Origin of the sequence: Synechococcus sp. CS-1328 (assembly GCF_025128095.1) — a bacterium.
In the GTDB taxonomy this organism is placed as follows: domain Bacteria; phylum Cyanobacteriota; class Cyanobacteriia; order PCC-6307; family Cyanobiaceae; genus CBW1002.
Window position 1 is genome coordinate 1 of the sequence record NZ_JAHLYT010000019.1, and the last position, 54,584, is coordinate 54,584.

The following is a 54,584-nucleotide window of genomic DNA, read 5'->3' on the forward strand; positions in this document are numbered from 1 at the left end:
ACCACCCCAAATGGGCAAGATTCAGCGTCCACAAAGGTGAATTCAGGCTGATCAACACCCGATCCATCCTCAAATAGTTCATCCCGAACAAACCGCGGCTCCAGACTCTCTTTTAGGACTCGTTGTCCAGAGGTTCCCTAACGTGCTTCCCGTTCAAAAGCGAACGCTACACCGACTCGTCCAACAGCATTCCTCTTGTTCGTGGTGACAACATTGTTCAAGGCTCAATGCGATGGGATGGCGTCAAGAGATGGCCTTTCGCTGAGCGTGGCCAATACTCCACGTATGAACTTAGGGAAGATGATGTTGTTCTGGCGATGGATCGTCCTTGGATTGAGGCCGGTCTCAAGTATGCAACCATTTCCAAGCATGACCTCCCGTGTCTGCTCGTTCAGCGAACCGCGAGACTTCGAGGCGGCCCGAATCTTGACACTCGATTTCTGCGCTACCTCATCGGCAGCCGAGAGTTCACCCAGCACATCCACGCCATAACTACTGGCACTGCTGTTCCTCACATCAGTGGGAAGCAAATAAAGGACTTCAAATTCTTACTCCCACTCCTCCCCGAGCAAAAAGCCATCGCGGCGGTGCTTGGGGCGCTGGACGACAAGATCGAGTTGAACCGGCGGATGAACGCGACGCTGGAAGCGATGGCGCGGGCGCTGTTCCAGAGCTGGTTTGTGGATTTCGATCCTGTGCGGGCCAAGCTTGATGGACTAGAGCCTTTCGGCCTCGATCCAGACACTGCTGCCCTCTTCCCTGAGCACTTTGAAGACTCGCGGCTCGGCAAGAAACCCATCGGTTGGCAAGTCACTAAGCTCGATAGCGTGCTGGCTGTGTTGGAAACAGGCGGTCGACCAAAGGGTGGAGTTGGTGGAATCACGAGTGGTGTCCCCAGCATCGGGGCAGAGAGCATCGTGAGCGTGGGCGTGTTCGACTTCGGCAAGACGAAGTTCGTGCCGGTCGAGTTCTACGAAGAAATGAAAAGGGGTCACATCGAGAGCTACGACGTGTTGCTCTACAAGGACGGCGGATGCCCCGGCGAATACGAGCCCCACGTGAGCATGTTCGGCGATGGATTCCCTTTCGTGAAATGCAGCATCAACGAGCACGTCTATCGACTGCGTACCAACGATCACCTCAGTCAAGAGTATCTCTACTTTTGGATGACCTCAGAGTTCGCATTCGCCGAGATGCGAATCAAAGGAACTGGCGTTGCCATCCCCGGACTGAACTCAACCGCCGTCCGCTCGCTTGCCGTGCTCGTTCCGCCGCCAACCATTGTCGAAGCGTTCACGGAACAAGCTGCGCCGCTGGTGAGTCGAATTCTCTCCAATGCGAAGCAATCCCGCACCCTCGCCAATCTGCGCGACACGCTGCTGCCAAAATTCATCTCTGGCGAAGTCCGAGCGCCAAGCGCTGTGCTCGTCGAGATGAATGGGGTCATATGAAGAATCCTTCGCGCGTAACCGTACTTCTCAGTGGCGGGATCGACTCAGCTGCCACCGTTGCAGCGTATCGCAAGCAGCACGCGGCGCTCGATGCCATCTTCGTTGACTATGGGCAGCCGGCTCGACGATCTGAATGGTTGGCGGCCCAGGCTATCGGCCATCACTCTCAAATTGAGATAGTACGTGTCAAACTGGGATTTCGCCTCTCGGTCAGGGACGGCGAGTTTTTTGCACGCAATGCTTTGTTGACGTTGGCCGCGGCGGCTACTCGGCCGCCAGGGCCCGTCGTCGTCGCAATGGGTCTGCACGCCTCTTCGCCTTATTACGACACCACACCGTCGTTCGTTGCTGACATACAGCGCGTCCTCGACGGGTACTCCGGAGGCACCATCACCTTTGCGGCGCCGTTTCTGGAGTCGACCAAGCAGTCCGTCGTGCAGTTCGCCCGCCGCCATCGGGTCCCGCTTCACCTGACATACTGCTGTGAGCGGCGCAACGCGCCCGCATGCGGGAAGTGCCGGTCTTGCCAGGACCGTGCGGATCTAGATGTTGACTAATCACTTCAACTCGGGCAGGCGCTCAATCGCGAAGATTGGTGTCGAGACACCACTGCTAGTTCCGTCCTTTTCGAGTCGCGGCTTTCCCGAAGTGGCAAGCCTATATCGCGAACTCCGAAACGATCTTTACGGGGTCTGTCTCGTCAGCGCGTTCGACGTATCCACGCAGCTTATCGACAGCGACCTAGCCGACATTGCCGATCTCATCCTCCTTGACAGCGGCGTCTACGAGACGAAGCCTTTCGCCGTCGCAGCCGACGGGTATCACCCCTCACCGACACATGGCGCGTGGGATAGGAGCGACTACCGCACGTACCTTCCGGCGGTAGAGCCGAGTGCAAATGTCCTGGCTATTAGCTTCGACCACTACGGCCCGATTGAGCAGCAGATTGAGCTCGCGAGTGAAGACTTCAGCTACGCGCCCAGTGCAGCATCGGATTTTCTCGTCAAGCCGTTCTCCAGCGAGCTGCTGCTTGAGTCGTGCGCTATCGCAGCGTCTGCAGGGGCGCTCTCGCGCTTCAACGTTCTTGGCGTCACAGAGCGTGAGCTTGGAAGCTCTCTTCTCGAACGGTGTCGGGCACTGATCGCACTACGGACGGCATTTACCGATGCTGGAGCAAACACTCCAATTCACGTTTTCGGCACGATCACGCCCGGAGCGCTTCTCTCCTACTTCTTCTCTGGCGCCGACATCTTTGACGGCCTGAACTGGCTTCGCTTTGTCTACGATGGCCCTGGGCTACGGCCGATATCCGAGGCTGCACTGGATGATGGTGAGTGGGAACAGGCGGATGGTCTTCGATTCCTGCGGCAGTCTCGTCAGAACCTTCGGTTCCTGCGACAGCTTCAGGACGCCATGCGCTTGTATTGCTCGAGCGGTGATCTCGGAGCACTCATCCGTGCGTTTCCGGTGGCTGAAGCAGCAGCTCGTGTTGCTGTTGCGGCTGGCAGCCGGCTTCCCTGTGGCAGGAGTGTGTAGTCATGGGCGGTAGTGGTGGCGGTGGGTGGTATTCGTCGATGCCGTCAACTTCTGGGGTCGAGAAGGCGGTATCTGATGCCACCACATCCTCGGAGTACGAGGCCGAGGCCAACGCTTATATGCAAGATCTGCTGGCCTCGTACAATAGCCGCGATGTGGAGGCCATCCAGAAGCACTTAATGGCCTTGGAAGCGGCGATCAAGCAGGATATCGATGGAGATACCTCAATCCTCTTTGGCGGCTCCGTCAAGAAGCACACCTACGTCGATGGATTGAGCGACGTTGACATTCTTATGGTCGTCAACGGATCGTCGTTGGCAGATTGCTCTGCGAAGGCCGTTCTTAGCTACTTCGCAGAGCGCATCAAGGCACAGTTGCCAGATACCGAGATCAAAACTGGTACCCTTGCTATCACAGTTAAGTACACGGACGGAACAGAGCTTCAGCTCCTTCCAGCTCTGCGCACCCAAGCAGATGTTCGCATCGCCTCAGCGGACGGTTCGGGGTGGAGCAACGTGGTTCGCCCGCAGGAGTTCGCGAAGAGGCTGACAGAAGTGAACCAAGTCTGCGGTCGCAAAGTCGTCCCGGTGGTTAAGCTTTTCAAGGGTCTTCAGTCCGCATTGCCTACAACTAGCCAGATCAAGGGCTACCATGTCGAGTCACTGGCCATTGAAGCGTTCAAGAACTATGTCGGGCGGCAAACTTACAAAGACATGTTGCTCCACTTTGTTCGGGTAGCTTCACGGCGAGTCCTCTCACCTATCAACGACACAACCGGGCAGTCGCTGCATGTTGACGATTACCTTGGACCCACTTCTGGTGCCGATCGCACGCGCGTTTCTAAGACGCTAGATCGCCTGGCGAATCGACTCGCTACTGCTGACTCTCGTGCTTCACTCAGCGACCTTGTCAATGTCTTTGGGGAATAGCGAATGACCACGACCGCAATTCAAGATGAGCTCCTGCTCATTGCGGGTAGCGCTAGCAACGCGTGTCCCACCGCAAAGCTGGAAGTTGCGTATGCTTTCGTGCGGGCCCTGACCCACCGAGTTCTTGAGGAGGGCGGTGGTTTGGTTGTGTTCGCAAGCGGAGAACCGACTAATCAGAGTGGCATACCGCTAATCTTTGATTGGACAGTACTACGCGAACTCGATAAGTACTTGACCCTGAGCCGCGCACTCGTACGGCGCTGCGTGGTAGTGGTCACATCCCCTAAGGCTTGGTCGACCAAGATGTCTGAAGCCCAGCGCCAGCTGTTGACCAAGCTAAGCAATGTTGGTGCCGCGGAGTTCTCTTACGTTGACGATGCCGTTCACACTGGCGGCAACATCGGGGATGAACAGATCGGGAGGGCTTCTGCGATGGTTGCTATTGGCGGCGGCAAGGGTGTGATCGACCGAGCGCACAAAATGATGCGCAAAGGCTGTCCCGTCCTTCCGTTAGATCTCTCCGTTGGCGCTTTGAGCTGCGATGGTGACGGCGCTATGGGATTGCACAAGACGCTCTTGGCTGAGCCACAGCGCTTCTTTCCTTTGACCGCCGATGCAGTGCGGCGCCATGGCCCGTCACTGTCACTTGATGTTCAAGGGGCCGACGTTGAAGCGGTTGCCACACGGATTCTCGCTCTTCTCGCTGCGGAAATCGCCGCTACGCGTGCGAACGCCCCTATCGACGTGATTGTCTTAACAGCACTTCCGATTGAGCTCTCGGCGCTGCACGCCGCGGTAGGTTCCCACCCCGCTGTCGGTGCAAGCAAGACGTCGTCAGGAACAACGTACTGGTCGGCTGAGGTCCTGAGCCGGAAGAGCTCGCGATCGCTCCGTGTGTGTATCTCCAGTATTGGCGGTGCGGGCAACCCCGACGCTGCTGCAGCGGTGACTGAACTCTCGACTTTGATGAAGCCGAGACTGGTCATAATGGTTGGCATCGCCGCAGGAATGCGTGGCAAATGTCGATTGGGCGAGGTTGTTTTCTCTGATCGCGTAGTTGCGTACGAGCCGGCCGCCGCCACAGTGGCCGAGGGTGTCTCTTGCGAGATACCGCGTCCAGACTCGTACCGCGTTGCGCACACCATCCAGCAAGACATTACGAGCTATCTCGCTGATGCCGGTCTGCATGAACGCCTTCAGCAGCGCACCATTATCCCCGCTGAGGGTTTCCCCGGTATCGACGCGGACCTCGTTGCGAAGTCGCTCACAGTGCGAAGCGCAACAATTGCCAGTGGCGAGAAGCTTCTGCGCGACCCTGAGAAGTTCCAGGCAATTCGCAATCTTCAAGGCAAGATTGAAGTTGCTGAGATGGAGGCTTCGGGCGTGGCGGCTGCTTGCCACCGCAGCGGAGCTTTGTTCCTTGTGGTGCGTGGTATCAGCGATTTTGGTGACTCAGTGAAGGATGACCGATTCCACGAGATCGCCGCAAAGGGTGCTGCAATCATCGCGGTTGACTTTATTCGCGAGGGTCTTGCCATTTGAGGCGTTTCTCGAAGTCGGCCCTTGCAGACCGTGCTCTGGCACGCATGAGAGCCTCGCTTAGCAGATTCACAACGGCGCCGTCCCTGATTGCCTCGAACTGAAGGCTTCTTTTCATCTCAAGCTGCCCGTCACCTCCGGCAATGGCCTTGAGATACTGGGTGGCTTCACGGTCCCCGGCGGCGGAGGTACCCGCTGCCAGTGCGCCGAGCCCACCTTGCAAGCCTTGATCGCAGCCAGAGCGCAACTCAGGAACCTCCCGGCACAAACACCCGTGGCGCGAGATTGAGCTGGCGGATGCGCCGGACAAAGCCGCGATCATCAAACGACGCCATCGAAGCGCAACTGCGGCAGCTGGCATGGTGCAGCGCATCGGCAAAGTCGAGCCCGTTGCGCACACCGGCCACGGCCTGCTCCAGGGCTGGCCGGTCTTCTGCCGTGAGGCCGGGATGGGCCAGCAGGTGGTCGAACACCTGCAGCACCTGCTCCACCGGGAAGCCGTAGTACCCACGCAGCACCCACTCCAGCTCCAAGGCCACCGTCTTGGCCAGGAAGAGCGGCTGGCCGGATTCGATCAGATCGCGGGCGGCCCGGCGCTGGCGTTCCGTGCCCGCATCGGCTTCGTCCTCCGCCACGAAGTAGCGGGCCAGCACATTGGTGTCCACGCCAATCACGGGCGCAGCAGGCTGGCGGGGTCGAAGTCCGCCGCCACAGCTGGCCGGCTGGACCTGAGCAATCCGAATCCGCTCTGCGGCACCGGCTGCTCCGGCTTCCAGGGGCGCAGCTCGATGTGATCCCCTACCAACGCGAACGTCACGCGGCTGCCCCTGGCCAGCCCGAACTGCTGCCGCAACGCCTTGGGGATGGTCACCTGCCCCTTGCTGGTGATCGAGCTGGTGACGGCATCGGCAGGGTCCATCGACACTCACTCCAGGGGCACAGTGTTACCTGGTAAGGCTAGGTGTGGGCGGCCCGCACGGGCACGCCTGCTCCGTTCACCCACGCGCCTAGCCCATCTGTCCTTTGGAACTCACCGCAACGTCCGCAGGATGTCCTTCATCAGCAGCACCAGGTGCAACGGGTCGGTGGGGGAGGGCTCGAACTCCGGAATCAGGTGCAGGTAGAACGCCCGGGCCGATGCGCTCTCGGCATGGACGAGTAATCCCCGGCAACCCACTTCAGAACCGATCTGTGCCGTGCGGCTGATCACATCCACCAGCAAGGCGGCTCCGAGGCCCCGTCCTTCATGGTGAAGGTCAACCCCAAGCCGGGCCAGCAGGGCAATGGGCTGGGGATAGCGGCCGGCGCCCTTCCGCAGCCGCGTTGGAGCCTCCGAAGGTGTGAGGCTGGCCATGCACCAGGCGTAGTACGCCACCACATCGCTGCCACCTGCTTCGGTGACCACGAACACCCTGCTGGTGCCGCCACGGGCATGGGCCTGGCGGGCGTGCTTGTTCAACCAGAGCGTCTGCTCCTCAGACCGGCATTCGAAACCGTCGAGGCGATCGGCGGAGCTCAGCAGCCGGGGCGGCAGGTAGCCGGCGCTCACTCCTGAAACGGTGAGGGTCGATCCATCAGCGCACGCAGCCCCTTCAGCGGGCGTGCCGGCCGTTCATTGATGCGCTCCCAGGCGTCGAGCGCCTCGGGGTCAAGGCGGAACTCTTCGCGGTCGGCCAGCACCTGCTGGGCGGCCAGGCGCAGATGGGTGATCACGAACCCGGTGAGATCAGTGCCCGAAGCGATGACAGCCCGATCAATCAGCAGGCGGTCCTCAGCTGTCGCCCGTACTTCGATGCGTCGATTGCGCGAACGGGTGGTGGCGGGGTCCACGGACCTGCCTCGGTGTCCGGCAATTGTACGGCCACCAAGACCCTTGGCCCGATAAGGGTGATGACATCAGGCACACAGCCTCCCTAGGCTTGCCTGATGAAGCCCTTCGCGTGGAGCCCTGAGAAAAATGCTCAACTCCTGGCCGAGCGGCAGCTGTGCTTCGAGGCGGTGGTGGTGGCGATTGAGGCGGGCGATCTGCTCGACGTGTTGGAGCACCCCAACCAGCAGCGCTATCCAGGCCAGCGCATCCTCGTGGTACGCCTCCATGGCTACATCCACCTGGTGCCGATGATCGAAACCGCAGAGCACCTGTTTCTGAAAACGATCATCCCCAGCCGTAAGGCCAACCGCTTGTACACACCCTCCGCGCACGCCGGGCCTGAATCATGACCATCCCCTCTTCCCCTGAACTGGAGCCTGCAGAGCAGCAACTTCTCACTGATTTCGAGGCCAGCGAACTGCGCAGTGTGGCCACACCGGCTCTTCTCAGCCAGCTCCGGGAAGCAGCGAAGGCAGCAGGCCTGAAAGACCAGCGGATCAACATCCGTCTTTCCAGCAGTGACCTCCAGGCCCTCCGCACCCGCGCCCTGCAGGAAGGCATTCCTTACCAAACGCTGATCAGTAGCGTGCTGCACAAGTACGTCAGCGGCACTTTGCCGGAACGAACAAAGGTAGAGCGAGATTGAGCTGACGGCCTCTCACCATGGCAGCTCACCAACCAGGTGGAACGACACAGCTCACCTCATGGAGGGCGAGCAGCACCCAAAGGCAACCAGTGCAACTGTTGCCCAGGTTGGATCGGCCATGACCCTCACCGAAGCCATCGTCGAAGAGGCGGCCCTCGGCTGGTTCCAGGAGCTGGGCTATGCCGTGCTTCCCGGCCCCCAGCTGGCCCCCGGCGAACCGGCGGCAGAGCGGGCGTCGTTCGGCGATGTGGTGCTGGTGGGCCGGCTGCGCGAGGCCATCCGGCGCCTTAACCCCGGTATTCCTGACGACGCCCGGGAAGAGGCCCTGCGCAAGCTGGTCCGTCTGGCCACACCGTCGTTGCTGCAGACCAACCGCGCCTTCCACCGCCTGCTGCGGGAGGGCGTGCCGGTGGAATACCCCCGGCCCGATGGCAGCATTGCCGGCGACCATGTGTGGCTGGTTGATTTCAACAACGTTGCCCCCAACGACTGGCTGGTTGTGAACCAGTTCTCCGTGAGCGACGGCCAACACAACCGCCGGCCCGACCTGGTGGTGTTCCTCAACGGGCTGCCCCTGGGCCTGATCGAGCTCAAGAACGCCGCCGCGGAAGGCGCCACCATCTGGAGCGCCTACGCCCAGCTGCAGACGTACAAGGCCGAGATCCCCACGCTGCTTCAATTCAACGCCGCCCTGGTGGTGAGCGATGGCCTGCAGGCCCGCATCGGTTCGATCACGGCCAACCAGGAGTGGTTCAAAGTGTGGCGCAGCATCGAGGGCGAAGCCCTCGCACCGGCCTCGGCTCTGGAGCTGGAAACGCTCATCCGTGGCGTGTTCGAGCCGCAGCGCTTTCTTGATCTGCTGCAGCACTTCATCGTCTTCGAGGAAGACCCGGATTCGGGTGACCTGCACAAGATCATCGCCGGCTATCACCAGTTCCATGCCGTGAATGCGGCTGTGGAGGAAACCGTGCGCGCCAGCGGCCTCGGCCAGGCAGCCCGCAGTCAGGGCGGACGGCCGGGCGACCGCCGTGCCGGCGTGGTGTGGCACACCCAGGGCAGTGGCAAGAGCTTCTCGATGCTCTTCTATGCCGCTCGCATCGTGCGCCATCCGGCGATGCAGAACCCCACCCTGGTGGTGCTCACCGATCGCAACGATCTCGACGACCAGCTTTTCGGCCAGTTCCAGCGCTGTGTCGACCTCCTCGGTCAGACGCCCGTGCAGGCCGCCAATCGTGAGCAGTTGCGCGAGCTGCTCAACCGGGCCAGCGGCGGCGTGGTGTTCACCACCATCCAGAAGTTCATGCCCGAAAGGGGAGAGGCGATGCCCGAGCTGAGTGCCCGGCAGAACATCGTGGTGATCGCCGATGAAGCGCACCGCAGCCAGTACGGCTTCGGCGGCAAGCTGAACGAAAAGACCGGTGAGATCTCCTACGGCTTCGCCAGCAACCTGCGCGATGCCCTGCCCAACGCCTCCTTCATCGGCTTCACCGGCACGCCGATCGAGCAGACCGACGCCAACACACGCGCCGTGTTCGGCGAATACATCTCCATCTACGACATCCAGCGCGCCGTGGCCGACAAGGCCACCGTGCCGATCTACTACGAGAGCCGCATCTCCAAACTCTCCCTGAACGCGGCTGAGCTGCCCCAGCTCGACGCCGAATTCGAGGAGATCACCGAAGGCGAGGAGTTCACCCAAAAGAAAAAGCTGAAAACCAAATGGGCCGCCCTCGAAGCGCTGGTGGGCGATCCCAAGCGCCTCGCGCTCGTGGCCGCCGACCTGGTGGCGCACCTCGAGAAGCGCCTGGAGGCGATGGATGGCAAGGCGATGGTGGTGTGCATGAGCCGCCGCATCTGCGTCGATCTCTACAACGCCCTGATCCAGCTGCGGCCCGAATGGGCTACCGACACCCTCAAGGTGGTGATGACCGGCAGCGCCGATGACGGCCCCGACTGGCAGCTCCACATCCGCAGCAAGGAGGCCCGCCGCCAGCTGGCCAACCGCTTCAAGGACTCCAACGACCCGTTCAAGATCGTGATCGTGCGTGACATGTGGCTCACCGGCTTCGATGCGCCCTGCCTGCACACCATGTACGTCGACAAGCCGATGCAGGGCCACGGCCTGATGCAGGCCATCTCCCGCGTCAACCCCGTGTTCCGCGACAAGCCCGGCGGCCTGGTGGTGGATTATCTCGGTCTCGCCGATCAGCTCAAGCGCGCCCTGGCCACCTACACCGAAAGCGGCGGCCGGGGTGACCCCGCTCCCCTTGTGGCCCAGGCCATTGCCGTGATGCTGGAAAAACACGGCATCGCGTCTGATCTCCTGCACGGTTTCGACTGGTCGGCCTGGACCAGCGGCACCCCCACCGAGCGCCTGCAGCTCCTACCCGACGGCCAGCAGCACATCCTCCAGCAGGAGAACGGCAAGCAGCGCTGGCTGCAGGTGGTGGCCGAACTCTCCCGCGCCTTCGCCCTCTGCTCCGCCAGCGACGAGGCCACCGACATTCGCGATGACGTGAGTTTCTTTCAGGCCCTGCAGGCCGCCCTCGCCAAGCAAACCAGCAGCACCAGCAAGACACCCGAGCAGATCGATGCCGCCATCCGGCAGCTGGTGAGCAAGGCGATCACCACCGAAGGCCAGGTGATCGATGTGTTCACCGCCGCCGGCCTGCCCAAGCCCGACATCTCAATCCTCAGCGATCAGTTCCTCGCCGAGGTGCGCGGCCTCAAGCACAAGAACGTGGCCGCCGAGCTGCTGGAGAAGCTGCTCAAAGACGAACTCAAAGTGCGCTCCAAGCGCAACCTCGTGCAGAGCCAGGTGTTCTCCGAGAAGCTCAAGAAAGCCCTCAACGCCTACCACAACCGTGCCATCACCACGGCCGAGGTGATCGAAGAGTTGGTCGCCCTCGCTAAAGAGCTCGATGCCGCCACCAAGCGCGGCGAATCCCTCGGCCTCACCGACGACGAAGTCGCCTTCTACGACGCCCTTGCCGCCAACGACAGCGCCGTGGCGGCCATGGGCGACGCCAAACTCAAGCTGATCGCCGCCGAACTGATCACCCAGGTGAAGAAGAGCGTGACGATCGACTGGACCCTGCGCGAAGGCGCCCGCGCCAAAATCCGCGTGATGGTGAAACGCATCCTCAACAAATACGGCTACCCCCCCGATCTGCAGGAAGAGGCGGTAAAAACCGTGCTCGCCCAGGCGGAGTTGCTGTGCGCGGCCTGGGTGGGAGGGCCTCACAACGTGATCACCATGCTCATGAGCAAGAAGCACCGCCCATCGCCCGTTGAAACGATCGAGGAGATGCAGAACGATCGTCCCTACGACGAACCGATCGGCAAGAAAGATTACAAACGAGACCTCGAAGCGCTCCAGATCGAACTGCTCAAGGCACAGTGTCACATCAAGGCTGTCGGACAGCGCCTGGTGATCCTGTTCGAAGGTCGCGATGCGGCGGGCAAGGGTGGATCGATCAAGCGCTTCCGCGAACACCTGAATCCTCGCGGCAGTGAACATGTCGCGCTGCCGAAGCCCAACGATGCCGAACTGACCCAGTGGTACTTCCAGCGCTATGTTCCGCACCTGCCGTCAGCCGGCGACATCACGATGTTCGACAGGTCGTGGTACAACCGGGCCGGTGTCGAGAAGGTGATGGGCTTTTGCACACCGCTGGAGCACGCCCTGTTCCTCCGCCAGATTCCTCCCTTTGAACAGTCCCTCGTTAGCAGTGGGATCCTGCTCTTCAAGATGTGGTTCACTGTGTCGCAGGTCCGGCAGAAGCATCGTTTCAACGACCGGCGCGAAGATCTGCTCAAGCAGTGGAAGATCTCGCCCATCGATCAAGCCCATGACGTCGTCGGTGAGCCCGATCCACGGGTCGTGCGGACGGCCCATTCGGTGTTCATCGACAACTGAGTTGGTCGCCTCACCTCAGAATGCCCGTACTTCTGTTGCCGGCATGGTCACGGTTGCCCTTCCCCTGGCGCTTGCCTTCATCATGTTGTCGCTGGGGATGTCCCTGACTCCCGCCAGCCAGGTGAGCGCTGTTGCCATCGAAAGCGGCTTCCAGAACGGCACGGTGGGGATTGCGGTGGGAGACCTGTTGGTGGGGGGCTCCGGTCCGGAGATGGGGCTATCGGCCTACAGCCTTCCCTATCTGGTTTGGCGACGTTCGATTCAGGCCACGGTTGATCCGTCTGTGATCGAGGGGTGAGGGCCGCCTAAAAGAAGAACTTCACACCGGCTTCAATCCCATTCTGATCAATGTTGTAGGCATTTTCGGGGGTCTGATCATTGCTTCCCCCCAGGTGCAGATAGCGCCACGACAGGTTGAGCTGGGTGGAGTTGCCGATGGCATAGCCGAGGCCGGCCTGGGCGTTCCATGAGTAGTCATCGGAGTTGTTCACGCCGAAGCCGCCGAGGTCGGCGCGGGCGAAGAGCCTCAGGCGGGGAGAGAGAAACACCATGGCCTGGGTCCCCACCAGGGGCTGGGCCACGGTGCCCCCGAACGACTGCTGCCGCTGCAGATTCAAGCCCTGCAGCGTCCGCGACTTCTCCAGGCGCGGTCCTTTGAACGTCAGGGTCCGCTCGGATCCCTGGCTCTCCACCTCCAGGTCATATTGCATATTGACGAATCGCACCCCGGCATAGGGAATGATCGTGAAACTGCCGGCGCGTGCCACGGCCAATTCGCGGTCGCCGAAGCGGTAACGCAGGGCCAGGTCATAGATCCCCTGGATGTTCCCGATCGTGGCGTCGATGCTGCGCTGGCCGTCGGGGGTGAGGGTGAGGCTGCGCTTGCCAAGAGGGCCTTCGATGGAGCGCGTCTTGATGTCCTGAAGCTTTCCCTCTTCCCCCTTGACGGAGACATAGCCGATATCGGTCATGAGTCCGAGCCGGCCGTACTCGACGCTGCCCCGGAAGTAGGCCGCGGATGTCAGTGGTCTGAGCACCTGGCCGAGGTCCAGATCCAGGTCGGTTGTGAAGCCTCGGACGGTGGTGGTCCCGGAAGTGCGCAGCGGCGCGAAGCCGTAGAGCTCCAAGGTGGCGGCCCAGGGCGACGGCGCTGGCTGGGGTTCGCTGGCGCCTGGCTCAACCTGGGTTGATTCGTTCTGGACTGGTTCAGCCTGAGCGGTCTCCCTCAGGATCGGCCCCATCAGGGAGGGCTCCGCTGAAGACGGTTCGGCGGCCCTGGCGGCACAGGGTTCCAGGGCAATGGCCGAACCCAGCAGGCCAGTCAGCACACTCGCGCTGATCGGCAGGATCCGAGCCCATGGACGGCGTGCTGGAGCGGGATGAAGGAACCAGGCCACGTGATCGAGACAAGAAATGAACCCACCCATCCGGGCGCTCCAGCCGGCGGCATCGAACAAGGTAGGGAAACTATTCCATACCACCTCAATTCCTCCCTCGCTCCCGTTGGAGATTGCGCTCAGTCCGGTGAACGCCCCAGACGCAACACACCCGAGGGCAGCACGCCGTAGCGACGCCGAAACCCCATGGCGAAGCCGGAGAGATCAGCGAAGCCGTGGCGGCGGGCGATGGTCGCCACCGTGTCGTCAGCGTCGGGATGGAGCAGGGCCTGACGGGCCGCTTCGAGGCGCTGAGCCTTGAGCCATTGCATCGGGCTGCAGCCGAACCTCTCCTGGAACAGGATCTGAAGACTCCGGCGGGAGTAGGCGCTGCGCAACTCCATCTGGGTGAGGGTGATCGGGGTGTGCAGGTGGGCCTGGATCCACTCGAGCAGGTCGTTGAAGGCCTGCTCCCGCGGCTCGGGCGCCGGCCGCCTCGGCTCACCGGACTGCTCGCCCAGCAGCTCGGGAAACAGCAGCAACGCCAGCAGTCGAAGCAGCAGATCTTCGACTCCGAGGGCAGCAAAGCCACCGGCAGCTTCCAGAGTGGATGCATCCAGCGTCGTCAGGACACGCCGGAGGGTGATGAGCAGATCGTGCTCCAGGTTGCTGCGGGCACTCAAGAACCTGGGCTGCCGCAGCCGGCTCCGGAACGGCCGCGGGCCATGGCCATCTCCGGCGATAGCGGCGGCCGTGAGGGCCAGCTGCGCCGGAGCGAGGTGGATCAGCACTTCCTGGAGAAACCCTGTGCGTGCTTCGAAGGCAGCCCCGGGGAGGTAGAGCAGACCTCCTGGCTCCTTGAGTTCGAAGCGGTGCTGCTGCATGGTCACCTGGACCGATCCGGCATAGGTCAGCACGACCATGGCGTGCTCGATCTCTTCGGCCTCCAGCACCAGGGGGAGTGGACGCTGCTGGACAGGATCAGGGATCCAAGCGGAAGAACGGCATTGCGGTGGAAGAAACCACGGCGCTCGCCGATCCGCACCAGCCCCCTCAGGGGGGTGGCGGCATGGATCCGCTCCGCAAGCGCCGTGTCGTCCCAGTGCTGCTGGGCCCGATCGTTCAGAAAGATCAGGGGAAGGCTGGGATGGTCTGCGCTGCTGCCCTGATCATGCGTTTTCATCGCATTGATTCTGAACGATGTGTGATGCAGCACACAGGGATGCAACGGAATCCTACGAACCGATCTTCCGATGATGTCGAAGCGCGATGAATCAGCATTACGATCGCCGCAACGACCCTCCGTCGCCCAGGAATGCCTCGTCTTGATCTGATCTGGCTGTCCTTGGTTGTGCTCACATTGCTACTTGTTCAAGCTGAACCGTCTCACGCAGCCGGTTCTGTTTGTCCGGCGGGAATGGTGGCGATTCCCGGAGGCAGCTTTCGCATTGGCGCCGCCGGCCAGTTGGGCGACGAACGCTCCGCTTCCAGTGTTCGCCTCACTCCCTTCTGCCTCGGTGCCCATGAGATCACGAACCAAGAGTTCGCGGCCTTCGTGACGGCCACGGGGTATCGCACGCTGGCGGAGCAGCCCCTGTCATCGGCCCAGTTCCCCGATCTCGCCCCAGCCGAGCGCAAGCCGGGGTCGCTGGTGTTCGAGCCGGTGCCAGGTGAAGGCCCGATGGAGGAGCTCAGCTGGTGGCACTGGGTTCCAGGTGCCGACTGGCGCCACCCGAGCGGACCGGGCAGCTCGATCAAAGGCCAGGGCGACCACCCCGTGGTACAGATCGCCTTCGTCGATGCCGAAGCCTATGCCGCCTGGGCCGGCGCAGCCCTGCCCAGCGAGGCCCAGTGGGAATTCGCTGCCCGGGGAGGCCTCAGGGATCAGGTGTTCAGCTGGGGCAACACCTGGAAGCCAGGCCAGGCCAATACCTGGCAGGGGGAGTTCCCCCACCGCGATTCCGGCGACGACGGCTTTGCCGGCACTGCCCCGGTGGGCTCCTATCCCCCCAACGGCTACGGCCTGTTCGACATGACCGGCAACGTCTGGGAGTGGACGGCGGACTGGTACCGCCCTGGCCACGACGGCCTGCCCGCGCGCCCTGATCCCGCCATCGACCGGGAAGCCGAGAGCATCGATCCACGCGACCCTGGCGTGGCCAAGCACGTGATCAAGGGCGGCTCCTTCCTGTGCTCCCCCACCTACTGCAGCCGCTACCGACCCGCCGCCCGGGAGGCCCAGAGCCCCGACACCGGCACCTCCCACATCGGTTTCCGCCTCGCTTCCCCGCTCCTCTCCACCCATGGCTAAGCGTCCCTTTCACGCCACGATCACCCGCCTCGCCCTGTTGGGGCTGGTGATGCTGTTGGTGGGCTGGCAGCTGGGCGGCGTGCCGGCCCTGGCCCAGAAGATCAGCGGCACGCCGGGGGCCCCCAATGCCACCACCACGCTGCCCGGCAACCAGCTGCCGGCCCCGGCGCCCCCCTTCGGCGGTGTGATCAAGGATGGCGCCCTGCAGTCGAAACCCTGGTGGGCGCCGCGGATCGTGCCGCCGCAGAGCGCGCCCAACGTGCTGCTGATCATCACCGACGACGCCGGTTTCGGCGTGCCCAGCACCTTCGGCGGCGTGATCCCCACCCCGGCCATGGACCGCGTCGCCAAGGCGGGGCTGCGTTACAACCGCATGTTCTCCACGGCGCTGTGCTCCCCCACCCGCGCCGCCCTGATCACCGGCCGCAACCACCACTCCGCCGGTTTTGGGGTGGTTTCGGAGCAGTCGACGGGCTTCCCCGGCTACAACAGCATCATCGAGCGCGACAAGGCCACCATCGGCCGCCTGCTCAAGGACAACGGCTACTCCACCGCCTGGTTCGGCAAGGACCACAACGTGCCCGCCTTCCAGGCCAGCCAGAGCGGGCCCTTCGATCAGTGGCCCAGCGGCATGGGCTTCGAGTACTTCTACGGCTTCGTGGGCGGTGACGCCAACCAGTGGCAGCCCAACCTGTTCCGCAACACCACCCAGATCTATCCGTTTGAGGGCAAGGCGCCAGGCAGCTGGAACCTGGTCACGGCGATGGCCGATGACGCCATTGACTACATGACGCGGATGCACCAGATCAACCCCGCCAAGCCGCTGTTCATCAAGTACGCCCCCGGCGCCACCCATGCCCCCCACCACCCCACCAAGGAGTGGGTGGACAGGATTCACGCCATGCATCTGTTTGATGATGGCTACGAGAAACTGCGGGAGCGAATCTTTGCGAACCAGAAAAAACTCGGCGTGATTCCCAAAGACGCCAAGCTCGAACCCTGGCCCGCGGACCTGATCACCCCCTGGGACAAACTTACCCCTGATGCCCAGAAACTGTTCATCCGCCAGGTGGAGGTGTTCGCCGCCTACGCCGCCTACAGCGATGATGAAATTGGCCGGGTGATCCAGCAGTTCGACGATCTTGGCAAGCTCGACAACACGCTGATCGTCTACATCAACGGCGACAACGGCACCAGCGCTGAAGGCGGGCCGTTGGGCACCCCCAACGAGGTGGCCTGGTTCAACGGCCTCAGCAAACTGCCCGTCGAGGTGCAGATGAAGTTCTACGACGTGTGGGGCACCGAGCTCACCTACAACCACATGTCGGCGGGCTGGTCCTGGGCCTTCGATACCCCGTTCAGCTGGTTCAAGCAGAACGCCTCCCGGCTGGGAGGCGTGAACCAGAACATGGTGGTCTCCTGGCCGGCACGCATCAAGGACAAGGGCGGCCTGCGCGAGCAGTTCGTGCACGTGATCGACGTGGTGCCCACGATCCTCGAGGCGGCCGGTTTGAAGGCGCCTGAGGTGGTGGACGGCATCCCCCAGAAACCGATCGAGGGTACGAGCTTCGTTTACACCTTCGATGGCAAGAATGCCAAGGTGCCCTCGCGCCACAAGACCCAGTACTTCGAAATGATGGGCCAGTGGGCGCTCTACGACGAGGGCTGGTTGCTGAGCACCAAGGTGAACCGGGCCCCCTGGGAGGCCTTCGGCCCCGCCAATCCCGATCCGCTGAACAATCAGGTGCTGGAGCTCTACAACCTCAACGATGATTTCAGCCAGACCACCGATCTGGCCACCCAGAACCCCCAGAAGGTGAAGGAGATGAAGGCCGCCTTCATCGCCGAAGCCAAGAAGTATCAGGTCTTCCCCCTCGATGCCTCGGTGGCGGCGCGCATCGTGGCGCCTCGGCCGAACATCGCCGCCGGCCGCAAGGAGTTCGTCTACACCCGTCCGATGGTGGGGCTGCCCCAGGGGGATTCACCGGTGCTGCTCAACACCTCCTACATCGTCAGCGCCGACATCGACGTGCCAGCCGGAGGCGCCGAGGGAATGCTGCTCACCTCGGGCGGACGCTTCGGGGGCTACGGCTTCTACCTGAAGAACGGCAAGCCGGTGTGGCTGTGGAACATGGTGGATCTGGAGCGCCTGAAGTGGGAGGGCACCGAGCCGCTGTCCCCTGGCAAGCACAAGGTGGAATTCGATTTCGTCTATGACGGCAAGGGGGCGGGCACCCTGGCCTTCAACGACTTCAGCGGCGTCGGCCGCCCCGGCACCGGCACCCTCAAGGTGGACGGCAAGGTGGTGGCCACCAAAACCATGGCCAAAACCCTGCCGATGATCCTGCAGTGGGACGAGAGCTTCGATATCGGCTCCGACACCCTCACCGGCGTCAACGACGCCGACTACCAGCCGCCGTTCCTGTTCACCGGCACGCTCGACAAGCTGACCATCCAGCTCGATCGGCCAAAGTTGTCGCCTGAGGACATCAAGAGCCTGGAGGCAGCGATGCGTACCAAAGCGATGAGTGAGTGATGGCCGAGGCACAGGGCAACAACCGGGTGAGCGAATAGCGCCGCGCTACTCGACTCGTTGGATTGGCTGATGGGAGTTGAAACGCCGTCTTCTGCTGAGACCTGGCTTACGCGGCACCAAGCCCAGTGAATGGAGGACTTACTTGAGCAACTGGGAATACTGCTGCCTGAGCTGGGCGAGTTTGGGAAGATCATGCACCATAACGTAGGGATTTCCAGGGTTGTGGAGGATATAGTCCTGGTGATAAGCCTCTGCAGGATAGAAGGCTTGTAGGGGCACCACCTGGGTGACGATCGGCCGGCGGGACACCGTCTTGTCGGTCAGCTCTGTGATTGAGGCTTTGGCCGACAACTCCTGGGAAGGATCGGTGAAGAAGATGGCGGAGCGGTATTGCGTGCCGATATCCGGGCCCTGGCGGTTGAGTTGGGTGGGATCATGGGCAACGGAGAAATAGATCGCCAGCAGTTGGTCGTAGCTCACCAGCTTCGGGTCGTAGGTGATCTTCACCGCTTCAGCGTGGCCTGTTCTTCCGGCACTCACCTGCGGATAGTCGGCACTGGCCCTGGATCCACCCGCGTACCCCGAGACCACCTCCGATACCCCTTTCACCTGCTCGAAGACGGCCTCCATCCCCCAGAAGCAGCCACCGGCCAGAACGGCGGTTCGGCTGCCCGGCGCGAGGTGGGCGGCGATGGCACTGGCGGGCTCGGCAGCCGCTGGGCTGCTTGGCCGCGTTGTGGGGCTGGCGGCGAGCAGGGCCGGAATCGCGAGCACCCCAAGCACGGCGATCAAGATGGGAGCGAAAGGGCGCATGGACGTTTGGAACGTGCTCCAGAACTACCGGCGAGATCGGCGTTCGGATGGCGCGAGCACAACATCCAGATCACTCCCACGCAGGCCTACCTGCTGCTCTGAGACAGCGGTGGCACTGATTCGGTGCAGCCGCTCGCTTCCCCCTTGGCCACCCGCGCCATTTATTCCTTCACCGGCTTCCCGGACGCTCCGGTGCGCCATCTCTACCTTCACCACGACGGTTACCCCACCGGTGCCGCCTGGCGGTTCGCCACGGCCCTGCGCGAGGGCGGCGACGCCTCGACCTTCCTCTCCTCGTTTCTGAGCTCCCAGTCCGGGGGGGGAACCTCTGGCCGAGCCGGAGCAGGTTGCCGACGCCGACTACCGCTATCTGCTGACGCTGGTGGGCCGCCACGATCCCCGCCTGCAGGTGGAGTGCTGGCGGCGGCTGCCGGGGGCGACCAGCTGGCAGCGCCGCTGCGGCCCGATGCTCCTGGCCAGCTTCATCCAGCGCTTCCTGCCCGGTGATCCGCTCCCCATGGGCAGTCAGCCCCTACCGGCAGCGTGCATAATGCGTACAGAGACATAACCCTTCTGCCGTGGGTGTTGCCGGGTCCATGCCCAGTCCTCAGCTCCTTGAGGAGTACAGCCAGTTCTTCAGGCTCCTGAGCGAGCCGGCCCGGTTGCAGCTGCTCTGTCACCTGCAGAGGGGGCCGATGGATGTGGCCTCCTTGATCGAGGCCACCGGTTTCTCCCAGTCGCACATCAGCCGTCAGCTGGGCCAGTTGCAACGTGCCGGGCTGGTGAGCTGTGAGCGCGATGGGGTGCGGATGATCTACCTCGCGGATGATCCCTTGGTGCAAGACCTCTGCACCCTGGTCCAGACTCGGCTGAAGCAGCGGCTGGAGCAGCAGCTGCAGCAACTCAGGGCTGCCTGAGCTTTCGGCTCAGCAGGTTCCGGCCGCGCCGGCTCCCGATTCGGCCTCGCTTCTGTCCGGTTCGTGATCGTCAAGCCGCAACAGGTGCACCAGCGGTGCGAAGGGTTTGAGGTCGCGGCTTTCGTGGGGCTTTCCGGGCAGCATCCGGTTCCAGTAGAGCCACGGCAGCAGGCGGGTCTGCTCGAGAGCCATGATCCCCCCCGACCAGGGTCCAGCCCGGTTGGTCGTCATGATCCGCCGATGGCTCAAGGATCGCGATCTCAATCCCGGGACGCTAAGGATTGCCGGCTCATCAAGGTTGAAGTCAGTTGCATGGCCTGCCATGGCAGTCAAGGCAGTCACCATGGCTTCGTGAAGGCGAAGCATCCAGAAGATCGGTCCTTCGGCTTGAGGCTCAACGATCGTCGCGGCCGCCAAGATCGTCGTGGCGGCGCAGATCTCTGCAGCATGGTTGCCGTGATTCTGCCGGAGGCGAGTGCGGTGATTGATTCATCCCTGGAATCAGATCAAGGCGAAGGCAATACGGAACCACATCGATCCATTACGCCAGAATAGGATCGAAGAACGGCTCTGTCTCGACGGTATTGCGGAGTGTGATGGCCTGCCGCAAGCGGCTCCATGAGACTGACTGGCATGCTGCCAACCGGCGTACCATTCAATAGCGGATGGCTCCAAGTGATCGTGTGGAGGATCATGCCGATCTAGCCTGAATGCAGAGTGTTGCTCCGGCGGGTCCTGTGGCTATGGAGAGTACATCTGCCTATAGGATCCAGTTCAACAAGTCCACGGCTCTGATGTTCGTCAGTGGCATTGTCTTGCTGGCCCTTGCCGTGAGCCGTTGCGTCGCTGTGGCCCCTCAGTCGATGGTCTGTCGCCATCGGGATGATCCTGAGGGAACGATCGACTTCAGGGTCGATGTGGGCCAAGGGGATGATCAGGTACGTTTTGCTGACGGCCTGACCGTGCCGGTGCAGGTCGCCCGCGATCAGATCACGTTTCAGGAGAAGGAAACCAACAGTTTCCATCTCTCCGACAACGATAATGATGATGTTGCTGTTGGGGTTCCTAGTCCAGATGCTCGGGCCCTTGGAATCCCCGCTGGGGTGGCCCCCATGGTGATCCATATTGATCATCGCCACGACCTGCAGCACCGCACCACGATCGACCGCCGTACCCTCAGTTTCGAGGAACACGAGTTGGTCAAGCCAGATGTTCTTGGAGCCCGATTGATGGATGGGCGTTGTCATGAAGTCGCTCCCCGCTGATCCGCAGCCGCAGCAGGCATTGCACAACGTGGCGGAACTGGAGGATGTTCCTAGGTTGAAAAGGTGACTGATCCCGCTCTCGACCCTGCGTCTCAGGCCCGGGCCCTGTCGCTGCTGGCGGAGATGAGCCTGGCGGAGAAGCTGCATCTGCTCGACGGCGACACCCCGTTCTGGTCCGGCATGGTCGACATCGCCACCCGGGATGCCTCCCATCGCCATCCCTGGCCCACCGGTTGCCTGCCGAGGCTGGGCCTGAAGGGGCTGCAGTTTGTCGATGGTCCCCGCGGTGTGGTGCTCGAAGGCGGTGCCACCACCTTCCCGGCACCGATCGCCCGCGGCGCCACCTGGGATCCCGATCTGGAGGAGAAGATCGGCGAGGCGATCGCCCGCGAGGCCCGCAGCTTCGGTGCCGACTGGGTGGCTGCCGTATGCATCAACCTGCTGCGCCATCCCGGCTGGGGCCGGGCCCAGGAGACCTATGGCGAAGACCCGGTGCATCTGGGTGCCATGGGAGCAGCGATGACCCGCGGGCTGCAGCGCCACGCCATCGCCTGCGTCAAGCACTTTGCGCTCAACTCGATCGACAGCTCCCGCTTCCTGGTGGATGTTCGTGCCTCGGAGCGGGTGCTGCATGAGCTCTATCTCCCCCACTTCCGCGACTGCGTCAAGGCCGGCGCCGGCTCGGTGATGAGTGCCTACAACCGGGTCAACGGCGAATGGTGCGGACAGCATCCCCAGCTGTTGCAGGACATCCTCAAGACCCGCTGGGGGTTCAGGGGGTTCGTCGTCACCGATTTCATCTTCGGTGTGCGGGATGGAGTGCGGGCTCTGCTGGCGGGCCAGGACCTGGAGATGCCGTTCCGGATGATCTTTGCGGGCAGCCTCAGCGAGGCGGTGGCCGATGGACGTCTGCCGATCCGCCGCATTGACGAGGCGGTGCTGCGGCTGCTGCAGGCCCAGCTCACGGTTCCCCCTGGCCCTTATCCGATTGCACTGCGCCACTGCGCCGCCCATCGGCAGCTGGCGCGCGAGGCGGCCACCAAGTCGATCGTGCTGCTGAAGAACGATCCGCTGAAGACTGATCAGCAGAAGACTGCTCTACAGAAGGCTGCTCTACAGAAGGCTGATCAGCAGAAGGCTGCTCTACAGAAGACTGATGAACCGGTGCTGCCCCTGCGGGGTCTGCACTCGCTGGCGGTGATCGGTCCCTATCCGGCGGTGGCGAACCTGGGCGATCGGGGTTCCTCGGACACCCGGCCCGAGCCGGGATCGGTGGTCTCACCCCTGGCGGGCCTGCAGGCTGCCGCCCCGGAGCTGCGGCTGCAGGTGGCCGATGGCGCCGACCCCCAGGCGGCCGCGGCCCTGGCCGCCGATTGCGACGCGGCCCTGCTGGTGCTGGGGCTGGACTGGCGCCTGGAGGGAGAGCACATCCACCCCGGCGACATCGCCCCGATCCTGCAGCAGATCCCCCCGCCGGATGGCTTGCTGCGCCTGGGGCGGAGCCGGGTGTTGCCGCTCTGGCGACCCGTGGCCCGTCTGATCGCCTGGATCACCAGCTACGGCTCGGCCAGGCAGGGCGGCGACTTCGCCTCAGGCGATCGCACCGCGCTGGATCTGCCGCCCGAGCAGGTGGCGCTGATCGAGGCGGTCGCCGCCGCCAATCCCCGCACCGTGGTGGTGCTGATGGGCGGTGGCGCCATCCTCACCGAGGGGTGGCAGGACCGGGTGCCCGGCCTGCTGCTGCTCTGGTACCCGGGGCAGCAGGGCGGCGAGGCTCTGGCCGACGTGCTGCTGGGCCGGGTCTCCCCATCCGGGCGGCTCCCCTTCACGATCCCCACCGATGTGGCGCATCTGCCGCCCTTCGAGCCCCGCGCCCACCAGGTCACCTACGACCTGTGGCATGGCTACCGCCGCCTGCGGCGCGAGGGCCATCGGGCGGCCTATCCCTTCGGCTATGGCCTGTCTTACAGCCGTTTCGAGCTGGCAGACTTCACGGCCGCGATCGAGCCGCAGGCCGGGGAGGAGGGCGAGCTGCTGGTGGAGGTCACAGCGCGCAATGTTGGCGCGATGGAGGCCGATGAGGTGGTTCAGGTCTACCTGGAGCCGCCCGGCCACGTGGTGGAACGCCCGGCTCGGGTGTTGGTGGGCTTCCAGCGGGCCAGCCTGGCGATGGGAGAGCAGAGGCGCCTCGTGATGCGGATCCCGCTGCGGCGGCTCGCCTATTTCGAGGAATCCAGCGATGGCTTCGTGCTCGAATCGGGGTTGCACCGGCTGGTGGTGGCGCGCCATGCCGAAGACGCTGGGCTTGCCCTGGAGCTGCCTGTGGAAGGGCGCTTTTTGGGCCGCTGACGCCAGCAGCCTCAGGCTGGCTTGATCCGATCGCGGGTGCTGAAGGTGCGGCCCTTCCAGCTGACGCGACCGCGCTCGAGGTTGAGAATCGCCAGCACGAAAACCGCGAGGAAGAACAGCACCGGGATCGGAAACACCAGGTTGATCCAGCCGAAGCGGCCAATCCGGCGGGTGATCAGCAGCAGCTGCAGCGCATAGGCCCCGTACACCACGGCATTGGGCAGGAGGGCCGGATCGCCCACCATCGGCCAGCCCAGCAGGGAGGCCGGCAGGCACCAGGCGGCCCAGAACAGCCCCGACAGCCACAGCAGCACCGCCAGCATCCAGGGCCAGCGCACCTCGCCAGCGGCGGTGGCGAAGTTCTTGCCGAAGCCCGTCACCATGTCGCGCAGTCCGCCGGGATACATGCGGTAGTCGATCGCGCCGAGGCCGAGGAAGGCGCTCACCGGCAGGCCTGCCTGTTCGTAGCAATGGCCGAGAAACCAGTCTTCCACCACCTTTCCCGCCACGGCGGCATGACCGCCGCTGCGGTCGTAATCAATGCGGCTGGTCACCAGCGCCGGACCGAAGGCGACGCCACTGCCCTTGCCCAGGGGCACGGCCATCAGCCCCACCAGGTTGAACAGCACCGAAAGCTGTTCATAGGGTTGCTCCGTGCGGTGATAGGGCTGCACGGACACCAGCCCACCCAGGGTCTGGTGCTTCGCCAGCAGCCGTTCGAGGAAGGTCGGCAAGGGCTCGGTGTCGGCATCGAGGAACACAAGCACCTCGCCCTGGCTGGCTCGAACGCCGTTGTGCAAGGCCCAGGTCTTGCCGCACCAGCCCGCCGGCAGCGGCGGCGGTTGCATCACGGTGATCGGCAGCTCCTGCGCACACTCCATGGCGATCGAGGCGGTGCGATCGGTGGAGTGGTCGTCGATCACGATCACCTCAAGCGGCCGCACGCTCTGCCGGTTCAGGGCGGCCAGCAGGTTGGGAAGGGTGGTCTCCTCATTGCGGGCCGGGATCAGCACCGAAACCCGCGGCGTCTTGCTGAGCGAGGCCTCCTGCAGCAGGGGCATGCGCAGGGAGAGGAACCAGCCCAGCAGCCAGCGCACCAACAACGAGATACCGAGCAAGTCGATCAAAGGCCTGCCTACCGGATCAACCCAACGCTATGCCGCTCCTCCGATCGGCGCCGTAGGGATCCCCGATCAGGGCCGCAGCAGCTCCTGGGCCAGGGGCCGGATCGAGGCGGGGTCGCGCAGGATCTGGGGATGGGTCCAGACCGGCAGGATGGTGCGCTCTCCCACCGGCAGCACGGCACGCCAACCCGGCAGCACGGCCAGATCGATGGCTGAGTAGAAGCTGTGGCAGTCGATCCCGCGCAGGGCGTCCTGATCGCTGTTGAGCTGGTGTAACAGGGGGCTGCCCATCTTCAGATCGGCGATGCCGGCCACCAGCTGGCGGGGCCACAGTTCGGCCGTGAGTGTGCCCTGCTGCGGACTGCCGACGCTGATGAACCGCCGGGTGCGCCGATGGCCCCCCAGCAGCTGGATCCAGGTGCGGGCGATCACACCACCGATCGAGAAGCCCAGCAGATCGATCGGTTGATCCAGCCCGAAGGCCGCCTCAATGTGGCTGCCGAGCAGAACGGCCGCCTCCTCGATCGGTGTGCGGCCCAGCCGCAACGGCAGATCGGGGATCAGCAGCGGATGGCGGCGATCCGCCAGCTCCCGCTTCAGCCGATCGAAGACCTGCGGGCTGTCCAGCAGCCCATGCACCAGCACCAGCGGAGGGGCTGTCGGCGCCGAAGCATCGGACGCTGACGGTGCGGCTGCGACGGCGGGTGCAGGAGAGGGAGGAGAAGTCGTGGGTGCCCCGCGAGCGTCTGGAAAAATTCAACGGCATTGCCGCGATTTGCAGAAGGGCCTGCCGGGGGTGGAAACCGGCAGAATGTCGCGTGATGCCCGCTCCAGCTGCCAGGCCCGTGGGCCCCGGTGCTGGTCTGGGATGCCAGCGTTTGCCCGTGGAGGCCTGGCGGCTGACGGTTGCGTGCGAAAAACTGGGTTGAATCCGGTCGTCTGCCCTATGGCGCCTCTGCGTTGCCACCTGCTGATCGGCCCGCCCGCCAGTGGCAAGACCACGCTGGCGCGAGCCCTGGCTCCCCTGCTCAGCGGCCCTGGGCAGCCGCCGGCGGTGGTGCTCTCCACGGATGCGATTCGCGCCGAGGTGTTCGGCGATGCGGCCGTTCAGGGCCCCTGGGTCGAGATCCAGCAACGCCTGCACCAGCGCCTGCAGGAGGCCGTGGCCAACGGCAGCCCGGTGATCGTGGACGCCACCCATGCCAGGCGGGCCTGGCGGCTGGCGATCACCCAGGCCTTGTCCCTGCCGGTGGCCGTGGAGTGGATCGGCTGGTGGCTCCATACGCCCCTGCCCACCTGCCTGGAGTGGAACCAGCGGCGCCAGCGCCCCGTGCCGGTGCCCGTGATCCAGGAGATGGCCGCCGCCCTGGCCGATCCCCATGCCGGGCCGCAACGCAGCGAGGGCTTCGCGGCGATCTGCGCCCTGGTGCCCAGCCACCACGACGACCTGGTGCCGGTGCTGCAGAGCGAACTGGCTGGCCTCGACAAGCGGATTCGATCCTCCCGCAATCGCGAGAATCGGTTGCAGCGGCACGGCTACTCGCGCCTGCTCGATCTGGAGCGGCTGCTTCACCTGATTCGCCTGCTGGTCTCCTTCCCCGATCTGGAGGCCTCCGATCCAGCCACCCGGGAGGAACTGGAGGCCTGGGTGTCGCCGCTGCCGCAAGGGGACCTGGCCGATCGGGCCGCGGCCTATCTGCGCCGGCTGCATGGCGATTGCTACGCCGATGCCACAGCCCTCCGCCGTGACCTGCTCTGGCTCGAGGACAACGGCTTCTCCAGCGGCGTGGCGGTCGATGCACCGATCCAGTTGTTGGAGCCGGGACCGGCAGATCAGCCGCTACGGCGTCCGGCTGTGTCGGCCAGCGGCGGTGTGAACGGTGGCTCGCCGCCAATGGCTGATGGCCCGGTGTTCCTGCGGGTGATGACCCTGCTGCGCCACATGCTGCAGGCACCCTTCGATCGGGCGGGGGAGAAGGGCAGCAACCTGCACCAGCATCTGATCGCCCAGATCGAAGCGATTCCCGGCGCCTATCTCCGCGGCGAAAGCGCCACCCTGCGCAAGGACATCGAAAAGATCCTCACCCCCTACGGCTTTCGCTCCCGCAACGACAACGTGCGCCATGGCTACTGCCTCGGCACCGCCATCCTCTCGGCGGCGCGGCTGCGGGAGGTGCACGACGTGGTGCGCCAGGCCGCCGGGCGACTCGCCGATCCCTCGGCCCAGGACCTGCTGATCGCACTGGATGAACGGCTGGGCTGGGCGGGACTTGACACCACCGCTGCCCTGCCGGTGCGCAGCTATGCCCGCCACTCCATCATCGAAGCCGCCCTTGTGCGCAGGGAGTCGCTCGCCGCGCCCCGGCAAGCCGAGCGGATCGAGACGGCGATCGTGGAACACCGGCGGGTGGGCCTGGAGCAGTTCGCCTCCTCCGGCAGTTTTCCAGAAAGCCCCAAAGGGACCCTGACGGTGTGGCCGCTCCAGTTGATCTTCCACAACATCGGCTGGTATCTCCTCTACGAGGACGACCAGGTGGGGCAGGCGGAGGGATTGATCCGCAGCGAGCGGCTCGATCGACTGGCCCTGGTCCGCAGTGAGGGCGGGTTGCGCCGCAGTCCGGAGGAGCATCGCCGCTCCCTGCAGCGGGTCGAGCGCCTGCTGCACCATTGCGGCGGCATTGACTTCGGCGAGGAGCTGGCGCCGCAGCTCGCCATCGCCAGCAGCTCAGAGCGGCTACGCGACACGGTCCTGGAGACCCTGCGCTTCTCCTGCACCGCTTCGGCTTTCGCCTTCATGCGCGAGGGGGTGGCGCGCTATCCGATCGAGCACACCCGCTTCTCGCTTCCCCTGGCGGGTGATCGCTGGTGGCGCCACCCCAGGGCGCCCCATGTGCTGAGGCCGAATGCCAAAGACGACAGCCATCCCTATCCGGTGGAGCTGGACCTGCCCAGCTGGACGGTGGCCCGCGATGTGGACCTGCGCAACTGGCTGTTCGGCTTCGGAGGCGAGCTCCGCATCGAGGCGCCCGATCGGATGCGTCAGGAGTTGCTGCAGCATTTCCGTGCTGGCGTTGCGGTCTATGGGGAGAAGACGGACGCAGCGCCGCCGAGCAAGGCCCCTGGGGCCGCCGAGCCCAGCAGGCGGGAACCGGAAGCACCGCAGTTTTTCTTCTCCAATCGATGCCTCAGGGACTGAAGGCAGGCGGGGGCTCCATCGATCCAGCACTGGCCATCGTGAGGATGATCCCGATGGCTTGCTGCCTGTGCAATCAGACGCCGTCCCCTTCAAGGTGATCGACATGAACGCTCTGGACCTCTGGGTAGACAGCAGGGCCGAACTGATTGTAAATCGCCACATCGGCGGCATCGCGCCCGTAGCCGATCACCACGTAGCCACCACTGAGTTCAGTCTGCGTGGCATCGAAGGTGTACCAGCGTCCAGCAATGTAGGCTTCAAACCAGGCATGCAGGTCCATGGGCTTGAGCCCATAGAGATATCCAGCCACCAAGCGTGCTGGGATGCTCAGGCTGCGGCACAAGGCAATGCCGAGGTGTGCCAGATCACGGCAGACTCCCGATCCTTTTGCCTGGACTTCCGTTGCTGATAAGGGGATGTAATTGATGCCGGGCTCGTAGCGAATTTTGGTGCGCAGCCAGCTTTCAATCGCCTTGACCTGGTCGTAGCCGAGTCGCTGTCCGGCCACAATCTCAGCGGCCATTGGGCCGAATCGGTCAGATTCGCAATAGCGACTTGGCAGCAAGTAGCTGAGCACGGTTTCGGGAAGATTCTCGATCTCGACAAATGGCGCCCCCGGCGCCTGGTCAACGTGATCAGCTGTCAGCACTTCGGATGTGGTGTGGATGGCAAAAGGGCCCGGGAGGGCCACCAGCCGTTGACAGAGATTGCCATAGCCATCGGTGTACTCGAAAACGGGGGTGTATGGCTTCAGTCTGTACTCTTCGCGGGCGATCCATTGCTGAGCGCCACTGCGCAATCTCAGCATCAGGATGAAGGGAGTTGGTGCTGTGATGTTGAAGGTTAAGCTACAGCTTGTGCGCAGCCACATGTGGCAGGCTCACCAGTGAATTCTTCAGCCAATCTAGCGGCTCAGATCCTGCTTCGAAGCTGTGCAGGTCTGCGTGTAGGCCTGTGCGCTCGATCTGCTGTCGATGCAGTGTCGATGCGGTGTCGATGCGGTACAGCAGTTGGTTCAGATCTGCAGCCGTTGTTCCAGCTTGACAGCCATCGTCTTTTTCCCAAGGCGGCGGGATCTGAAATCCGCCATCAGCCCTTCAACAATCAGGCCTTCAACCGCAATCCCTTCACCAGCGGTGTCGCCAGCATCAACATCAGACTGCGGCTTTCCAGCGGGGCCCCGGACGGGCTCCACCGCTCCGGACGGGCAGGCAGATCCAGGCCTGCAGGCAGGGCCGTATCGATCACCCGCATCCAGCCGGCGGGGCAGGGGGGCAGGTCGAAATGCATCGCCTTGCCATAGGCGTTCATGCCGCACCACAGCAGCGGTCCGTGGTGGGGATCGTGCAGGCTCCAGGCCAGGGTGTGGGACCAGCTGGCCCAGTCGGGCTTGCGCAGCTCAACCCCATGCCACTCGCGCCACAGATGGGAGGGTTCCGAACCGGGCGCCTCTTCCACCAGGCCATCGAGGAAAGGCGCTTCCGGGTTGAGCAGGGCGGCCAGATGGCGACGCAGGGCCAGCAGTCGGATCACATAGGTGCGCAGGGCCAGTTCCTCGGCATCAGGCTGCCAGTGCATCCATCCGAGCGGATTGTCCTGGCACCAGGTGTTGTTATTGCCCCCCTGGCTGCGGCGCACCTCGTCGCCCATCAGCAGCATCGGCACCCCTGGCGCCAACAGCAACGAGGTCAGCAGGTTGCGGATCTGGCGCTCCCGCAGGACGGTGATGGCGTTGTCGGTGCTGGGTCCCTCCACCCCGTGATTCCAGCTGTTGTTGTGGTTGTCGCCGTCGCGGTTGTCCTCGCCATTGGCGAGGTTGTGCTTGCCGTTGAAGCTGACCAGATCGGCGAGGGTGAAGCCGTCGTGGGCGGTGAGGAAGGTGATGCACTGGCCCGGACGCACCGGCGCAGCGGTGAACAGATCGGGGCTGCCGCTGAGCCGCTGTCCCACCGGCCAGCAGGTGCGATCGTCTCCCTTCCAGAAGCGGCGCAGGTCATCGCGGAAGCGGCCGTTCCAGGTGGCCACTCGCCGGGCGGGGAAATCAGCCAGACGATAGAGGCCGCCGCAATCCCAGGGTTCGCTGATCATCTTCAGATCGCTGAGCGCCGGATCGGCCTCCATGGCCTCGAACAGGGGCGGATCATTGAGGGGGGCCAGCTGCTCGCCGCGGCTCAGGGCGATGCCCAGATCGAAGCGGAAGCCGTCGATACCCAGCTCCACCGCCCAGCAACGCAGGGATTCCAGGATCAGGCGCCGCACCAAGGGCCGGTTGGCAGCGATCGTGTTGCCGCAGCCACTGACGTCGAGATAGTCGCCGCGCTCGTTCTGCTGGTAGTAGAGGCGATCGCCAAAGCCCCGCCAGCTGAGGGTGGGGCCGGCCTGGTTCCCCTCGGTGGTGTGGTTGTAAACCACATCCAGGAGCACCTCCAGACCCGCCTGATGACAGGCCATCACCAACTGCCGCATCTGCTCACGGGCCTGCAGCGGGTCGTCCCCCTGCAGGTAGGCGGGATGGGGCGCCATCCAGCTCAGGGGGCTGTAGCCCCAGTGGTTCAGGCGACCGGCCGGCGCATCCTGGGGATCGAAGGCCATCACAGGCAGCAGTTCGATCGTGGTCACCCCCAGCTCCCGCAGATAGGGGATCGTGTCGATCAGCCCCAGCAGGGTGCCCTGCCGTTCGGCCGCCACCGGAACGCCGCCCCCCTGGGTGAAGCCGCCCACATGCAGCTCATAGATCACCGTGGACTGCCAGCTATGGCGAGGACGCGGAGCAGCGGCGAAATCAAAGCGATCCCGCTCGGTCACCACGCCCTTGAGACAGCAGGCGGTGTTGGGCACACTGCCCACGGCCGTACCGCGCTGATAGCCCTGCCAGCCGGCGATCGCCCGCGCACAAGGGTCGAGCAGCACCTTGGAGGGGTTGAAGCCGTGGCCGCCCGGCTGGATCGGTCCAAAGACCCGGTAGGCGTAGCAGCAGCCGATCCCGACGCCCTCGACCTCCACATGCCAGTGGTCGCCGGAGCGATGCCGGTGGTCGAGCTCAATCACCCGATCCGGCTCGCTGGCCTCGCCATGGGGGAACAGGAGCAGCTCAAGCCGCGTGGCAGCAGGGGCAGCCACAGAAAAATTGACGCCATGGCTGGTGGTGGCGGCTCCCAGGGGCCAGGGATGACCGATCCGGATTGAAGACAACGACCCAGCCTTGGGCAGAACCAGGCTAGGGCAGACCCCGCCACACGCCACGGCTGCCGCGGCAGCAGCACAAGCAGCAAGACCGGATTCAATGGAGAGCCCGTTGCCCTAACCATCCTGACCGCAGCTCCGATCGATCCGGGCCGTCCTCCCCTGGCCGTGATTCCCGGCCTCTGGTGCTTTGCACCCAACCGCGACTGCCAGGGAGGCACCGCCTGGCTGCTGGCCCTGGCCGATGGCGATCTGCTGGTGGACTGCCCCGCCCTCAGCGAGGCCAATCTCTCTTTTCTGGAAGCACGGCTGGAGGCACGGCCGGCCCGGGGCCGGATCGTGCTCACCAGCCGCGAGGGCCATGGCCGGGTGCGGCGGCTGCAGGAACGGCTGGGCTGGCCCGTGCTGGTACAGGAGCAGGAGGCCTATCTCCTGCCCAACCTGGCGGAGCGGATCGCGTGGGGGGAGGAGAGCGAGCCGGCCGCGGGGCTGCGGTTGCTCTGGGCTCCCGGCCCCACGCCCGGCTCCTGCGTGGTTCACGTGCAGGAGCCAGCGGCGGTGGGGCTCGACATCCTGTTCTGCGGCAGGCTGCTGGGGCCCACGGCACCGGGTCGGCTGGCACCGCTGCGCACTGCCCGCACCTTCCACTGGCCGCGGCAGCAGCGCAGCCTGGTGCGGCTTCGCCAGTGGCTGCCGCCGGCCTCACCACAGTGGATCGCCTGCGGCGGCGGGCTTGGTGCCCTGCGGGGCGACAAGCTGGTGGCCGGCGGCAGTTCCCTGATCAGCGAACTTGCCGAACAGGTCGCTACAGCGGCTTGACGGGGGTATTCCTACTCTCCAGACTGGCCGAGATCCCTTGCGGCAAGCCGTCTGTCGAGTTGCCGACCGGGATCAGTGCCCATACCATTGGCGCTCCCCACCAAAAAACGGCGGTCGGAACCCGCGCCGATCAGCCTGCCCTCCACCGCCGACCTGAGATTTTTCCCCGTCCGATGAACAAAGCAGACCTCGTCAACCTCGTGGCAGCCCGCACGGAGCAGACCAAGACCGATGTGGCCCAGGTGGTCGACGCCCTGATCGACACCATCATCGATTCGGTGGTGGAAGACAAGAAAGTGTCGATCCTTGGATTCGGCTCCTTCGAAGCCCGTAAGCGCTCGGAACGGCAGGGACTCAACCCCAAGACCGGCGAAAAGATCAAGATCCCGGCCAAGAAGGTTCCTGCCTTCACAGCCGGCAAGATGTTCAAGGACCGCGTTCAGGGCTGAGTCCTCGATCCATTCCCCTGGATCTGGTGCGGTCCTGCGGGGCCGCTTTTTTCTCGCTCAAGCCCCCGTGTCTCCGTGCCCTCCCTTGCGTTGCCCCGCCATCTGCAGGCGCAGCTCGAGCAGGGGATGGAGCTGCGTTCACGCAGCCGTTATCGGGGTCGCTACGCCCCTTCCCCCACCGGCCCGCTGCACCGGGGCAATCTGCGCACGGCTCTGCTGAGCTGGCTCGATGCCCGCCTGGCCGGCGGGGAATGGTTGCTGCGCCTCGACGATCTCGACACGCCGCGCAACCGAGCCGGAGCTGAAGACGGGATCCTGGCCGATCTTCGCTGGCTGGAGCTGGACTGGGACGGGCCGGTGATTCGCCAGAGCGAACGCCGCGGGCTCTACGCCAGCGTGCTCTCAGCCCTGCGCCGGGCCGGGCGTCTCTACCCCTGCCGCTGCAGCCGCCGGCTGCTGGCGGACATCTCCGCCCCCCATGGCCAGCCGCCCGTGTATCCGGGGCACTGCCGGCAGCGGGCGCCCCACTGGGGCTTCTTCCAGGAGCGGCTGCCCAGCTGGCGGCTGCGGCTGGCGGAGGGTCCGCTGCTGTGGCCTGAGCGCCTCGGGGCTCCCGGCCGCCTGGATGGCACCGCCGAGGTGGGAGATGTGGTGCTGCGGCGCTCCGATGGCTTCGTGGCCTATCACCTGGCCACGGCCGTGGATGAGCTGCTGTTCGGCATCACCGATGTGGTGCGGGGCGACGACCTTCGCTGGGCCAGTGGTGCCCAGGTGGCGGTGATGGCTGAACTGGGGGCCACGCCACCCCGCTACTGCCACCTGCCGCTCTGGCGCGACGGGGAAGGCCGGCGGCTGAGCAAACGGGAGGGGGCCGAGGGTGTAGCGGGCCTGCGTCAGCAGGGTCTGGATGGGCCGGCGGTGATCGGACTCCTGGCCGCGAGCCTGGCGCTGGTTCCGGATGGCAGCCGGATCAGCAGCGCCGAGCTGCTGAGTGAGCTGCGCAGGCAGCCGCCGCAGGTAGCCGCCGCAGGCCGATGGCCTGGCCTCAGACCTTAAGGAAGGTTTCGGGATCAAAACAACCGAAATCGCCCACAGTTGAAGCATCTCGGCGGCTGGCTCTTCAGCTCTGCTCCGCCGCCACCGAATCGACGAGGACCGGAGATGCCAAGCCCAAGACCGCACGCCGCCAGTGGAACCGACACCGAAGCCAGCCTTGCTGTGATGGCCAGTGGCAAGGGCTACACCACCGTGTCAAGCCAGTGCCGCCAATGCGGCGGCAGCGGCATCCTGCGCCACGGCGATCAGCAGTTCCGCACTTGTCTCGACTGCCTCGGCCAGGGCCATCTCAAGACCACAGATCAGGGCAACACGCTGACGAGGCTGATCGAAGGGTCCTGGAGCGGCCCGTTGTCCCGGGGCCTTTCGGACGACATCACCGTTGTGACGAACGCTTCTGCTTCCAGATGAAGAAGCCGGCCGTGCCCACCACGATCGCCAGAGGGGCTGCGGTGAGCAGCAACAGGGCCACGGCTGTCCAGTCGGTGTACATGTCCGGTGGGATCAACGCCTGGCCATCATCCCAGCCGGTCTGCGCCGCTCCACACTGGTGACATCCGTGCCGCTCGACTCTCCGATGGACAGGCTGTCCCTGCGCGTTCTCTCTTTGCGTGATCAGCCTCTGCGAGCTCTGTCTCTGCGGCTTCTGATCCGGGGGCTCGCCCCGGCCGCCGCCCTCGCCCTTATCGGCGCGGGTGCGGGCCAGGCCGGCGTGGTGTTCCAGAACTGTGTGCAGGATGCCGATGGCGGCATCACCTGCGACACCCGGCCCACGGGCAACACCCTGATGAACGACGAAGCCGCTCGCTTCGGCCTGTTCGACGAAGCCAGCCCGGGATGGAACGAGTTCGATCCCTACCAGGGGTACGACGACATGTTCGGCGGCAACGAAACCTGAGAGCGGCTCGCTGACAGGTGCGGCTGATCTTGCTAAAGCAGGCACGGGATCAGCCGCCTGCCCGTTGTGCTCGAACGTTCCAGCGGCAATTACCCCAGCGGAAATGCTTTCAGCGGCGACGTCCATTGGAGGGTTCGCCATGAGCAGTGAGCCCGTCGTATTGCGCTGCTGCAGTGCCAGCAGCTGCCGCAGCGCCGGTGGTGAACGGCTGCGCCGGGCCCTGCTGGCGGCCCGCGTCAACGGCGAAGCCGGTGAGGCCGCCGTGCTGATCCGATCGGTGGGCTGCCTGAAACTCTGTGGCCGCGGGCCGATGGTGGCGCGCGATGGGCCCTGCGGAACGGAGCTCTACGGCGGGCTTGGCAGCGAGCAGGCCGCCGATCTGCTCGCGGGCCGCCAGGCCCCCTTGGAGCCGCATCGCATCGATCTGGATCCACCGTGCTCCCAGCTGCAGGAGCCATGACCGACGCAGCGGGCCGCACCCCTGGCCATGGCCAGGGCAGAAGCACCGACCCCACCTACGACATCCTGCGCAGCGAGAGGCAGCCGCTCGGGGCCCTGTTCAGGCCCGGCTGCGTGGCGGTGATCGGTGCCAGCGAGCGGCCCGGCAGCGTGGGGCGCACCCTGCTCTGGAACCTGATCCGCTCGCCCTTCGGCGGCACGGTCTATCCGGTCAATCCGCGGCGCCACAGCGTGCTGGGAGTGCGCTGCAGCGCCAGCGTGGCGGAGATCCCCGAGCCGGTGGATCTGGCCCTGATCGCCACGCCGGCCGCCACCGTGCCCCAGCGGCTGGCCGAGTGCGCCGCCGCTGGGGTGAAGGCGGTGATTGTGATCTCCGCGGGCTTCCGGGAGGTGGGGCCCGCAGGACTGGCGCTGGAGAACCAGCTGCGCGAGACGCTGCGCGGCTCCGGGTTGCGGCTGCTCGGCCCCAACTGTCTGGGCCTGATGAACCCCCGCCTCGGGCTCAATGCCACCTTCGCCTCCGGCATGGCGGCGCCGGGCCATGTGGGCTTCCTGAGCCAGTCCGGGGCAATCTGCACCGCGGTGCTCGACTGGAGCCATCAGCAGGGGGTGGGCTTCAGCGCCTTCGTGTCGATGGGCTCGATGCTGGATGTGGGCTGGGGCGATCTGATCACCTATCTGGGCGACGATCCCGCCACCCGCAGCATCGTCATCTATATGGAGGCGATCGGCGATGCCCGCGCCTTCCTCTCGGCAGCGCGCGAGGTGGCGCTGACCAAACCGATCGTGCTGATCAAGGGGGGGCGCAGCGCTGAAGCGGCCCGCGCGGCGGCCTCCCACACCGGTGCCCTGGCGGGCAGCGACGTGGTGCTGCAGGCGGCGCTACGGCGCTGCGGCGTGCTGCGGGTGGATCGCCTCTCGGACCTGTTCGACCTGGCCGATGTACTGGCCAAGCAGCCCCGGCGCCCCAGCGGCCCGCGCCTGGCGATCGTCACCAATGCCGGCGGCCCGGGGGTGCTCGCCACCGATGCCCTGGTGCTCAGCGGCGGCCAGCTGGCCCAGCTCTCGAGCGAGAGCCTCACCGCCCTCGATGCCGTGTTGCCGGCCCAGTGGAGCCATGCCAACCCGATCGACATCCTCGGCGATGCCGATCCGGAGCGCTACGCCCGCGCCATCGAGATCGCCCTGGCCGATCCCGGCAGCGATGGCCTGCTGGTGATCCTCACGCCCCAGGCGATGACCGATCCCACCACCACGGCCCAGCGCCTGCGGCAGCTGGCCGAGGCCAGCGGCAAGCCCCTGCTGGCCAGCTGGATGGGGGGCGACGAAGTGGCCAGTGGGGTGGCGATCCTCAATGCCGCCGGGATCGCCACCAACTCCTATCCCGACGCCGCTGCCCGCCTGTTCATCGCCCTCTGGACCTTCAGCTACAACCTGCGCGGTCTGTACGAGACCCCGGCCCTGCTGCCTGAGGCCGATGAGGGTGCCGGCGCGAGTGCGCCGGACGACCATGCCGCCGGTCGCCGGGTGCTGGAGCGGGCCCTGGATGAGGGCCGTGAACTGCTGAGCGAGTCGGAGGCCAAGCAGGTGCTGGCGAGCTACGGCATTCCGGTGCTGGACACCCGCCTGGCCCGCAGTGCCAGCGAGGCCCGCGCCGCCGCCGAGGCCATCGGCTACCCCGTGGTGCTGAAACTGAACAGCCGCACCATCACCCACAAGAGCGATGTGGGCGGCGTGTGGCTTGATCTGGCCAGCGCCGAGGCGGTGGAGGCGGCCTTCACCGCCATGGCCAGCCGGATCCCGGAGCAGTGCGGGCCGGAGGCTTTCGATGGGGTGTCGGTGCAGCCGATGCTGCAGCGGCAGGGGTCCCTGGAGCTGATCGTGGGCAGCAGCCTCGATCCCCAGTTCGGGCCGGTGATCCTGTTCGGCAGCGGCGGCACCCTGGTGGAGGTGTACCGCGACAGCGCCGTGGGACTGCCGCCCCTGAACACCACCCTGGCGCGGCGGTTGATGGAGCAGACCCGCGTTTACCGCGCCCTGCAGGGGGTGCGCGGCGGCCCGCCGGCCGATCTGGAGGAGCTGGAGCGGCTGTTGGTGCGGCTCAGCCAGCTGGTGCTGGAGCAGCCCGCCATCCGCGAGATCGACATCAATCCGCTGCTGGTGCGGCCCGGCGACCCGGTGCGGCCCCTGGTGGCGGTCGATGCGCGCATCCTGATCCAGCCGGTGGCGGGCGCCACCTGTCCGTTGCCCCGACCGGCCATTCGCCCGTACCCCAGCCAGTACGTGCACCACTGGCGACTGCAGGACGGCAGCCGGGTGACCATCCGCCCGATCCGGCCCGAGGACGAACCCTTGCTGGTGGCCTTCCACCGCACCCTCTCGGAGGAGAGCGTCTACTACCGCTACTTCCACATGATGTCGCTGAGCCACCGCATCACCCACGAGCGGCTGGTGCGCATCTGCTTCACCGACTACGAGCGGGAGCTGGCCCTGGTGGTCGACCGGCGCGACCCCGACTCCGGTGAGCACCGGATTCTGGCGGTGGGGCGGCTCAGCCGGATGCATGGCTCCAATGATGCCGAGTTCTCGATGCTGATCAGCGACCCGTATCAGCGGCAGGGTCTGGGAACCGAGCTGCTAGCTCAGCTGCTGCGCAGCGGCCGCGATGAGGGCGTCGACCGGGTGACGGCCGAGATCCTGCACGAGAACGGCGCCATGCAACGGGTGTGCCGCAAGCTCGGGTTCAGCCTGCGCTCCACCCCCGAGGTGATGGAGGCCTGGATTGATCTGGCCAGTGCAGCACTTCCCGGTGATGCGGTGCAAGCTGATCAGGTTGGCGCTGGTCAGGTCGGCTCTGATCCGCTCGCCAGCAGGGTCTCGACGTGAGCGGCGCCACCCCCCGCCAGTCCCTGCAGCGAGTAGCCCCCCTCCAGCACGGACACCAGCCGGCCACCGGCGTGTTCGCTGGCGATGTCCAGGCAGAGCTGGGTGAGGGCGCCGTAGTCGCTGTCCTCGAGCCGGAAACTGCCCAGAGGATCGTCGCGGTGGCTGTCGAAGCCGGCCGACACCAGCACCAACTGGGGCTGGAAGCGCTCGGCGGCGGGCCGCAGCGCGGCGCTCAGGGCTGCGAGCACCGCCGGGCCGTCACTGCCGCCGGGCAGGGGGCAGTTGAGGGTGAAGCCCAGGCCCTGACCCTCCCCCCGTTCCGTGGCGGCGCCACTGCCGGGGTAGTTGCCCCACTCATGCACGCTGGCGAAGAGCACGCTGGGATCGCGCCAGAAGATCGCCTGGGTGCCGTTGCCGTGGTGCAGGTCCCAGTCGATGATCAGCACCCGCTCCAGGCCGTGCACCACCTGGGCATGGCGGGCGCCGAGGGCCACGTTGTTGAAGATGCAGAACCCCATGCCCCGGTCGGCCTCGGCGTGGTGACCGGGCGGGCGCACCAAGGCGAAGGCGTGGTTCACCTGGCCGCTGAGCACCGCCTCCACCGCTGCCAGGGTGCCGCCGGCCGCCAGCCGGGCCACATCTTCCGACACGTCACAGATGGCGGTGTCGCCGGTGGAGAGTTCCCTGGCGTCGTAGGCCACATCGCGGCGCACCGTCTCCAGATAGCGGGCCGTGTGGCAACGCTGAAGCTCCAGGTCGGTGGCGGGCCGGGCGTGGATCAGCTGGCAGCGCTGCCGCAGGCCGCGGCGCTGCAGTTCGGTTTCGATCGCCTCCAGCCGCCGCGGGCTCTCGGGGTGGCTGCTGCCCGTCTCGTGCAGCCGGAAGGCCGGATCGATCACCAGTCCCGTGGCGCCCATCGCTGACGGCCTCCAGGCCACACTCTCACCAGATTCGCTGACAGCCACGCCGGTGCTGGCTAGGCAGGTGTGAAGACCGCGCCTGTCGCGTCAGCCCATGATCGCGCCGCTCTCCGCGCCACCATCAGCGCCCTCCCGGGCGGATCTGCCCCCCGAGGCTGATCTGCCTGCCGAGGCGGTGGAGCGCACCTCGCGGCTGATTCGTCAGCACGGCAGCCGCTCCGATGCCCTGATCGAGGTGCTGCACCAGGTGCAGGAGCTCTACGGCTATCTGCCGCCCGGGGCCCTGGCCCAGGTGGCGCGGGAGCTGAAGCTGCCCCTGGCACAGGTGTTTGGGGTGGCGAGTTTTTACCACCTGTTCCGACTCGGGGCCCCCACCGCGCACCGCTGCGCCGTGTGCCTGGGCACCGCCTGCTTCGTCAAGGGAGGTGGCGAGCTGGCGGCACGGCTGGAGCGGCGGCTGGGGCTGCGGCTCGATGACGCTGCCGGCAACGGCACCTGGGCCCTGGAACATGTCAGCTGCCTGGGGGCCTGTGGCCAGGCGCCGGTGCTGGTGGTGGACGGCCACCTGGAGCCCCGCCTGCCGGTGGACGATCCGGCGGCCCTGGATGCACTCCTGGGCGCCCTGGGGCTTTCTGCAAACGACGCTTCCGACGCCGGCACCGACGCCAGGGCAGATGGCAGTGGAACCGGAGCACGCTGATGGCCTCCTCTCCCCGGATGCAACTGCGCTGTTGCGGCGCCAGCGGCTGCCGTTCCGCCGGTGCCGAGGCCCTGCGGACGGCCCTGCTCTCCGCCCGCGACCAGCTCGGCGGCGCCGCCGAGGCGGTGTCGATCAAGTCGGTGGGCTGCCTGCGGCTCTGCGGCCGCGGTCCGCTGGTGGCCCTGGACCGTCCCGAGCCCAGCGGCGCGGAACCGGCCTGCCGCACCGAGCTCTATGCCGAGCTCAGGCCCGAGCAGGCCGCCGACCTGCTGGCACGAGCCACCGGCAGGGGTGATGCGCTGGCCGCCCAGCGCCTCGACTCCGACCATCCCTTCTTCGCTCTGCAGAAGTCGGTGGTGCTGGAGGGCTGCGGCGTGGTCGATCCCGAATCGATCGACGATGCCCTCAGCCACGGCACCTACGCCCAGCTGCGGCGGGTGCTGCTGGACGTCAGCCCCGAGCAGGTGCGCGAGCAGGTGAAGCGCAGCGGTCTGCGCGGCCGCGGCGGCGCCGGCTATCCCACCGGCCTGAAGTGGGACACCGTGGCCCTGCAGCCGCCTGGCCCCCGCTATGTGGTGTGCAACGCCGATGAGGGTGACCCCGGTGCCTTCATGGATCGCAGCGTGCTGGAGAGCGATCCCCATCGGCTGATCGAGGGGCTGGCGATCGCCGCCTACGCCGTGGGCGCCGATCAGGGCTTTGTGTACGTGCGAGCTGAATATCCGCTGGCGGTCGAGCGCCTGCGCCTGGCGCTCAGACAGGCCCGCTCCAAGGGGTTGCTGGGGGCGGGCATCGCCGGCAGCGGCTTCCATCTGCGGCTGGAGGTGCGGGTCGGCGCCGGCGCCTACGTGTGCGGTGAGGAAACGGCACTGCTGGCCTCGATCCAGGGTCAGCGCGGCACCCCCAGGCCGCGCCCCCCCTTCCCCGCCCAGGCGGGCCTGTGGGGTGCCCCGACCCTGATCAACAACGTGGAGACCCTGGCCTCGATTCCTGTGATCCTGCGGCAGGGCGGCGACTGGTACGCGGCCATCGGCACCGAGGGGAGCAAGGGCACGAAGGTGTTCGCCCTCTCCGGTGCCGTGCAGCGCACGGGCCTGGTGGAGGTGCCGATGGGCACCACGCTGCGCACGGTGGTGCAGACCATCGGCGGCGGTGTGCCCGGTGGGGAGGGCCCAGACGGCGGCGTCAAGGCGGTGCAGACCGGCGGTCCTTCCGGCGGCTGCATTCCGGCCCATCTGCTCGACACGCCGGTGGATTACGAGAGCCTGCGGGCCCTGGGCTCGATGATGGGCTCGGGCGGCCTGGTGGTGATGGGCGACAGCACCTCGATGCCGGAGGTGGCCCGCCACTTCATGCGCTTCAGCGTCAACGAGAGCTGCGGCAAGTGCGTGCCCTGCCGTGCCGGCACCGTGCAGCTGGCTCAGATGCTGGATCGCTTCGTGGAGCGGCGGGCGTCCCTGGTCGACCTGGAGCGCCTCGAGGAGCTCTGCAGGATGGTGGGCGCCACCAGCCTCTGCGGTCTCGGCCAGGCGGCGCCCAACCCGGTGCTCAGCACCCTGCGCTACTTCCGCCAGGAGTATCAGGCTGCCTGCCGGGATCCGGTCCAGTGCGAACCCCTCGACGCCTGCCTGCTCAAGGAGGGGACCCGATGAGCGTGCACACCCTCACTGTGGATGGCGAGGAAGTGGCCGTTCCCGCTGGGGCCACGCTGCTCGATGCGGTGCGCGCCGCCGGCGCCGAGCTGCCCACCCTCTGCCATCTCGATGGCCTCACCCCGGTGGGCGCCTGCCGGCTCTGCCTTGTGGAGCTGGAGGGCAGCGGCAAGCTGCAGCCGGCCTGTGCCACTGCCGCCGGCGAAGGCATGGCGGTGCTCACCCAGACACCCCAGCTGCAGGCCTACCGGCGCATGGCGGTGGAGCTGTTCTTTGCAGAAGGCACCCACGTGTGTGCCTTCTGCGTGGCCAACGGCAACTGCGAACTGCAGGACGTGGCGGTGGCCGTGGGGATGGATCACTCCCGCTTCCCGTATCAGTATCCCCAGCGCCGGGTGGACGCCTCCCACCCCCACTTCGCGATCGACCACCACCGCTGCATCCTCTGCACCCGCTGCGTGCGGGTGTGCGATGAGATCGAGGGCGCCCACGTGTGGGACGTGGCCAACCGTGGCCGCGAGTGCACGATCATCACCGGCCTGGATGAGCCCTGGGGTGAGGTGCAGGCCTGCACCTCCTGCGGCAAGTGCGTGGATGCCTGTCCCACCGGCGCCATCTTCCGGAAGGACGACACCACCGCCGAAAAGCAGACGCACCGCGAGCGGCCCCAGCTGCTGCGCGATGCCAGGGAGAAGCACCAGTGGCAGAACCAATGACCGCCCCCAAGTTGCGATTCGCCACCGTGTGGCTGGCCGGCTGCAGCGGCTGTCACATGTCGTTCCTCGATCTTGACGAGTGGCTGTTCGAGCTCGCCAAGCACGTGGATATCGTGTTCTCGCCGGTGGCCAGCGACATCAAGACCTATCCCGAGCAGGTGGATGTCTGTCTGGTGGAGGGTGCCGTGGCAAATGCCGACAATCTGGACCTGGCCCTGCAGCTGCGCCAGCGCACCCGGCTGGTGATCTCCTTCGGCGACTGCGCGGTGACCGGCAACGTGCCGGCGCTGCGCAACCTCTGGGCCGAGGTGGATGGTGGTAGCCGCCAGAGCGTGCTGGATCGCGGTTACCTGGAGCTGGCCGACCGGGGAGCCCAGCATCCCCACGCGCCCGGCATCGTGCCGGAGCTGCTGGAGCGGGTGCTACCGCTGCACGAGGTGATCCCGGTGGATCTTTTCCTGCCCGGCTGCCCGCCGTCTGCCGAGCGGATCCGCGCCTGTCTCGAGCCGCTGCTGCGGGGGGAACGCCCAGAGCTGACGGGGCCCGACCTGCTGCGGTTCGGCTGAGGAGATCGCATGACCCGCACGATCACGATTGACCCCGTCACCCGCATCGAGGGTCACGCCAAGATCACCCTTCACCTCGACGACGACGGACGCATCGCCGATGCCCGTTTCCACGTGGTGGAATACCGCGGCTTCGAGACCTTCTGCGAGGGCCGGCCCTTCACCGAGATGGCCGGCATCACGGCGCGGATCTGCGGCATCTGCCCGGTGAGCCACCTGCTGGCTGCTGCCAAGACCGGCGACAAGCTGCTGGCGGTTCAGCCTCCTCCGGCGGCGCGCAAGCTGCGGCGGATGCTCAACCTCGCCCAGATCTGTCAGAGCCACGCGCTCTCCTTTTTCCACCTCAGCAGTCCTGATTTCCTGCTCGGCTGGGAGAGCGATCCGGCCCAACGCAACGTGTTCGGCCTGATGGCGGCCGATCCCGAGCTGGCCCGTGCCGGCATCCGCCTGCGCCAGTTCGGCCAGCAGGTGCTGGAGCTGCTGGGCGGCCGCAAGATCCACTCTGCCTGGGCTGTGCCCGGCGGTGTGCGCACGCCCCTGAGCGCCGAGGCGCGGCAGTGGATCCTGGAGCGACTGCCGGAGGCCAGGGCCACCGTGGCCCTGGCCCTGGAGCTCTATAAAAAGCTGCTGGATGGGCCGTTGCAGCACGAGCAGCGCTGCTTCGGCGACTTCCCCTCCCTGTTCATGGGCCTGGTGGGGCCGGGCGGCCGTTGGGAGTGCATCGACGGCCTGATCCGCTTCATCGACAGCGACGGCCTGATCGTGGCCGACGATCTCTCGGAAGACGACTACGCCTCGTTTCTGGGCGAGGCGGTGGAGAGCTGGAGCTACCTGAAATTTCCTTATTACAAGCCGCGGGGCTATCCCGATGGCCTCTATCGGGTGGGCCCCCTGGCACGGCTGAACGTGTGTGAAGCGATCGGCACCCCCTGGGCCGATGCCGAGCTGGCCGAGTTCCGCCAGCGCAGTGGCACGGCGGCAAGCGGCGGTCGCGTCGTCACCTCCTCCTTTGCCTACCACCACGCCCGGCTGGTGGAGATCGTCGCCTGCCTGGAGGGGATCGAGCAGCTGGTGGCCGACGACAGCCTCATGGAGGGCCGCATCCGCGCCCGTGCCTCCCTCAACGCCCACGAGGCGGTGGGGGTGAGCGAGGCACCGCGCGGCACCCTGTTTCACCACTACAAGGTGGACGATGACGGCCTGATCACCCGGGTGAACCTGATCATCGCCACCGGCCAGAACAACCTGGCCATGAACCGCACTGTGGTCCAGATCGCCCGGGAGTTCATCTCCGAGCCGGTGGCCGCCGAGGCCGAGATCCCCGAGCCCCTGCTCAACCGGGTCGAAGCCGGCATTCGTTGTTTTGATCCCTGTCTCTCCTGCTCCACCCACGCGGCAGGACAGATGCCCCTGCGGATCGAGCTGCGCTCCGCCGATGGAGCGCTGCTGGCGGCGCGGCAACGGCAGTGATGGCGGCTCGCCGGCGGCGCTGATGGCAGCGGAGTCCACGGTTCTGGTGATCGGCATCGGCAACCTCCTCCGCCAGGACGATGGGGTGGGCCGGTGGCTTGTGGAGGACCTGGCGCAGGAGAAGCGGGCACAGGAGAAGCGGGCGCAGGAGTCACCTGCGCGGGAGTCACTGGCGCAGCAGGACTGGAGCCGACGTATGCCCGAGCTGCAGCTGCGTCCTTGCCACCAGTTGCTGCCGGAACTGGCAGAGGATCTGGCCCGCAGCGAGCGGGTGCTGTTCGTGGATGCCTGGCTCGCTGGCGCCGGCGATCCAGGATCTGATCAGCCTCGGCTGGAGCGGTTGGACTCCGCTTCGCGCCAAGGGGAGCCCGGCCCTGAGGGCGACGCGGATGACAGCGTGGAGGGCGGTCTGGGTGCGCATCGCTGCGGCCCCGAGCAGCTGCTTCAGCTCTGTGCCTGGGCCTACGGCCACAGACCGGCGGCCTGGGTGCTGCTGGTGCCGGGCGAGCACTTCGGCCATGGCACCCACTGGTCGCCGCGTCTGCAACGCCAGTTGCCCGAGGCCCGTGCCTTGCTGCGGCGCTGGTTGGCCGGGCCGGAGGACGCATGCACGAACTGAGCCTGCTGGAGCAGCTGCGGGATCTGGCGGTGGAGCAGGCCCTGGCCCACGGCGGCGGTCGCATCGTGGCAATCACGCTGCGGATCGGCAGCCTTGCCGGCGTGGAGGCCGAGGCCCTCCACTTCGCCCATGCCGTGGTGATGGCGGGCAGCCTGGCGGAGGGCTCCACGCTGCAGATCGAGGCCGTGGCCGCCAGCTGGTTCTGTCAGATCTGCGATCAGGAGTTCAGCGGCAACGGTGGCGACCCCACCTGCCCCAGTTGCGGCGCCATCAGCCGGCAGCTGCGGCATGGACGGGAGCTGGAGCTGATCTCACTGGAACTGGCGACGGAACCCCTTCGTGATCCCTGACGCCACTCAGGGCCAGACCTCAGAGCCACTGCATGCCGGGAGTTTCCAGCAGCTCCTGAGACGGCCAGGCTCCCAGCCAATGGAAGCGGCTCGCCAGGATGCCGCGCAGGCCGGAGTGCTGGCGCAGCTCCTGCTCCGCCGCCCATTCGCATTCCTGCACGTCAGTTTCGGCCAGGCCCAGCGCCTCCACCAACCGCCGGTACGCCACCTTCTCCATCGGATTGATGCTGGAGGCATCGCCAGGGCTGGTGCTGACCCGGATCATCATGAACGCCAGTTTGAGGGCCAGCTGGCGATCCTCTGCGGTCTGCAGGCGTTGCACCAGCTCCTCCATCCCCTCCATCTGCATGGCCTCATCGGCCAAGGCAGCCGCGGCATCGGCGGCGTGGAGCGGATCCACCTCAGGCAGGAAGTAGGTCGCCACCAGCCGCTGCAGCAGTTGCTTCTCCTCGGCAGCGAAATCCCCATCCGACCAGGCCACGCAACAGAGGATCCGCAGCAGATCGCGGTCGGCTTCGGGCAGGAGTTGTGAGGGGGTCTGCATGGCCGGCGCGGCAGGAATGGATGGCGTCATTGTGAACGCTCCGAATTCGAGGGCTATCGCGTCATCGAACCAGCCGGCAGCGCTGGCCGGGTTGCGCAGCCTCTGCAGAATGTCTGGCGTATCGGGCCAGGATCAGACTGCTCCAATCCGATGTCCGTTCCTCGTGTTTGCGATCGTCTCCATTCTGTTCGGAGGTTTTCTGGGCGGTCTGCTCGGCTTTGGCCTCGGTCGTGGCGTGCCTGCCCTGGTGCAGGGCGGTGGCCGGCTGGCCCGCCGCCAGAACCAACTCGGCATGGGCCTGTTGCTGATGGTGCCGTGGCTGGTGGGGGCGCTGTTGCTGCTCAAGGCGCTCACCGCCCCGGGCTTGCTGGTGCTGGCAGGGGGCTACTGGCTCGGCATGGTCGTGGGACGGCGGCAGCTGGGGCTCTGAACCGGCGACAGATCCGGTAGGAGATCCGGTGATCCGTGCCGGCCATCCGATCCGGCCAATCAGATTCGCAGCAGAAAACCATCGCGGCGGTGGAAATCGGCTTCGGGGCCAGGGTGGGCCAGGGCCCAGGTGCTGAGGGCTCCGCCGCGGTGCTCGATCACGGCGCTGATGCCGACCTGCAAGGCAGCGGCCGCCGCCAGGGGTGGTGGCAGGGGACAGGGGAGCGCGAGTTCCAGCTGCTGGGGGCGTTGCTGGCAGAGAAAGGGCAGCGCCGTGACGCTGGCTTCGGGGGTGAGGCCGAGGCGATAGCCCTCCAGGCGATAGACGTTCCAATCGCCGGATGGGGAGAGGTTGATCTCCCAGTAGGGATCGTCCCCTTCCACCGCCAGGAAGGCCTCCAGGCAGGTGTGCATCCAGAGGTCATCGCAGCGCTGGGGCTGTTGTGCCGGTGGAGGCAGCAGCAGCTCGGCCAGAGGGGCCTGCAGGCAGTAGTGGATCCGCAGCTCGGGGCCCAGACGCTGGATCCAGCCCGTCAGGGAGAGCCCAGCCACGAATAGGTCGGGCGTGGCAGTGTCGCTCTGGAACGGCACCAGGGTGAAGCGCTGGGCCTCGGGCGGCGGCTGGTGTCCCGTCCCCATCTCAGGCTCCGGCCAGGCGCTGGAGCAGGGCTCGAATCGGCCCTTCCTGCGCTTCGATGCTTTCAACCAGCCGGAACTGCACCTGGGCGCGGTGGAGATTCTGGAGTGGACTGCTTGTCTTGAAATACACGTTACCGGCCAGATGATCACTGAAGAAGCGCAGACCCAGCTCAAAGGCGATCAGCCGGATTGCTGCATAGAGATACTGGTGATCGGCAGCAGTGAGGAATTGCTGGGCCACGGACAGGTAGCCCTCCAGCACCGCCTCACACAGCGCTAGATCGAACTGCACCGCCGCGGGATCGCGGCTTTCCTCGCCGAGGGTGTTGCAGCAGGAACGCAGGCAATCGCCGATGTCGTAATGAACCAATCCCGGCTTGACGGTATCGAGATCAATCAGGGCGATGGCCTCGCCGCTGGCGGCATCCAGCATGACGTTATTGATCTTCGGATCGCCGTGGATCGGGCGCAGCTGCAGCTCGCCGCGGGCCTTGGCCTCCTCCAGCACCGGCGCCAGCGCCTGGCGGCTTTCGATGAACTGCTGGCACCAGTGCTCCTGCGGCGAGGCCGGCGGTGAACAACGACCCAGGAGCTGGTGGTACTGGGCCAGGTAGGTGGGGGTGATGTGAAATCCCTCCAGCGTGTCCGCCAGCTGATCGACCGGCAGATCACTGATCAGGTGATGAAACATGCCGAGGCCATAGCCCACTTCACGCGCCTGCGCCGGATCCCGGGCCATCTCCAGGCTGCGGGCGGCTGGCACATAGGTCATGGCCCGCCAGATCTGACCATCGCGCTCCACCCAGGGATCGGCAGAATCAGTTGGGGTGAGAATGTGCGGCATCTCCCAGGAGCGCCGGCAGGTGCCGTCGTGGGCGGGATCATCCGGAAGCTCCTGCAGCCGGGCGCTGACGTGGCGGGCCACGATCTGGATGTTGCGCATCACCAGCTTCGGCTGGCGGAAGACCTCGCTGTTGAGGCGTTGCAACACCAGGGGTGGCTGGTTCTTTCCAGCCAGCGACACCAGAAAGGTGTCGTTGACATTGCCCTGCCCCAGGGGCTCAATGGCGACGATGCCCTCGCCGGGATGGAACTGGGCGGCGATCTCACGCAGCGCGTGCCCATCGGCGACCGGAGCCTGGATCATGGGTCTCGGCCGCGAACCGGGCCGCAGCCTGACACGTTCACCCCAGGCTGGGTTCAGCCGTGGTGACAGCGCGCCGACAGACTGCAGCTGGTGAACGAACGAGTCACAACGGCTGTCTCTGATCCGTCGGCAACGACGCTTCCGCTGGGATTGGCGTCTCCAGCAGCTGAATCTGAAACAGCACATCCTCGAGCGCATCGGCTGCGCTGATGCCGGCATGGCGCGGTGGGTTGTCCGGCGTGCAGCAACTGGGTAGGGGCGCCAGGATCGTCCAGGGGCGGGCGTGGCAGAACTGCACCACGCTGAGCCGCTGCTCGCTGCTGCCCGCTGGTGCCACCACCCGGTGCCAGCCGGCCGGGATCTGGCCATTGCTGAGCCGCTCCAGCATCAGGCCGCTGTTGAGGATCACCCGCCCAGGCGGCGGCAAGGCATCCCGCCACTGCCCCTGCACCTCCACCTGCAGGCCCGGCCCCGTGGCTCGCGGCAGGGCCGTGATCAGGTTGATGTCGCCGTGGGCCGCTGCCCACAGGTGGGAGCTGCTGGGGGCCTGCGCCATCGGTGGATAGCGGATCGCGCGGGTGAGGGTGGGGGCGTCCTGCACCATCTCCTCAAACAGCGTCTCGGCGCAGCCGAGCCCCAGGGCGATCACCCGCAGAAAGCGCCGTTGCAGATCAGCCACGGCAGAATGAAAGTGGCTCAGTACGGCCGTGATGCCGGGCACCACCTGCTCGGGCAGCACCGGTTCGGGATAGAGGTGCGGATAGCGCCGCTGCAGGGGATGACCCGCCGGCAGCGGAGCGGCCCAGTTGAGCATTTCCTTCCAGTCCGCCTGGTCGCTGCCGGCGGCCGTTTCCACCAGGAGGCCCGTGTAGCCGGTCTGGCCATGGCTGCCGGGTGCCCGGAAGCGCTGCTTGATCTCTGGCTCCAGGGCGAAGAACTGCGCCAGCATTCCGTAGGCGGTATCGAGCAGATCCTCAGAGAGATCACTGCTGGAGTACACGAAGCCCGTGGCCAGGCTGCGGCGCACCCCATCCACCACCGCCCGCCGGGCAGCTCCATCGCCGCGTTCGAACCGGAGCAGATCGACATCGAGAATCTCTGGCTCCTGGACCATGGCGAGGTTCCCCAGACTGGCTAGAGCGGAAGTATCCCGCCCCTGCCCGCCATGGACTTCACCCAGGACTTCGCCCATCCCCAGGCCATCGCCGCCCTAGTGGGCCTCACCTGTCTGGGGCTGGGTCTCAGCCTCGAACTGATCGCCCTGCGCTGGATCTCGCGGGACCGGCCTGCGGCAACGGTCTCGGCCTCCACTCCGTCCGTGGGGAGCGGCAGGCAGGGCCGTCGGCCCCGCCTGGCCTGACCCCAGCCGGCGGCAGGCTCTCAGGCAGCCGGCTTTCAGGCGGCCGGCAGCAGGTCTTCCGGCCGCAGATCCGGCCGGCGCCGCAGGGCGAAGAGGGTGCCGGCGTTGCCGCGACAGAGGCGCAGCTCCTGGTCGAGCACGGTGATGTCGAGCCATGCCGGGGTGGCCTGCTGCACCCGGGCCAGCAGCTCGGGGCGCCAGTCCCCCAGGCTGGGGCCGATCCAGCCGCCCCGCTCGAAGCGCACGCTCACCCTCTGGCGGCCCTGCACGGCGATGGCCGCCACCACGCTGATCGCCGCAAGTCCCCCCAGGGGTCCCCGCAGCCGCAGCAGATTCATCGCCCGGCCGGCCTCCGGATCGAGCACCTGCAGATTCTCCAGCCAGGCGACCTCCCGCAGCCAGGGCTGGGAGCTGCTGCTCCAGAACAACTCCCAGACCCCGCGCAGCAGGGCCCTGTCCCGATCCAGATCCGCCGGCTGCAGCCGCTCCAGCTGCTCCACCACGGGCCGCAGATCACGGCGCTGCGGCGGTGGATGGGCCTGGGCCTCGAGCAGGGCCCGGCGGCAGGCCTCGGCGGTGTCGGGTGGTGTGGTCATCAGCAGGGTGAGGTTCAGCGGTCGAGCAGGGGCAGCACCAGGGTCACCAGGGAATAGACCACCGCCGGGGTGAACAGGTAGCTGTCGATCCGATCCAGGATGCCGCCATGACCGGGGATGGCATCACCGGAATCCTTCAGACCGGCATCCCGCTTCATCATCGATTCTGTGAGGTCGCCCACCAGGGCGAACAGGGCGACGACCCCACCGAGTACGCCCCCCACCAGCCAGCCCCAGCGCCAGCCCAGCAGCACCCCTCCGAGCACCCCAACCAGCACGGCACAGGCCACGCCGCCCAGGGCTCCTTCCACGGTCTTGCCGGGGGAAATCGGCGAGAGGGGGCGGCGGCCCAGGCGGCGACCGATCATGTAGGAGCCGATGTCCGTGGCCACGATCAGCAGGCAGGCCAGCAGCATCAGCACCATGCCGGGGGTGAACAGCGGCGGGGCTGAGGCCAGATTCGGGGCCAGCACCGGATCGACGAGCTCCCGCAGCTTGATCCAGTAGCTCGGCAGAAAGCCCAGATAAAAGAGCCCGAAGATCGAGGCGGCGATGTCGGCGATCGTGCCGGTGACCGGCTGCAACAGCAACCAGCCGCAGATCACCGCCCCCGATACCGGCAGCACCGCTGCTGACAGGTCGACCGCCAGCCACTCGCCGCCGCCACTGGCGGCCATGGTGGTGAACAACAGGATCTGACAGGCCACCAGGGTGGTTTTGGTGGCGGGCCGGATCCCCTTGAACTGGGCCATGCGGAAGAACTCCAGCAGCCCCAGATGCACGATCACGCCCAGGGCCACGGTGAACCACCAGCCGCCCAGCAGCACCACCACCAGCCCGAACCCCCCCGCCGCCCAACCGCTCAGCAGCCGAGGCAGGGAGGTGGCAGTGCGGGGGGACGGCAGCAAGACGGGGGAATGGCAGGGACAGGCAGGAGGGCGGCGACCGATCGTCGCGGCCGACCTTCAGCGCTCGGCCGCGATCAGAAACAGCGGCTCGGCCGCGGCCAGCTTCGCCTGGCTGCCGCGCCGCTGCATGCGGTGCACGGTGGCCTGCACCACATGCACGTCGCGGGCCTGCAGCTGGGTGAGGGTGTCGGTGGCATCCACCAGGCCCTCGAGGCTGGTGGTGCTGATCACCAGCCGGCCGCTGGGGGTGAGCGATGGCCACACCGCCTGCAGCACCTCACCGAGGGGACGCCCCACTTCCAGCACCACCCGATCGGGATGGGGCGGCAGGGTATGGAGATCGGCGGGGGCCTGGCCGGGGTGGATGTGGAGGTTGGGGATCCCGAAGCGTTGGCGGTTGCGCTCCAGCAGGGCGATCGCCTCCGGATCCCGCTCCAGGGTGTGCACTTCGCCTGCGGGCATCAGCCGGGCGATCTCCAGGGCCAGGGCACCGGTGCCACCGCCGATGTCCCAGACCAGCGAGTCGGCGCGCGGCCGCAGGTGGGCCAGCAGCATCACCCGCAGTTCCAGAGGAGTGGGGCTGAAGCCGGGCGCATCCTCAAAGGCGTTGTCCGGCAGCCCCGGGGTCACGAAATCCCAGAGGTAGCGGCTGCCGTCCTGGTCAGCGTGCGAGCCCGGAGATTCCTGGCCGGGTTCCGCCATCTGCCGTCTCATCCGGCCACAACCGCCACCGTATCAGCGATCTGGCCGGGCCACAGCCGCCGCTGCCTCTGCAACCAGCTGGCGCGGCTGGCGTCGATCCGTTCGCCGGGGATCAGCAGCGGAATGCCCGGTGGATAGGGGCAGAGCGGCTCGGCGGCGATGCGCCCGCAGGCCCGCTCCAGCGGCACGAACTCGCGGGGGGATCTCCAGGCCGCGGCCAGGGGTAGCTCCAGGCAGGCCAGCAGCGGCAGCGGTGGCGGCTCAAAGGGTGGGGCGGGATCGGCGCCGAGCGCCGTGCGCAGGGCGGCCAGGTGCTGCGGCAGCCGGCGCAGGCCAGCCGGCGGGCAGGTGCCGAGGCAGAAGGTGAGCGTGCCGGGTTCCGGCAGTTCGGCCACCACGCCGCGCTGCATCAGCCAGTCGTCGGCCTCGAGACCGTTGATCCCCAGGGCGGCGGTGTTGAGCACGAGTCGCAGGGGATCCTCCGTTTCCACCAGCGGCAGGTGCCGTTGCCGCAGGGCCTGCTGCAGCCGTGCGGCCAGCACCAGGGCCCGTTGATGCTGGCGCTGGCCCGCCGGGCTGCTGCGGTGGCCCAGCGCTGCGGCCGCGGAGGTGAGCAGCAGGGCACTGGGGCTGGAGGTCTGCAGCCAGAGCAGGGCCCGCTCGATGGCCGCCACCGCGACCCGTTCGCCCCGGCTCAGCAGCGCCGCGCTCTGGGCCAGGCCCCCACCGCTCTTCTGCAGGGAGAGCACCTCCAGATCGGCCCCGGCAGCCAGGGCCTCACCCCAGCCATGGGCGCCATCCACCAGCACCGGCAGCCCCGCGGCCTGGGCCTGGGCCAGCAGCGGCGGCAGATCGGCCCGAAACCCGTGATAGGTGGGGCTGACCAGCACCAGTGCCGCGATCCGGCTGCCCGGCAGCTGGGCCTGGGTCCCCGGCAAGCCCGGAGCAGAGGCGGCCTGCAGCACCCGCTCCAGCAGCTCCGCTGTTGGTGGATGCCACAGGCCGGTGGCCGGATCGAAGGGCACCTCGTAGAGCAGCGGTTCGAGTCCGCCCAGCACGCAGCCGTGCAGCAGGCTGCGGTGCAGGTTGCGGGGCAGCAGCACCCGATCGCCGGGCTGGCCGAGGGCCAGCAGGGCCGCCTGCAGCAGGCCGCTGGCCCCGTTGACCCCGAACCAGCAGTGCTGCGCCCCAAACAGCTCAGCGGCGAGGGCCTGCGCCTCAGCCACCGCCCCCGTGGCCTCCAGGGGTCCGCCGAAGCGGGGCAATTCCGGCAGATCCCAGCGGCCCAGCGGCTGGCGCAGCAACTGGCGCAGCTCCGGGGCCAGGCCGCGACCGCGGCCGTGGGCCGGCAGATGCAAGGCCAGCTCGCCGCGGCCAGCACGCAGGGCCGCCAGAAGCGGTGCCGCCGGACTGGACCGCGTTCTGAACCAGGGCAGGTCGGGAAGCAGGGTCACTGGATCGCAGGTCCCTGGGCAGACATTCCTAGAGTTTCCTCTTCTCAGGGGCCATGACCCAGGAGCCGCCGCCATCACTGCGTCCCTTGCCCAGACCCAGGCTCCTGTCGAGGAGCTGCTGCCCTCTTACGACGCCAACGCTGATCGACGCTGGCTGCTGCGTCGCCCCTGGCTGCTGATCGCTCGGCTGCTGGTGGTGTTGAGCCAGCTGGGTGGCCTGGCCCTGGTGCTGGTCGTGCAGGGCAACAGCCGTGATCGGGCTGTGCAGCAGCGGCTGGCCCGGCGCATTCTCACCACCCTCACCAACCTGGGCCCCTGCTTCATCAAGGTGGGCCAGGCGCTCTCCACCCGTCCGGACCTGGTGCGGCGCGACTGGCTGGAGCAGCTCACCCAGCTGCAGGACAACCTTCCCCCCTTCGCTCACGACACCGCCCTGGCGCTGATCGAGGCGGAGCTGGGCGCTCCGGTGGACCAGCTGTTCGAGGAGTTTCCCCATTACCCCGTGGCCGCCGCCAGCCTCGGCCAGGTGTACAGAGCCCGTCTGGCTGATGGGCACTGGGTGGCTGTGAAGGTGCAGCGGCCCAACCTGCCTTACATCCTGCGCCGCGATCTGGCGATCATCCGCCTGCTTGGCGTGGCGGTCGCCCCGATCCTGCCGCTCAACCTCGGTTTTGGGTTGGCCGAGATCATCGATGAATTCGGCCGCACCCTGTTTGAAGAGATTGATTACCACTGCGAGGCTGCCAATGCCGAGCGATTCGCTGATCTGTTCGCTGACCACCCTGAGGTGATCGTTCCGCGGGTGTACCGGCAGCTCTCCAGCCGTCATGTGCTTACCACCCAGTGGATCAATGGGGTGAAACTCCAGAACCGGCAGGAGCTGGAGGCGCGCCATCTCGATCCCGCCGCCCTGATCCGCACCGGCGTGATTTCCGGCCTGCAGCAACTGCTCGAGTTCGGCTATTTCCACGCCGATCCCCATCCTGGCAACCTGTTTGCCCTGCCTGGCAAGACCGGCGCCATGGGCCATATGGCCTATGTGGATTTCGGCATGATGGACTCGATCAGTGATGCCGATCGCCTCACCCTCACCGGGGCTGTGGTGCACCTGATCAACCGTGATTTTGCGGCCCTGGCTCAGGACTTCATCGATCTCGGCTTCCTCAATCCCAATGCCGACCTGACCCCGATCCTGCCGGCACTGGAGGAGGTTCTGGGCGGGGCACTGGGCGAAAATGTGGGCAGCTTCAACTTCAAGGCGATCACGGATCGCTTCTCGGAGCTGATGTTTGACTACCCCTTCCGCGTGCCGGCCCGTTTTGCACTGATCATCCGGGCCGTGGTGAGCCAGGAAGGTCTGGCGCTGCGGCTGGATCCCAGCTTCAAAATCATCCGGGTCGCCTATCCCTACGTTGCCCGGCGCCTGCTGGCGGGGGACACCGCCGAGATGCGCGAGAAGCTGCTGGAGGTGATCTTCGATCGCGATGGTCGCCTGCGCATCGAGCGGCTCGAAAATCTGCTGCAGGTGGTGGAAGGGGACCAGACCAGTCCGGATCTGCTGCCGGTGGCCACCGATGGCCTGCGCCTTCTGCTTGGTCCTGGCGGCAGCAGCCTGCGCCAGCGTCTGCTGCTCACCCTGGTGCGTAACGACCGGCTCCACACCGAAGACCTGCGGGCCCTGCTGGGCCTGATGCGCCGCACCTTCTCGGCCCGCAAGCTGGCCAGCGGCGTGCTGGCCCGGCTCAATCCCCTGGCCGCCGCAGCCTGATCGGACCCAGTTCTAGGGTCGCGGCAGCGTCCGACCGATTCCGTGAGCTTCCTCGCCAGCGGCCCATCTTCCCTCTTCTCTGCCATTGCGGTGCTGGGCGGCAGCTTCGGTTCGCCGAGTGGCGCCCCTGATCCGGCCCCGGTGGATCTGTCGGAAGCCGCTCTCGATGCCGCCAGTGGCCTGTTCGGCGATCTCGATGCCGATGATATTTTTCTCGAGTACGCCACCCTGGTGCAGCCTCCCTACCTGCTGGCCGGTGCCGGACTGGCGATCGCGGTGCTGTGCGGCCTCACCTTCGCCCGGCTGGTGCAGAATCGCCTCGATGGCTGGAAGCAGGATCGCCTCAAGCTCCTGCCGCTTGGCCAATGGGAAATCACCCTGCCGTACACCGGCCTGGTGATCGGCGTGACCCTGTTCATCGGCGGCAGCCTGCAGGTGTTCGGATTCGCCGCCGGTACCGCCCTGTTGGTGTCGTTCGTGCTGTCGATGCTGACGGCTGGAGCGCTGTGGGTGCAGT

The 54,584-nt window shown here is 66.1% G+C and carries 57 protein-coding genes and 1 pseudogene (1 of these 58 running past the window's edge); 35 read left to right on the forward strand and 23 right to left on the reverse strand.

What is annotated here, in order from left to right:
• Positions 1–227 precede the first annotated feature (227 nt).
• The 5 genes from KQ310_RS02900 to KQ310_RS02920 are packed head-to-tail and all read left to right on the forward strand — an operon-like array spanning position 228 to position 5,458.
• Positions 228–1,451 (forward strand): restriction endonuclease subunit S, encoded by a 1,224-nt coding sequence (locus KQ310_RS02900; protein ID WP_259720363.1) that lies wholly within the window; start codon positions 228–230, stop codon positions 1,449–1,451.
• Positions 1,448–2,008: a 7-cyano-7-deazaguanine synthase gene (locus KQ310_RS15930; RefSeq protein WP_399237493.1), complete on the forward strand. Its 561-nt coding sequence runs from the start codon at positions 1,448–1,450 to the stop codon at positions 2,006–2,008. The genes KQ310_RS02900 and KQ310_RS15930 overlap by 4 nt, the downstream gene beginning before the upstream one ends.
• A complete protein-coding gene (locus KQ310_RS02910) occupies positions 1,998–2,987 on the forward strand; it encodes a hypothetical protein (RefSeq protein WP_259720285.1) in 990 nt (329 codons plus the stop codon). Before KQ310_RS15930 ends, KQ310_RS02910 begins: the two co-directional genes overlap by 11 nt.
• Before the next feature lie 38 nt (positions 2,988–3,025).
• The gene (locus KQ310_RS02915; protein ID WP_259720286.1) at positions 3,026–3,916 is read left to right on the forward strand and encodes a CBASS oligonucleotide cyclase; all 891 of its coding nucleotides are present in this window, start codon (positions 3,026–3,028) and stop codon (positions 3,914–3,916) included.
• Between the two features lie 3 nt (positions 3,917–3,919).
• On the forward strand, positions 3,920–5,458 hold the full coding sequence (locus KQ310_RS02920; protein WP_259720287.1) for a hypothetical protein: 1,539 nt from the start codon (positions 3,920–3,922) through the stop codon (positions 5,456–5,458).
• Between the two features lie 245 nt (positions 5,459–5,703).
• Here KQ310_RS02920 and KQ310_RS02925 read toward each other — a convergent pair whose 3' ends face one another.
• The 4 genes from KQ310_RS02925 to KQ310_RS02940 all read right to left on the reverse strand — a co-directional run bounded on the left by KQ310_RS02925 (position 5,704) and on the right by KQ310_RS02940 (position 7,285).
• Positions 5,704–6,120 (reverse strand): type II toxin-antitoxin system VapC family toxin, encoded by a 417-nt coding sequence (locus KQ310_RS02925; RefSeq protein WP_259720288.1) that lies wholly within the window; start codon positions 6,118–6,120, stop codon positions 5,704–5,706.
• A 5-nt stretch (positions 6,121–6,125) separates the two neighbouring features.
• Positions 6,126–6,374 (reverse strand): AbrB/MazE/SpoVT family DNA-binding domain-containing protein, encoded by a 249-nt coding sequence (locus tag KQ310_RS02930; protein WP_259720289.1) that lies wholly within the window; start codon positions 6,372–6,374, stop codon positions 6,126–6,128.
• Between the two features lie 111 nt (positions 6,375–6,485).
• Positions 6,486–7,004: an N-acetyltransferase gene (locus KQ310_RS02935; protein ID WP_259720290.1), complete on the reverse strand. Its 519-nt coding sequence runs from the start codon at positions 7,002–7,004 to the stop codon at positions 6,486–6,488.
• A complete protein-coding gene (locus KQ310_RS02940) occupies positions 7,001–7,285 on the reverse strand; it encodes a DUF1778 domain-containing protein (RefSeq protein ID WP_259720291.1) in 285 nt (94 codons plus the stop codon). Before KQ310_RS02940 ends, KQ310_RS02935 begins: the two co-directional genes overlap by 4 nt.
• Before the next feature lie 96 nt (positions 7,286–7,381).
• On the opposite strand from KQ310_RS02940, the gene KQ310_RS02945 reads away from it, so the two are divergent.
• The 5 genes and pseudogenes from KQ310_RS02945 to KQ310_RS02960 all read left to right on the forward strand — a co-directional run bounded on the left by KQ310_RS02945 (position 7,382) and on the right by KQ310_RS02960 (position 12,188).
• Positions 7,382–7,675 carry a toxin gene (locus KQ310_RS02945; protein WP_259720292.1) on the forward strand — a complete coding sequence of 98 codons (294 nt, stop codon included), beginning with the start codon at positions 7,382–7,384 and terminating at the stop codon, positions 7,673–7,675.
• Positions 7,672–7,971 carry a hypothetical protein gene (locus KQ310_RS02950; protein ID WP_259720293.1) on the forward strand — a complete coding sequence of 100 codons (300 nt, stop codon included), beginning with the start codon at positions 7,672–7,674 and terminating at the stop codon, positions 7,969–7,971. The genes KQ310_RS02945 and KQ310_RS02950 overlap by 4 nt, the downstream gene beginning before the upstream one ends.
• 118 nt (positions 7,972–8,089) lie before the next feature.
• Positions 8,090–11,203: pseudogene (locus KQ310_RS02955) on the forward strand (type I restriction endonuclease subunit R); the annotation flags it as partial.
• A 75-nt stretch (positions 11,204–11,278) separates the two neighbouring features.
• A complete protein-coding gene (locus tag KQ310_RS15935) occupies positions 11,279–11,890 on the forward strand; it encodes a polyphosphate kinase 2 (RefSeq protein ID WP_399237524.1) in 612 nt (203 codons plus the stop codon).
• Positions 11,891–11,933: 43 nt separating this feature from the next.
• Positions 11,934–12,188, forward strand: a complete 255-nt coding sequence (locus KQ310_RS02960) for a hypothetical protein (protein ID WP_259720295.1) — start codon at positions 11,934–11,936, stop codon at positions 12,186–12,188.
• A gap of 7 nt (positions 12,189–12,195) precedes the next feature.
• Here the strand turns inward: KQ310_RS02960 and KQ310_RS02965 are convergent, their stop codons facing one another.
• The 3 genes from KQ310_RS02965 to KQ310_RS02975 all read right to left on the reverse strand — a co-directional run bounded on the left by KQ310_RS02965 (position 12,196) and on the right by KQ310_RS02975 (position 14,449).
• Entirely contained in the window at positions 12,196–13,287 is a 1,092-nt protein-coding gene (locus KQ310_RS02965) for a hypothetical protein (protein ID WP_259720296.1), read from the reverse strand.
• A gap of 119 nt (positions 13,288–13,406) precedes the next feature.
• Positions 13,407–14,219, reverse strand: coding sequence for a helix-turn-helix domain-containing protein (locus KQ310_RS02970; RefSeq protein ID WP_259720297.1), 813 nt, complete (start codon positions 14,217–14,219; stop codon positions 13,407–13,409).
• Positions 14,177–14,449, reverse strand: coding sequence for a hypothetical protein (locus KQ310_RS02975; RefSeq protein ID WP_259720298.1), 273 nt, complete (start codon positions 14,447–14,449; stop codon positions 14,177–14,179). Before KQ310_RS02975 ends, KQ310_RS02970 begins: the two co-directional genes overlap by 43 nt.
• Before the next feature lie 234 nt (positions 14,450–14,683).
• Here KQ310_RS02975 and KQ310_RS02980 point away from each other — a divergent pair, with 234 nt between their 5' ends.
• Positions 14,684–15,577: a formylglycine-generating enzyme family protein gene (locus KQ310_RS02980; RefSeq protein WP_311134690.1), complete on the forward strand. Its 894-nt coding sequence runs from the start codon at positions 14,684–14,686 to the stop codon at positions 15,575–15,577.
• On the forward strand, positions 15,570–18,113 hold the full coding sequence (locus KQ310_RS02985; RefSeq protein WP_259720300.1) for an arylsulfatase: 2,544 nt from the start codon (positions 15,570–15,572) through the stop codon (positions 18,111–18,113). Before KQ310_RS02980 ends, KQ310_RS02985 begins: the two co-directional genes overlap by 8 nt.
• Positions 18,114–18,251: 138 nt before the next feature.
• On the opposite strand, the gene msrA is transcribed toward KQ310_RS02985, so the two are convergent.
• Positions 18,252–18,926 (reverse strand): peptide-methionine (S)-S-oxide reductase MsrA, encoded by a 675-nt coding sequence (gene msrA, locus KQ310_RS02990; RefSeq protein ID WP_259720301.1) that lies wholly within the window; start codon positions 18,924–18,926, stop codon positions 18,252–18,254.
• Between the two features lie 144 nt (positions 18,927–19,070).
• Between msrA and KQ310_RS02995 the strand changes: the two genes are divergently transcribed.
• Both KQ310_RS02995 and KQ310_RS03000 read left to right on the forward strand, forming a co-directional pair.
• Complete coding sequence (locus tag KQ310_RS02995; RefSeq protein WP_259720302.1) at positions 19,071–19,433, forward strand: hypothetical protein; 363 nt, start codon at positions 19,071–19,073, stop codon at positions 19,431–19,433.
• An 89-nt stretch (positions 19,434–19,522) separates the two neighbouring features.
• The gene (locus KQ310_RS03000) at positions 19,523–19,843 is read left to right on the forward strand and encodes a helix-turn-helix transcriptional regulator (RefSeq protein WP_259720303.1); all 321 of its coding nucleotides are present in this window, start codon (positions 19,523–19,525) and stop codon (positions 19,841–19,843) included.
• Between the two features lie 9 nt (positions 19,844–19,852).
• On the opposite strand, the gene KQ310_RS03005 is transcribed toward KQ310_RS03000, so the two are convergent.
• Complete coding sequence (locus tag KQ310_RS03005) at positions 19,853–20,260, reverse strand: hypothetical protein (protein ID WP_259720304.1); 408 nt, start codon at positions 20,258–20,260, stop codon at positions 19,853–19,855.
• On the opposite strand from KQ310_RS03005, the gene KQ310_RS15940 reads away from it, so the two are divergent.
• From KQ310_RS15940 to KQ310_RS03015, 3 genes are all read left to right on the forward strand, one after another.
• Positions 20,156–20,398 carry a hypothetical protein gene (locus KQ310_RS15940; protein WP_399237501.1) on the forward strand — a complete coding sequence of 81 codons (243 nt, stop codon included), beginning with the start codon at positions 20,156–20,158 and terminating at the stop codon, positions 20,396–20,398. The two genes, KQ310_RS03005 and KQ310_RS15940, sit on opposite strands and share 105 nt — an antisense overlap.
• Positions 20,399–20,706: 308 nt before the next feature.
• Positions 20,707–21,108 (forward strand): hypothetical protein, encoded by a 402-nt coding sequence (locus KQ310_RS03010; RefSeq protein ID WP_259720305.1) that lies wholly within the window; start codon positions 20,707–20,709, stop codon positions 21,106–21,108.
• Between the two features lie 63 nt (positions 21,109–21,171).
• The gene (locus KQ310_RS03015; protein WP_259720306.1) at positions 21,172–23,457 is read left to right on the forward strand and encodes a beta-glucosidase; all 2,286 of its coding nucleotides are present in this window, start codon (positions 21,172–21,174) and stop codon (positions 23,455–23,457) included.
• An 11-nt stretch (positions 23,458–23,468) separates the two neighbouring features.
• On the opposite strand, the gene KQ310_RS03020 is transcribed toward KQ310_RS03015, so the two are convergent.
• Positions 23,469–24,584: a glycosyltransferase family 2 protein gene (locus KQ310_RS03020; protein WP_259720307.1), complete on the reverse strand. Its 1,116-nt coding sequence runs from the start codon at positions 24,582–24,584 to the stop codon at positions 23,469–23,471.
• A 66-nt stretch (positions 24,585–24,650) separates the two neighbouring features.
• Complete coding sequence (locus KQ310_RS03025) at positions 24,651–25,223, reverse strand: triacylglycerol lipase (RefSeq protein WP_259720364.1); 573 nt, start codon at positions 25,221–25,223, stop codon at positions 24,651–24,653.
• Positions 25,224–25,527: 304 nt separating this feature from the next.
• Between KQ310_RS03025 and KQ310_RS03030 the strand changes: the two genes are divergently transcribed.
• Complete coding sequence (locus KQ310_RS03030; protein WP_259720308.1) at positions 25,528–27,777, forward strand: ATP-binding protein; 2,250 nt, start codon at positions 25,528–25,530, stop codon at positions 27,775–27,777.
• 73 nt (positions 27,778–27,850) lie between these two features.
• Here KQ310_RS03030 and KQ310_RS03035 read toward each other — a convergent pair whose 3' ends face one another.
• Positions 27,851–28,648 (reverse strand): transglutaminase family protein, encoded by a 798-nt coding sequence (locus tag KQ310_RS03035; RefSeq protein ID WP_259720309.1) that lies wholly within the window; start codon positions 28,646–28,648, stop codon positions 27,851–27,853.
• A 233-nt stretch (positions 28,649–28,881) separates the two neighbouring features.
• Complete coding sequence (locus KQ310_RS03040) at positions 28,882–30,969, reverse strand: glycogen-debranching protein (protein WP_259720310.1); 2,088 nt, start codon at positions 30,967–30,969, stop codon at positions 28,882–28,884.
• A 159-nt stretch (positions 30,970–31,128) separates the two neighbouring features.
• Here KQ310_RS03040 and KQ310_RS03045 point away from each other — a divergent pair, with 159 nt between their 5' ends.
• The 3 genes from KQ310_RS03045 (at position 31,129) to gluQRS (ending at position 33,284) form a co-directional block, all read left to right on the forward strand.
• Positions 31,129–31,779 (forward strand): MBL fold metallo-hydrolase, encoded by a 651-nt coding sequence (locus tag KQ310_RS03045; RefSeq protein WP_259720311.1) that lies wholly within the window; start codon positions 31,129–31,131, stop codon positions 31,777–31,779.
• 173 nt (positions 31,780–31,952) lie between these two features.
• Entirely contained in the window at positions 31,953–32,228 is a 276-nt protein-coding gene (locus KQ310_RS03050) for an HU family DNA-binding protein (protein WP_197153997.1), read from the forward strand.
• Positions 32,229–32,354: 126 nt separating this feature from the next.
• Positions 32,355–33,284, forward strand: coding sequence for a tRNA glutamyl-Q(34) synthetase GluQRS (gluQRS, locus tag KQ310_RS03055; RefSeq protein ID WP_259720365.1), 930 nt, complete (start codon positions 32,355–32,357; stop codon positions 33,282–33,284).
• Positions 33,285–33,660: 376 nt separating this feature from the next.
• Here the strand turns inward: gluQRS and KQ310_RS03060 are convergent, their stop codons facing one another.
• Positions 33,661–33,792, reverse strand: a complete 132-nt coding sequence (locus tag KQ310_RS03060; RefSeq protein WP_259720371.1) for a hypothetical protein — start codon at positions 33,790–33,792, stop codon at positions 33,661–33,663.
• A gap of 69 nt (positions 33,793–33,861) precedes the next feature.
• On the opposite strand from KQ310_RS03060, the gene KQ310_RS03065 reads away from it, so the two are divergent.
• From KQ310_RS03065 to KQ310_RS03075, 3 genes are all read left to right on the forward strand, one after another.
• Positions 33,862–34,182, forward strand: a complete 321-nt coding sequence (locus tag KQ310_RS03065; RefSeq protein WP_259720312.1) for a lactate dehydrogenase — start codon at positions 33,862–33,864, stop codon at positions 34,180–34,182.
• A 139-nt stretch (positions 34,183–34,321) separates the two neighbouring features.
• Positions 34,322–34,642, forward strand: a complete 321-nt coding sequence (locus tag KQ310_RS03070; protein ID WP_259720313.1) for a hypothetical protein — start codon at positions 34,322–34,324, stop codon at positions 34,640–34,642.
• On the forward strand, positions 34,639–37,527 hold the full coding sequence (locus KQ310_RS03075; protein WP_259720314.1) for a bifunctional acetate--CoA ligase family protein/GNAT family N-acetyltransferase: 2,889 nt from the start codon (positions 34,639–34,641) through the stop codon (positions 37,525–37,527). Before KQ310_RS03070 ends, KQ310_RS03075 begins: the two co-directional genes overlap by 4 nt.
• On the opposite strand, the gene KQ310_RS03080 is transcribed toward KQ310_RS03075, so the two are convergent.
• Positions 37,485–38,444, reverse strand: coding sequence for a histone deacetylase (locus KQ310_RS03080; protein ID WP_259720315.1), 960 nt, complete (start codon positions 38,442–38,444; stop codon positions 37,485–37,487). The genes KQ310_RS03075 and KQ310_RS03080 overlap by 43 nt on opposite strands.
• 97 nt (positions 38,445–38,541) lie before the next feature.
• On the opposite strand from KQ310_RS03080, the gene KQ310_RS03085 reads away from it, so the two are divergent.
• Genes KQ310_RS03085 through KQ310_RS03115 form a run of 7 tightly spaced genes read left to right on the forward strand, consistent with a single transcriptional unit; the run spans position 38,542 to position 44,520 of the window.
• Positions 38,542–39,147, forward strand: a complete 606-nt coding sequence (locus tag KQ310_RS03085; RefSeq protein ID WP_311134691.1) for an NAD(P)H-dependent oxidoreductase subunit E — start codon at positions 38,542–38,544, stop codon at positions 39,145–39,147.
• A complete protein-coding gene (locus KQ310_RS03090) occupies positions 39,147–40,799 on the forward strand; it encodes a NuoF family protein (RefSeq protein WP_259720316.1) in 1,653 nt (550 codons plus the stop codon). Before KQ310_RS03085 ends, KQ310_RS03090 begins: the two co-directional genes overlap by 1 nt.
• Positions 40,796–41,515, forward strand: a complete 720-nt coding sequence (gene hoxU / locus KQ310_RS03095; protein ID WP_259720317.1) for a bidirectional hydrogenase complex protein HoxU — start codon at positions 40,796–40,798, stop codon at positions 41,513–41,515. The genes KQ310_RS03090 and hoxU overlap by 4 nt, the downstream gene beginning before the upstream one ends.
• Entirely contained in the window at positions 41,512–42,081 is a 570-nt protein-coding gene (locus KQ310_RS03100) for an oxidoreductase (protein WP_259720318.1), read from the forward strand. Before hoxU ends, KQ310_RS03100 begins: the two co-directional genes overlap by 4 nt.
• 9 nt (positions 42,082–42,090) lie before the next feature.
• Entirely contained in the window at positions 42,091–43,551 is a 1,461-nt protein-coding gene (locus tag KQ310_RS03105; protein WP_259720319.1) for a Ni/Fe hydrogenase subunit alpha, read from the forward strand.
• Positions 43,517–44,170, forward strand: a complete 654-nt coding sequence (locus KQ310_RS03110) for a hydrogenase maturation protease (RefSeq protein ID WP_259720320.1) — start codon at positions 43,517–43,519, stop codon at positions 44,168–44,170. Before KQ310_RS03105 ends, KQ310_RS03110 begins: the two co-directional genes overlap by 35 nt.
• Positions 44,158–44,520, forward strand: coding sequence for a hydrogenase maturation nickel metallochaperone HypA (locus KQ310_RS03115; RefSeq protein ID WP_259720321.1), 363 nt, complete (start codon positions 44,158–44,160; stop codon positions 44,518–44,520). The genes KQ310_RS03110 and KQ310_RS03115 overlap by 13 nt, the downstream gene beginning before the upstream one ends.
• A 19-nt stretch (positions 44,521–44,539) precedes the next feature.
• On the opposite strand, the gene KQ310_RS03120 is transcribed toward KQ310_RS03115, so the two are convergent.
• Positions 44,540–45,064, reverse strand: coding sequence for a TerB family tellurite resistance protein (locus KQ310_RS03120; RefSeq protein ID WP_259720322.1), 525 nt, complete (start codon positions 45,062–45,064; stop codon positions 44,540–44,542).
• Positions 45,065–45,227: 163 nt separating this feature from the next.
• Between KQ310_RS03120 and KQ310_RS03125 the strand changes: the two genes are divergently transcribed.
• A complete protein-coding gene (locus KQ310_RS03125) occupies positions 45,228–45,494 on the forward strand; it encodes a hypothetical protein (RefSeq protein ID WP_259720323.1) in 267 nt (88 codons plus the stop codon).
• 59 nt (positions 45,495–45,553) lie between these two features.
• Here KQ310_RS03125 and KQ310_RS03130 read toward each other — a convergent pair whose 3' ends face one another.
• The 3 genes from KQ310_RS03130 to KQ310_RS03140 form a co-directional block, all read right to left on the reverse strand.
• Positions 45,554–46,132, reverse strand: coding sequence for a DOMON-like domain-containing protein (locus KQ310_RS03130; protein WP_259720324.1), 579 nt, complete (start codon positions 46,130–46,132; stop codon positions 45,554–45,556).
• Between the two features lies 1 nt (position 46,133).
• Complete coding sequence (locus KQ310_RS03135; RefSeq protein ID WP_259720325.1) at positions 46,134–47,279, reverse strand: phosphotransferase enzyme family protein; 1,146 nt, start codon at positions 47,277–47,279, stop codon at positions 46,134–46,136.
• 103 nt (positions 47,280–47,382) lie between these two features.
• A complete protein-coding gene (locus KQ310_RS03140) occupies positions 47,383–48,393 on the reverse strand; it encodes an isopenicillin N synthase family oxygenase (protein ID WP_259720326.1) in 1,011 nt (336 codons plus the stop codon).
• Between the two features lie 51 nt (positions 48,394–48,444).
• Here KQ310_RS03140 and KQ310_RS03145 point away from each other — a divergent pair, with 51 nt between their 5' ends.
• Positions 48,445–48,639 carry a hypothetical protein gene (locus tag KQ310_RS03145; RefSeq protein ID WP_259720327.1) on the forward strand — a complete coding sequence of 65 codons (195 nt, stop codon included), beginning with the start codon at positions 48,445–48,447 and terminating at the stop codon, positions 48,637–48,639.
• A gap of 35 nt (positions 48,640–48,674) precedes the next feature.
• Here KQ310_RS03145 and KQ310_RS03150 read toward each other — a convergent pair whose 3' ends face one another.
• Genes KQ310_RS03150 through KQ310_RS03165 form a run of 4 tightly spaced genes read right to left on the reverse strand, consistent with a single transcriptional unit; the run spans position 48,675 to position 52,299 of the window.
• Positions 48,675–49,235 carry a PAP/fibrillin family protein gene (locus KQ310_RS03150; RefSeq protein WP_259720328.1) on the reverse strand — a complete coding sequence of 187 codons (561 nt, stop codon included), beginning with the start codon at positions 49,233–49,235 and terminating at the stop codon, positions 48,675–48,677.
• A 14-nt stretch (positions 49,236–49,249) separates the two neighbouring features.
• Entirely contained in the window at positions 49,250–50,143 is an 894-nt protein-coding gene (locus tag KQ310_RS03155) for a phosphatidate cytidylyltransferase (RefSeq protein ID WP_259720329.1), read from the reverse strand.
• 57 nt (positions 50,144–50,200) lie between these two features.
• Positions 50,201–50,845, reverse strand: a complete 645-nt coding sequence (gene cbiT / locus KQ310_RS03160; RefSeq protein WP_259720330.1) for a precorrin-6Y C5,15-methyltransferase subunit CbiT — start codon at positions 50,843–50,845, stop codon at positions 50,201–50,203.
• A gap of 8 nt (positions 50,846–50,853) precedes the next feature.
• The gene (locus tag KQ310_RS03165) at positions 50,854–52,299 is read right to left on the reverse strand and encodes a lysine decarboxylase (protein ID WP_259720331.1); all 1,446 of its coding nucleotides are present in this window, start codon (positions 52,297–52,299) and stop codon (positions 50,854–50,856) included.
• Between the two features lie 118 nt (positions 52,300–52,417).
• Here KQ310_RS03165 and KQ310_RS03170 point away from each other — a divergent pair, with 118 nt between their 5' ends.
• Both KQ310_RS03170 and KQ310_RS03175 read left to right on the forward strand, forming a co-directional pair.
• Positions 52,418–54,067, forward strand: a complete 1,650-nt coding sequence (locus KQ310_RS03170; protein WP_259720366.1) for an AarF/ABC1/UbiB kinase family protein — start codon at positions 52,418–52,420, stop codon at positions 54,065–54,067.
• 93 nt (positions 54,068–54,160) lie between these two features.
• Positions 54,161–54,584 carry the 5' portion of a hypothetical protein gene (locus tag KQ310_RS03175; protein ID WP_259720367.1) on the forward strand. Its footprint extends 77 nt past the window's final position, so the window shows 424 of its 501 coding nt (coding positions 1–424); its start codon is at positions 54,161–54,163; its stop codon lies off the right edge, out of view.

Excerpts from the sequence above, each read along its gene's own strand:
- KQ310_RS02900 (WP_259720363.1), top strand. The coding sequence starts at position 228 with ATGCGATGGGATGGCGTCAAGAGATGGCCTTTCGCTGAGCGTGGCCAA.
- gluQRS (WP_259720365.1), top strand. The coding sequence starts at position 32,355 with ATGGAGCTGCGTTCACGCAGCCGTTATCGGGGTCGCTACGCCCCTTCC.
- KQ310_RS03070 (WP_259720313.1), top strand. The coding sequence starts at position 34,322 with ATGAGCAGTGAGCCCGTCGTATTGCGCTGCTGCAGTGCCAGCAGCTGC.
- KQ310_RS03000 (WP_259720303.1), top strand. The coding sequence starts at position 19,523 with ATGCCCAGTCCTCAGCTCCTTGAGGAGTACAGCCAGTTCTTCAGGCTC.
- hoxU (WP_259720317.1), top strand. The coding sequence starts at position 40,796 with ATGAGCGTGCACACCCTCACTGTGGATGGCGAGGAAGTGGCCGTTCCC.
- KQ310_RS02910 (WP_259720285.1), top strand. The coding sequence starts at position 1,998 with ATGTTGACTAATCACTTCAACTCGGGCAGGCGCTCAATCGCGAAGATT.
- KQ310_RS03030 (WP_259720308.1), top strand. The coding sequence starts at position 25,528 with ATGGCGCCTCTGCGTTGCCACCTGCTGATCGGCCCGCCCGCCAGTGGC.
- KQ310_RS03010 (WP_259720305.1), top strand. The coding sequence starts at position 20,707 with ATGGTCTGTCGCCATCGGGATGATCCTGAGGGAACGATCGACTTCAGG.
- KQ310_RS03120 (WP_259720322.1), bottom strand. The coding sequence starts at position 45,064 with ATGCAGACCCCCTCACAACTCCTGCCCGAAGCCGACCGCGATCTGCTG.
- KQ310_RS03140 (WP_259720326.1), bottom strand. The coding sequence starts at position 48,393 with ATGGTCCAGGAGCCAGAGATTCTCGATGTCGATCTGCTCCGGTTCGAA.
- KQ310_RS02960 (WP_259720295.1), top strand. The coding sequence starts at position 11,934 with ATGGTCACGGTTGCCCTTCCCCTGGCGCTTGCCTTCATCATGTTGTCG.
- KQ310_RS02920 (WP_259720287.1), top strand. The coding sequence starts at position 3,920 with ATGACCACGACCGCAATTCAAGATGAGCTCCTGCTCATTGCGGGTAGC.
- KQ310_RS03100 (WP_259720318.1), top strand. The coding sequence starts at position 41,512 with ATGACCGCCCCCAAGTTGCGATTCGCCACCGTGTGGCTGGCCGGCTGC.
- KQ310_RS15940 (WP_399237501.1), top strand. The coding sequence starts at position 20,156 with ATGGCCTGCCATGGCAGTCAAGGCAGTCACCATGGCTTCGTGAAGGCG.
- KQ310_RS02945 (WP_259720292.1), top strand. The coding sequence starts at position 7,382 with ATGAAGCCCTTCGCGTGGAGCCCTGAGAAAAATGCTCAACTCCTGGCC.
- KQ310_RS03110 (WP_259720320.1), top strand. The coding sequence starts at position 43,517 with ATGGAGCGCTGCTGGCGGCGCGGCAACGGCAGTGATGGCGGCTCGCCG.
- KQ310_RS02950 (WP_259720293.1), top strand. The coding sequence starts at position 7,672 with ATGACCATCCCCTCTTCCCCTGAACTGGAGCCTGCAGAGCAGCAACTT.
- KQ310_RS03130 (WP_259720324.1), bottom strand. The coding sequence starts at position 46,132 with ATGGGGACGGGACACCAGCCGCCGCCCGAGGCCCAGCGCTTCACCCTG.
- KQ310_RS03085 (WP_311134691.1), top strand. The coding sequence starts at position 38,542 with ATGATCGCGCCGCTCTCCGCGCCACCATCAGCGCCCTCCCGGGCGGAT.
- KQ310_RS03145 (WP_259720327.1), top strand. The coding sequence starts at position 48,445 with ATGGACTTCACCCAGGACTTCGCCCATCCCCAGGCCATCGCCGCCCTA.
- KQ310_RS15935 (WP_399237524.1), top strand. The coding sequence starts at position 11,279 with ATGCAGAACGATCGTCCCTACGACGAACCGATCGGCAAGAAAGATTAC.
- KQ310_RS03090 (WP_259720316.1), top strand. The coding sequence starts at position 39,147 with ATGGCCTCCTCTCCCCGGATGCAACTGCGCTGTTGCGGCGCCAGCGGC.
- KQ310_RS15930 (WP_399237493.1), top strand. The coding sequence starts at position 1,448 with ATGAAGAATCCTTCGCGCGTAACCGTACTTCTCAGTGGCGGGATCGAC.
- KQ310_RS03115 (WP_259720321.1), top strand. The coding sequence starts at position 44,158 with ATGCACGAACTGAGCCTGCTGGAGCAGCTGCGGGATCTGGCGGTGGAG.
- KQ310_RS03075 (WP_259720314.1), top strand. The coding sequence starts at position 34,639 with ATGACCGACGCAGCGGGCCGCACCCCTGGCCATGGCCAGGGCAGAAGC.
- cbiT (WP_259720330.1), bottom strand. The coding sequence starts at position 50,845 with ATGGCGGAACCCGGCCAGGAATCTCCGGGCTCGCACGCTGACCAGGAC.
- KQ310_RS02985 (WP_259720300.1), top strand. The coding sequence starts at position 15,570 with ATGGCTAAGCGTCCCTTTCACGCCACGATCACCCGCCTCGCCCTGTTG.
- KQ310_RS02975 (WP_259720298.1), bottom strand. The coding sequence starts at position 14,449 with ATGAAAACGCATGATCAGGGCAGCAGCGCAGACCATCCCAGCCTTCCC.
- KQ310_RS03135 (WP_259720325.1), bottom strand. The coding sequence starts at position 47,279 with ATGATCCAGGCTCCGGTCGCCGATGGGCACGCGCTGCGTGAGATCGCC.
- KQ310_RS03150 (WP_259720328.1), bottom strand. The coding sequence starts at position 49,235 with ATGACCACACCACCCGACACCGCCGAGGCCTGCCGCCGGGCCCTGCTC.
- KQ310_RS03065 (WP_259720312.1), top strand. The coding sequence starts at position 33,862 with ATGGACAGGCTGTCCCTGCGCGTTCTCTCTTTGCGTGATCAGCCTCTG.
- KQ310_RS03105 (WP_259720319.1), top strand. The coding sequence starts at position 42,091 with ATGACCCGCACGATCACGATTGACCCCGTCACCCGCATCGAGGGTCAC.
- KQ310_RS03050 (WP_197153997.1), top strand. The coding sequence starts at position 31,953 with ATGAACAAAGCAGACCTCGTCAACCTCGTGGCAGCCCGCACGGAGCAG.
- msrA (WP_259720301.1), bottom strand. The coding sequence starts at position 18,926 with ATGCGCCCTTTCGCTCCCATCTTGATCGCCGTGCTTGGGGTGCTCGCG.
- KQ310_RS02980 (WP_311134690.1), top strand. The coding sequence starts at position 14,684 with ATGGTGGCGATTCCCGGAGGCAGCTTTCGCATTGGCGCCGCCGGCCAG.
- KQ310_RS03035 (WP_259720309.1), bottom strand. The coding sequence starts at position 28,648 with ATGTGGCTGCGCACAAGCTGTAGCTTAACCTTCAACATCACAGCACCA.
- KQ310_RS02930 (WP_259720289.1), bottom strand. The coding sequence starts at position 6,374 with ATGGACCCTGCCGATGCCGTCACCAGCTCGATCACCAGCAAGGGGCAG.
- KQ310_RS03080 (WP_259720315.1), bottom strand. The coding sequence starts at position 38,444 with ATGGGCGCCACGGGACTGGTGATCGATCCGGCCTTCCGGCTGCACGAG.
- KQ310_RS02915 (WP_259720286.1), top strand. The coding sequence starts at position 3,026 with ATGCCGTCAACTTCTGGGGTCGAGAAGGCGGTATCTGATGCCACCACA.